The following is a 54,911-nucleotide window of genomic DNA, read 5'->3' as shown; positions in this document are numbered from 1 at the left end:
ACGATGTTGCGTGGCGATCAACGCTTTACCCTCAGCGCGCGGTACGATCGGACAAACGCGCTGCGGCAGGATGCGCGCCGGATCGTGCCGGATAGCGACATCCTGTTCGATCGCATCGGCAATGTCGTCGCCAGCGGCGGGGCGACCCTGGACCCTCGCCTGGATACGCTGGCCGGTCGCCCGGTCGCCGTCGCGGCGGTGCCGGCGGAGCCCAGCCGGCGATCGGCACTGAATGTCTATCTGGCCGGGGCGGGACAGCCACGCACGACCGATCTGGGCGCGTTTCGCACGCTGGTTCCGGCCACAGACGCGGTGCAGGTCCGCGGCCTCGTCACCCAGCAGCTCGGCCGTGCCATGCTGACGCTGGATGCGTCCTTTGCCGCCAACCGGTCCCGGGCGTTGAACGGTCTGGCGCCGGCGGTGGTGGCCATCGGCCGCGATCACCCCGCCAATCCGTTTGCCACCACGGTCAACCTGTACCGCTATTTCGAGGAAGCGGGGGTGCTGCGCCAGCAGGGAACCGGCACCACCGTTCACACCGGCGGCGGGCTGAACGGGGCGCTGGGCAAATGGAACTGGAACGTCACCGCAGCGTACGACCGATCGACCAGCGTCAACCGGAACGATCTGGGCGTCGATCCGGCCGTCGTGCAGGCGGCGGTCGATGCCGGCGCCAACCCGTTTCAGCCCTTGCCCCCGGCGATCGCGCGTAGCGGCAGCGCGACGGTGACCCGCAGTTTGAGCAACGCGGTACAGGCCAAGGCCTTCGTCAACGGCCCGGCGGCGCGGTTACCCGCAGGACCCGTGTTGATGACGGTGACGCTGGATCAGGCGCGCACCGCCAGCGATGCCGATCTGGGTTTCGCCGGCGCGCCGCGCGCGCGCGTGACGCAGGCGACGCGCAACGGGTCGGTCGGAGTGGTGGTGCCGATCGCATCCGCGCGCGAAGGCGTGCTGTCCGCGCTCGGCGAACTGTCGGCCAATGCAGACATCCGCGTGGCGCAGGTGACCAATGCGGGCACCATGCTCAACACCAATTACGGGATGAACTGGACGCCGGTTCGCCCCTTGCGACTCGGCCTGATCTGGGCAGAGACGCGGACGCCGCCGCCGGTCCGGCAATTGACCGACCCCGTCCTGCTGGTGCCCAATGTCCCCTTTTTCGATTTCGCCGCCGGGCAGTCGATTCTGGTCACCACCGTCAATGGCGGCAACCCGGCGCTTCGGCCCGAAGAACGCCGGACACTGACCGTCAACGTCGATGTTCAACCCATCCGGGACGGGAAATTGACGGTCGGCGTCGGCTATACCGATACCGCGATCTCGAACCAGTTGATGATGCTGGGTGCATCGACGCCCGCGATACTCGCCGCTTTTCCCCGGCTCTTTCAGCGCGATGCCAATGCGCGGCTCATCGAAGTGGACATGCGCCCGGTCAACCTGTTCCGTCAGCGGCAGCAATCGGTGATGGGGCGGTTCAACATGTTCGGTACGATCGGGCCGGAACCGCAGATGCCGGACATGACGGCGGGCCCACCGCCCGGCCCGCCGCCGCAGCCGAAATTCTATTATATGGGGCTGATGCCGACGTTGCGGCTGCGTGATCGCCTGACGCTGCAAGAGGGGGCGCCGCCGATCGACCTGTTGGCGGGCGACACGATCTCCGGCACCGGCGGGCAACCACGCATGGAGGTTTTCGGCTTCATGGGGGTGAATGGCGGGGGTTGGAACCTGTCGCTGTCCGGGTTCTGGCGTGGTGCAACGCGGGTGCGCAGCGACTTGCCTGCGTCCGACCTGCGGTTTTCCAGCCTGACCAACATCAGCTTCTCGCTTTCCGCCGAACTGGAGCGGTGGCTGACCTCGACGCCGCTTGCCCGGCGCACGACACTGGAATTGCAGATCGACAATCTGTTCAACCAGCGCCTGGACGTGCGCGACGGACTGGGCCGCACGCCGGACCGGTTTCAGCCGGCTTTTCTGGACCCGTTGGGCCGGGTGGCGAAGCTGACGCTGCGCAAGCTGTTCTGACGCGGTGACCCAACGGAAAAGGGCGGCCCGTTGCCGGACCGCCCTTTCGCGTAACGCAGATCTGAACCTGCGACTTAGCGCTTCGAGAACTGGAAGCTGCGACGTGCCTTGGCACGGCCATACTTCTTACGCTCGACGGCGCGGCTGTCGCGGGTCAGGAAGCCGGCGGCCTTGACGGGGGCGCGCAGGACCGGCTCGTACTTGGTCAGCGCCTGGCTGATGCCGTGCTTGACCGCGCCGGCCTGGCCCGAAAGGCCACCGCCCTTGACGGTGCAGATCACGTCATACTGGCCCTCGCGCTCGGCAACGCCGAACACCTGGTTGATGACGAGGCGCAGCGACGGGCGCGCGAAATAGACTTCCTGATCGCGACCGTTGATCGTGATCTTGCCCGAACCCGGCTTCAGCCAGACGCGTGCAACGGCGTCCTTACGACGGCCGGTGGCATAGGCGCGGCCGAACTTGTCCAGCTCCTGCTCGCGCAGGGGGGCGCGCTGCACGGCGGGCTCGTTGGTCTCGCCGGCGAGATAGGCGTCGGCGCTGGTGGCGGCGCCCGTGTCGGCATCGACGGCCGCATCGCGCTGCTGGTTCAGCGCAGCGCCGAGATCGGCGAGGGACTGACGGTTATCGGACATTATGCGCCCACCTTGTTCTTGCGGTTCATGCCCGCGATGTCGAGGACCTCGGGGTTCTGCGCCTCATGCGGATGCTCGGCGCCCTTGAAGATGCGCAGGTTGCGCATCTGCTCGCGACCCAGCGGGCCGCGCGGGATCATGCGCTCCACGGCCTTTTCCAGAACGCGCTCCGGGAAGCGGCCTTCCAGAACCTTGGCAGCGGTCACGCCCTTGATGCCGCCGGCATAGCCGGTGTGCTTGTAATAGATCTTCTTGGCGGCCTTGTTGCCGGTGAAGCGGATCTTGTCGGCGTTGATGACGATGACATTGTCACCGCAATCGACGTGCGGGGTGAACGACGTCTTGTGCTTGCCGCGCAGGACGTTGGCGATGATCGTGGCCGCGCGGCCGACCACCAGGTCGGTGGCGTCGACGATGTGCCACTTCTTCTCCACCTCGTGCGGCTTGGCCGACTTGGTGGTCTTCATGAGCGCCTTCATGGGCGTTGGACCTTTCGGTTTGAAATGCAGCACGCCGCCCCCGGACAGGAAGCGGCGCGAACGACAGGTCCAATGATCGAAGAGGCGGTTTAAGTCAAGCTTTCCGCGGGTTTCCTGACGGGTATCTGGATACCGAGAGGGGCGCCGGGGGCGTTCCCAGCCGGTGCGCGGCGGCCACGGTGGCGATCAGCAACAGGGCCGCGTTCAACTGGTGCGCGACCGCCACGTCGATCTGCACACCGCTCAGCAGCGTGGCGATGCCGAGGGCGATCTGCACTCCCACCAGCGCCAGCACGACCGCGCCGGTGCGCAGCGCCCCGCCGCGTGCCGCACGTACCGCGATCCAGGCGAGCCCGGCGGCCGCGACAAAGGCGAACCAGCGGTGGATGAACTGCACGACCACGGGATTGTCGACGGCGTTGGCGAGTGCCGGGGAGGCCATCGGCACGCCTTGCGGGAACCAGGCGTCCCCCATCAGCGGCCAACTGGCAAAGGCATAGCCCGCGTCGAGCCCGGCGGTAAGCGCGCCGTAGACGACCTGGACGAAGAGCAGCGCCAGCACGACCCCGGAGCCGCGCGTGAGGCGGGCGGGCGCGGCAAGCGGCGAGCGGCGCAGCGCCATGAGGTCCATGGCGGTCCATATGATCCCGGCAAGGATGATGAGCGCGGTGACGAGATGGACGGTCAGCCGGATATGGCTGACATCGGTGCGCTCGACCAGGCCGGAGGCGACCATCCACCAGCCGATCGCACCCTGCAATCCGCCGAGCGCGAGCAGCGCGACAAGGCGCGGCTTGTAGCCGGCGGGAATGCGCCCCCGCACCCAGAACCAGAGCAGCGGCAGGGCAAAGGCCATGCCGATCACGCGGCCCAATACTCGGTGGAGATATTCCCAGAAGAAGATCGCCTTGAACCCGGCCAGCGTCATATGCTGGTTGAAGGTCGTATATTCGGGGATGCGCTTGTAATTGGCGAACTCCGCCTGCCACTGCGCCTCGTTCAGCGGCGGCACGATGCCGGTGATCGGCTTCCATTCGGTGATCGACAGGCCGCTATTGGTCAGGCGGGTGATCCCGCCGACAACGACCATCGCGACGATCAGCGCGGCGACGCCGAACAGCCAATAGGCGATGGAACGGGGACGGGCGGTCGACATGAAGGCGGCACTGGGCTGGAGCATGATGCCCGAACATAGGCGCGTGGGCGGCGGCGGGGAAGGGCCATCGCCGTCGGCACCGCCGTGCACGGTTGCGGAACTTCCGCAGCATCGGCCGGATTTTTCGGCGATGTGATGTTGTAACCTCGTTTCTACTCTCCTAGATGCCGTTGCAAGATGATGACGGTGCAGTCCCGCCCCCGTTGGTTCGCCTCGCTCGATCGTATTGCGATCGGCCTGTCGGGGCTGTGCGTCGTCCACTGCCTTGCCACCTCCGTCCTGCTGGCGCTGATGTCGGCGGCGGGGGGCATGTTTCTCCACCCGGCGGTGCATGAGGTGGGGCTGGTACTGGCGATCATTCTGGGGGCGCTGGCGCTGGGGCGGGGCGCGATGACGCACGGTTACCTGATGCCCGCGGCGATGGGGGCCTTTGGTCTTGGCATCATGGCCGGGGCGATGAACCTGCCCCACGACGGATCGGGCGGGGAGGCGATGTGGACGATCATCGGGGTCGGCCTGCTCGCTTTCGGACATGATCTGAACCGCCGCGCCGAGGCCTGAACGCTTGCCGGTCGGGGGCGGCGCACCTAGGTAGGGCCCATGGCGCACGCGCATGATCATCACGAACCCCTTGGCGAAGACCTGTCGCGGGCCGCGCAGGCGACGCTGGAGCGGGCCGGCGAGCAATGGACGACGATGCGCGCAAGCGTGTTCGCGGCGCTGGCGGGCTTTTCCAAACCGGCAAGCGCGTATGACATCGCCGAATCGGTGTCCAAGTCGGAGGGCCGCCGCGTCGCGGCCAACAGCGTTTATCGCATCCTCGACCTGTTCGTGGCGTCCAACCTGGCGCGCCGGGTGGAAAGCGCGAACGCCTATGTCGCCAATGCGCATCCCGACTGCCTGCACGACTGCATCTTCCTGGTATGCGATTCGTGCGGACAGACGACCCATCTGGACGACGACCATATCACCCGCGGCGTGCGCAGTGCGGCCGCGGCCGCCGGGTTCGCCGCCGAGCGGCCGGTGATCGAGGTGCGCGGTCGGTGCGCGGCATGCGGGACCAAGGCACGCGCCTGACCCCGTGCGGGGCATTGCGGCCGACATGTCGGTGATCGGCACGTTCGGTTGCAATCGACACCACCGCTTTGCTGCGATAAGCCGCTCCGATGGCTGACCTTCCCGCTACCCCGTTGCTCGACACGGTGAAGACCCCCGACGACCTGCGCACGCTGGCGCCGGAACAGTTGCGCCAGTTGGCGGACGAGTTGCGCGACGAAACGATCTCCGCGGTGGGCACGACCGGCGGCCATCTCGGCTCCGGCCTGGGCGTGGTCGAGCTGACCGTTGCGATCCATTACGTGTTCAACACGCCGCACGACCGGCTGGTCTGGGACGTCGGGCACCAATGCTATCCGCACAAGATCCTGACCGGGCGGCGCGAACGCATCCGCACGCTGCGCCAGGGCGGGGGCCTGTCCGGCTTCACCAAGCGGTCGGAGAGCGAATACGACCCGTTCGGGGCGGCGCACAGCTCCACCTCGATCTCGGCCGCGCTCGGTTTCGCCGTCGCCAACAAGCTGGCGGGGACGCCCGGCAAGGGTATCGCGGTGATCGGCGACGGCGCGATGTCGGCGGGCATGGCCTATGAGGCGATGAACAATGCCGAGCAGGCGGGCAACCGGCTGGTCGTGATCCTGAACGACAACGACATGTCGATCGCACCGCCGGTTGGCGGACTTTCGGCCTATCTGTCGCGCATCGTCTCCAGCCGCGAGTTTCTGGGGGTGCGCGAAACGCTCAAGCGCTTCGCCAAGAAGCTGCCGCGCCCCTTCCAGAATGCGGCGCGCAAGACCGACGAGTTCGCGCGCGGCATGACCATGGGCGGCACGCTGTTCGAGGAGCTGGGCTTTTATTATGTCGGCCCGATCGACGGCCACAATCTCGACCACCTGATCCCCGTCCTCGAAAACGTCCGCGATGCCGAGGAAGGCCCGATCCTGGTCCATGTCGTGACCAAGAAGGGCAAGGGCTATGCCCCGGCCGAGGCGGCGGCGGACAAATATCACGGCGTGCAGAAGTTCGACGTCATCACCGGCGCCCAGGCCAAGGCGCCGCCGGGGCCGCCGGCCTATCAGAACGTCTTCGGGGCCGCGCTTGCCCGCGAAGCCGCGCACGATCCGACGATCTGCGCGATCACCGCGGCCATGCCGTCGGGCACCGGACTGGACGCGTTCGCGACCAATTATCCGGACCGCTTCTTCGATGTCGGCATCGCCGAGCAGCACGCCGTCACCTTTGCCGCGGGTCTGGCGGCACAGGGGATGCGGCCGTTCTGCGCGATCTACTCCACCTTCCTGCAGCGGGCGTATGACCAGGTCGTCCACGACGTTGCGATCCAGAACCTGCCGGTACGCTTCGCGATCGACCGCGCCGGGCTGGTCGGGGCGGACGGGGCGACGCATGCCGGCTCGTTCGACGTCACCTATCTGGCGACGCTGCCCAACATGGTGGTGATGGCCGCGGCGGACGAAGCCGAACTGGTCCACATGGTCCACACCTGCGTGCAGCATGATGCAGGGCCGGTCGCGGTGCGCTATCCGCGTGGCAACGGCACCGGCGTGGCACTGCCCGAGACGCCCGAACTGCTGGAGATCGGCAAGGGTCGCATGGTGCGTGAGGGCAAGAAGGTCGCGATCCTGTCGCTGGGGACGCGTCTGGGCGAAGCGCTGAAGGCGGCCGACCAGCTGGAGGCCAAGGGCCTGTCCACCTCGGTTGCCGACCTGCGTTTCGCCAAGCCGCTGGACGAGGCGCTGATCCGCCGTCTGCTGACCACGCACGAAGTGGCGGTGACGATCGAGGAGGGCGCGATCGGCGGCCTCGGCGCACATGTGCTGACGCTGGCGTCGGACGAAGGGCTGACCGATGCCGGCCTGAAGATCCGCACGATGCGCCTGCCCGACATCTTCCAGGATCAGGATTCGCCGCAGGTGCAATATGCCGAGGCGGGGCTGGATGCGGACCACATCGTGGAAACCGTGCTGACCGCGCTGCGCCACAACAGCGCGGGGGTGACCGCGGGCGCACGCGCATGACCGGATGGCGCGCCGTCATCATCCTGACCGCGCTGATGCTGGTCGTGCTGATCGGCGTGAACGTGCGGTTGTGGCGGCGGATGAACGCCGCGGTGCGCAAAGGTCGCGAGGCGGAGAGCCAGTCGCCCCGCGACTGATCCTCAGCGCCCCAGATAATGGTTCTGCGCGGCGGCGGTCGCGTTGACCGCGAGGATCGACCGCGCGTCGCTGGGGTGGCGGGCATGGCCGTGGCCGTCGCTGCTCGCCTGGATCACCCGGTCGAGCAGCGCCTGACCCTCGGTCCACCAGCCAAGGCCGCTGGCCGCATTGATATGCCCCTGTTCGCCGGCATCGACGAAATGGCTGCCCCAGTTCACCGCAAGGCTGTGCGCGCGCTCGATCCCGATCCAGGGATCGTCGCGGCTGGCGACGAGGATCGAGGGGAAGGGCAGGGGCGTCAGCGGGCTGGGCGCGAACCCCTTCAACGCGTCGGGCGCATCCGAGCGATCGACATCGGCCGGCGCCACCAGCAGCGCGCCCGCCACCGGCCAGCCATAGGGCTGCGGCGACAATTCCGCCCACCACGCCACCGCCAGGCATCCCAGCGAATGCGCGGCCAAGATGACGGGGGCCTGCGCCCGCCGGATCGCTTCGTCCAGCTTGGTCACCCAGGCATTGCGGTGCGGTGTGTTCCACATGCCCAGTTCGACGCGAACGGTGTCGGGCCGCGCCTCTTCCCACAAACTCTGCCAGTGCGAGCGACCCGAGCCGCCAAGGCCCGGCACGGTCAGGATGGTCGGCTGCGCGGCGTCGAACGGTGCGAACGAACCCATCGTGCATCTCCTGCGCTTTCGTGAGGGAAAGCCCCCGAAAGTCGATGCCGCCAACATATTCCTACTGATCTACTAGGCAATGGATGCTGCGACCGGTGGATGGCGGGTTGCGACGGATTGCCGGGGGTGCGACAGACGCGCCATGGCGAAGAAGAGGGTGGATCAGTTGCTCGTCGATCGCGGCCTGGCCGAGTCGCGCGCGCGTGCGCAGGCGCTGGTCATGGCCGGGCTGGTGTTTGCCGGCGAGGTGAAGATCGCCAAGCCCGGACAGGCGCTGGCGGAGGACGTGACGCTGGACGTGCGTGGCCGCGATCATCCCTGGGTATCGCGCGGCGGGATCAAGCTGGCGCATGGCCTTGATCATTTCGGCTGGGATGTTGCCAACGCGGTGGCGATCGATGTCGGATCGTCCACCGGGGGCTTTACCGACGTGCTGCTGACCCGTGGCGCGACCCGCGTCTATGCCGTGGACAGCGGCACGAACCAGCTCGCCTGGAAGCTGCGCCAGGACGAGCGCGTCATCGTCCACGAACAGACCAGCGCCCGCATCCTGACCGAACAGCATATCCCCGAGCCCGTCGACCTGATCGTCTGCGACGCCAGTTTCATCGGCCTGTCCAAGGTGCTGGAGCGGCCGATGACCTTTGCCGCACCCGGTGCCCGCCTGCTGGCACTGATCAAGCCGCAATTCGAGGCGGGGCGCGAGGAAGTGGGCAAGGGCGGCGTCGTGCGCGACCCCGCGGTCCATGCGCGTGTCTGTGACGCGGTGGTCGAATGGCTGGGGGGCGCGGGGTGGAGCGTTGCCGGCGTGACGCCCAGTCCGATCACGGGGCCAGAGGGCAATATCGAATTTTTGGTGGCCGCGTCCCGGAATTGAACCACTTACGTGGCGTAGGGCCTGCCGACTGCAACGAAACTTTGCCATTGGCACTTTACCGATATGGCGTGACCCGCCACACCGGCACAGGTCATAGCGAATGAGGCACGAGTGGGCGCAATTGCTTCCAAGGGTCAGCTGCGGATGTCCTTCCTGCGCTGGGCGATCGTTACCGTACCCGGCGTGTTGCTGCTGGGCTTCGCATCGGGGCGATCGGTACCATCGGGCAGCGAGAACGGGTGGTATGTCGCGCTGACCAAGCCGGAACTGACCCCGCCCGGATGGGTGTTTCCGGTGGCCTGGACCACGCTGTACATCCTGCTCGGTCTGGCGCTGGCGGTCGTGCTGAACGCGCGCGGCGCCCGGGGGCGTGGTGTCGCGGTCGGCCTGTTCGCCGTGCAACTGGCCTTGAACCTGGCCTGGACGCCGACCTTCTTCGGGGCGCACCGGGTCACGCTGGCCTTTGCAATCATCGTGGCGATGCTGCTGGTGGCGATCGCCACCACCTTCGCCTTTGCGCGCATCCGCCGCGTCGCGGCATGGCTGATGCTGCCCTATCTGGTGTGGATCAGCTTTGCCGGCGTGCTGACCTGGAGCATCGGGCGATTGAACCCCGGTGCCGACGCTCTTGTGCCGGGCGCCCGCACCTCCCAAATGCTGTGAAATTTAGCGGGGAATTTGCAATGCAGTCCGACAACCGGATTTTCGACGACTTCGCCAAGATCGTGAACGGCTTTGCCGGCACCGTGGCCGGCATGGGCCGCGAGGCCGAATCGAGCGCGCGCACGCGGGCGCGCGAATGGATCGGCGGCCTGGATTTCGTTTCGCGCGAGGAGTTCGAGGCGGTGAAGGCGATGGCGGTGGCCGCCCGCGACGAGGCGGAAGCGCTGCGCGCGCGTCTCGATGCGCTGGAGGCCGGGCAGGATTCGATCGCCGGCACGCAAAAGGATGTCGCGAGCAAGCCGGAAACCACGGCCGAGGCGGCCGCGCCGGAGATCATCCTCTGATCTATCCACAGCTTTCCCGGCGGGTGGGCTTCACAGGCCGATGCCGGGCTTGCGATACGGCGTCGACGCGGGCACGCTGCCCGCGTCACGATCCGTTCGCAGGATGACCTACATGCTCGAACACGCCGACCACGATACCGAAGATGCCGCCCCCATCGACATGCTGGAGGCGTATTACGCCGCGCATGGCTGGGACCATGAACGCCATGACGACGAGGTGATCGCTACCGTCAAGGGTAGCTGGACCACCTATGAGCTTCGTGCCCTGTGGCGCGAGGACGACAGCGTCCTGCAATTCCTGGCGTTTCCCGACATCAAGGTGACCGATGACCGCCGCGCGGGCGTGTATGAGGCACTGGCCCTCGTCAACGAGCAATTGTGGGTCGGCCATTTCGAGCTCTGGTCGTCCAGCGGCATCCTGCTCTACCGCCATGCCGCGATGATCGATGGTGGCGACGACGGCACGATCTCGCTCGCCGCGGCCGAATTGCTGGTCGAATCGGCGATCGAGGAGTGCGAGCGTTTCTATCCGGTGTTCCAGTTCGTGCTGTGGGGCGGCAAGAGCGCCAAGGAGGCACTGGCCGCCGCGCTGATCGAGACGCAGGGCGAAGCCTGAGTGACGTTTCCTGAGGGGCCGCTCTGGCTGATCGGTTGCGGCAATATGGGTGGCGCGATGCTTCGCGGCTGGCTTGCCGCCGGGCTGGACCCGGCCAGCGTCACCGTCATCACCCGCAGTGGCCGCGGCGCGCCGGAGGGTGTCCGCTCCCTCACCGCCCTGCCGGTGGACGAGACGCCGGCCACGCTGATGCTGGGGTTCAAGCCGCAGCAGCTTGACGACGTCGCACCATCGCTGGCGGGCCTGCATCCGCGGTTGTTGCTGTCGATCCTGGCCGGGGTCGAGGTGGCGGCGCTCGCCGATCGCTTCGCCGCCGATGCCATCGTCCGGATGATGCCGAACCTGCCGGTCGCGATCGGGCAGGGGGTGACGGCGCTCCACACGCCGTCCGCCGACGCCGATGTGCGCGCCGCGGCGGAGGCGTTCGCCACCCCGCTTGGCCATGTCGAATGGGTCGAGGACGAGGGCCGGTTCGATTCGGTCACCGCCCTTGCCGGGTGTGGGCCGGGTTTCGTATTTCGCTATATCGACGCCATGGCGCAGGCGGGTATTGCACTCCGTCTTGATGCCGATCAGGCGCGGCGGCTGGCGATCGCCACCGTGGCTGGTGCGAGCGCGATGGCGGCGGGTGCCGACGTATCGCCCGCGACGCTGGCGGATCGGGTGGCGAGTCCGGGCGGCTCGACGCGGCAGGGGCTCAACGTGCTGGACGATGGCGACGCGCTCGTCCGCCTGATGACCGACACGCTGGCGGCGTCCGACCGACGCAATCGTGAAATGGCGGCGGCGGCCCGGCGATAGGGTTTCCGACTTGCCGGACGGCATCTTGCCAGCGGCGGCGCCTGCCCGCACACAGCCGGTCATGTCGCCGATCATCGAAACCGCGCCCGCCAAGATCAACCTGGCGCTGCATGTCCGTCACCGCCGGGCCGACGGCTATCACGAGCTGGAGACGCTGTTCGCCTTTGCCGAGGATGGCGACCGGATCGAGGTGGCGGTTGCCGAGGCGTCGGCGTTCGCGATCACCGGTCCGTTCGCGGCGGAACTGGAGGCTGGAGGAGACAATCTCGTCACCCGTGCCGCCGCCGCCTTTTGCGCACACTTCGGCATCGCGGCGCATCACGCGATCACGCTGCACAAGGTGCTGCCCATCGCGTCTGGCATCGGCGGGGGATCGGCGGATGCCGCCGCGACCCTGCGAGCGCTGGCGCGGCTTCACGGCATCGCGCCCGACCATGCCGATCTGTTCGGTATCGCGGCCGGGTTGGGGGCGGACGTGCCCGCGTGTCTGCTCGGCCGTACCACGCTCGGGCGGGGCAAGGGGGATGCGCTGGAGGTGATCGCCGGCATGCCGGGGCGTTCGCTGCTGCTGGTCAACCCCGGCGTCGCGGTGTCGACCGCCGCGGTCTTCGCGCGCTGGGACGGCGTGGACCGGGGGGGGATCGTCGAGGGCGATCTGCTGGCGCGGGCGGTCGCGGGCCGCAACGATCTGGAGGCGCCGGCTCGTGCGCTTGCCCCGGCGATCGACGCGGTGCTGGCGCTGCTGGCCGGTGCGCCGGCCACGCTGCTGTCGCGCATGTCGGGATCGGGGGCGACCTGCTTTGCGTTGTTCGACGATGCCGCGGCGTGCCATGACGCGGCGACTGCCGCGACGGCGCGCGGCTGGTGGACGCTGGAGACGCGGCTGGGCGCCTAGGCGGGCCGGAACGTCATCGCCACGCCGTTCATGCAATATCGCTTGCCGGTCGGCTTGGGGCCATCGTCGAAGACATGGCCGAGGTGGCCGCCGCAGCGGCTGCAATGCACTTCGGTGCGGGCCATCATCATCGACCGGTCGGTGTGGGTGCCGACCGCGCCGCGGATCGATGCCCAGAAGCTCGGCCAGCCGGTGCCGCTCTCGAACTTGGTGCGCGATGCGAACAGCGGCTGGGCGCAGCCGCGACAGGCAAAGGTGCCGACCCGGTGTTCGTCGTTCAGCGGGCTGGTGAACGGACGCTCCGTGCCTTCCCGGCGTAGCACGTCATAGGCGGGCGCGGGCAGCAGGCGGCGCCATTCGGCATCGCTGTGCATGACCGGGAAGCGTTCCGCCGCGCGTGCCTCGCGACCGCATCCCCACAGCGCAAGGCTGGCGACACCCAGCGACAGGATGGAGCGACGGTCGGGATCGAATGCCATGCGCGCAAGATGGGATCGCTCCAGCTTGCGCGCAATATCGCATCACAGGGTGGCGGCGAGCGCCTTCAGATCGACCTGCGGGCGGGCGCCGTAATGGCTGATGATCTCCGCTGCGCAGGCCGCGCCCAGCGTCAGCGAGGCGGTCAGGTCGCGTCCTTGCGCCTGTGCGTGCAGGAAGCCCGCCGCGAACAGGTCGCCCGCACCCGTGGTGTCCACCACCTGCTCCACCGGCTGCGCCGGTACCGCGTACCGTTCCCCGCCCCGTACCGCGCACGCTCCCCGCTCCGCCAAAGTGACCACCACCGTCTCCACCTTGTCCTCCACCGCCGCGATCGCCGCCTCGACATCCGCAGTCTCGGTCAACGCCATGATTTCCGCCTCGTTTGCGAACAGGACGTCGATCATCCCGCCGTCGAACAGGCTATGGAAATCGGCGCGGTGACGCTCGATCACGAACTCGGCCGAAGCGGTGAAGGCGATCTTGCGACCGGCTTCGCGCGCGACCTGGATCGCGGCGCGCATCGCGGCGCGGGGTTCTTCGGGGTCCCAGAGATAGCCTTCGATGTAGAGGTAGGCGGCGTCGGCGATGAGGGCGCGGTCGAGGGCGTCGGCAGGGAGGTAGTGGGAGGCGCCCAGGAAGGTGTTCATGGTGCGTTGGCCGTCGGGGGTGACGAGGATGAGGCAGCGGCCGGTGGAGGGGCCGGCGGGGCGTGCGGGGGTGTCGAAGCGGACGCCGACGGAGCGTATGTCGTGGGCGAAGACCTCGCCCAGCTGATCATCGGCAACCTGCCCGATAAAGGCGCATTTTCCGCCCAGCGCCGCGATGCCGGCCAGCGTGTTGGCAGCCGAGCCGCCGGAGATCTCGCGGCCGGGCCCCATCTTGCCGTACAGCGCATCGGCGTCGTCGGTGGAGAAGACGAGCTGCATCGCGCCCTTCGTCATCCCTTCCTGTGCGAGAAAGGCGTCGTCGGTGTTGGCAAGAATGTCGACCAGCGCGTTGCCGATCGCGACGACGTCGTAGGAAGGTTGAGTCACAAACAGGCTCCGGGAAACAGGCAGAAAGGCGTTGCCGTACCGGGGCGCATCGATGCGTGCAACGACCGATCCGGCGGAGCGGTTGACAGGGCGGCACCGGGACCGCCATCCCGTCCCCCGTGTTCCGCGCCTTCCTCCGCTCACTGGCCCAGTTGGGCGACCCGCCGATCCTGCGGGTGCTGGCGCTGTCGATGGCGTTGACGCTGGCGCTGTTCGGGGTGTTGGGCGTCGGTGTGTGGTGGGGGGTGCAGGCGATGCTGGCCCACTGGATCACATGGGGGGCGGACGGACTGGCGGCGGTGGTGGCGGTGGTCGTCACCGGGCTGGCGCTGTGGCTGCTGTTCCGGGCGGTGGCGATCGCAGTCGTGGGGCTGTTCGCCGATACGGTGGTGGAGGCGGTGGAGGCGCGGCATTATCCGGCCGCCTTGAAGACCGCCCGACCGGTGTCGTTCGCCAAGGGGGCCGCCATGGGCCTGCGGTCGGGGGCCCGCGTGATCCTCGTCAACCTGATCGCGCTGCCGGTCTATCTGGTGCTGCTGGCGACGGGCGTGGGGACGGCGGCGGTATTCTTCCTGGTCAATGGCTGGCTGCTCGGGCGCGACCTGGGCGACATGGTGGCGGTGCGCCATCTGGACGATGCGGGGTTGCGTGCCTGGCGCAAGACGACCCGGGCGGAGCGTTTCCTGCTGGGGCTTGCGGGTACGGCGCTGTTCGTGGTTCCGGTGCTGGCGATCCTCGCGCCGGTCCTCGGAGCGGCGATGGCGACGCATCTCTTTCACCGGAACCGGACATGACGACGATAAGGAACGGGCGGCCCGCATGGACGGCGCCGGCAGTGCTGGGCGCGATGCTGGCCGGGTGCGCGACCCCGGCGACCGTGGCGCAGCCGACGGTGGGGCCGGTGGCGGTGCCCTATACCAGCGTCGGACTGGAGCGGGTGGTGGGACAGGACATGGCCGGACTGGTCAAGCTGTTCGGCCAGCCCGATGCCGATGTGCGCGAAGGCAATGCACGCAAGCTGCAGTTCCAGGGCACGTTCTGCGTGCTGGATGCGTATCTGTACCCCAAGGGATCGGAGCCGCCGCGCGTCACCTATCTGGATGCGCGCGAGCCCGATGGCAGCGCGATCGACCGGGCGAGTTGCGTGGCGGCGCTCGTTCGGCGTGACGGCGGGCGGTAGGCGGTAGGCGGTAGGCGGTAGGCGGTAGGCGGCCGTCCGGACCGAGCCATGCCCGTGAGGCAAGGCTAGGGGCACGGACTTCGACTTCGCTCCGTCCGAACGGCCTTTGATGGCTCTGCCGCCCCTAACGGAGGCCGGTTCTCAGGCGAGGATGTGCATCAGCAGCGGCTGGCCGATGACGCTGGAACTGCCGCGCAGGCGTTCCAGCGCCTGCGCGACGGCGCGTTCGGGACCCTCATGCGTGACGATCGCCACGAGGACGCCGCCGCCCGCGGTCGCGCCGCGCTGGATCAGGCTTTCGATCGAGACACCGGCATCGCGCATCGCCGCGGCGATCTCGGCCAGTACGCCGACCTTGTCCTCCACGGTGAAGCGCAGATAGGCGCGGCCACGACGCTCCCCGGCATCGGCGGGCTTTTCCTGCACCAGCGACGCCGCGGGCATCGCGAAGGCGGGGCCGAACTCGCCGCGGGCGATGTCGATCAGGTCGGCGACCACCGCGCTGGCGGTGGGGCCGTCACCGGCACCGGCCCCCTGGAAGAGCAGGCGGCCGACGAAATTGCCCTGTGCCACCACCGCATTGGTCGAGCCGGTGACGTGCGCCAGCGGATGATCGAGGGGGATGAGATGGGGGTGGACACGCTGGAACAGGCCATGCGGCCCCGCCTCGCCGACGCCGACGAGGCGGACGCGGTAGCCGAGGGCGGCGGCCTCCGCGATGTCGGCGGCGAGGACGTGGCGGATGCCGCTGATCGCGACATCGTCAAAGGCCGGCTGCGTACCGAAGGCGATCGCGGCGAGGATCGACAGCTTGTGCGCGGCATCGACGCCGTCGATGTCGAAGCTGGGATCCGCCTCCGCATAGCCCAGCGCCTGTGCCTCGGCGAGCACCTCGGCAAAGTCGCGGCCCTCCGCCTCCATCTTGGACAGGATGAAATTGCAGGTGCCGTTGAGGATGCCGTAGACGTTGCCGATGACGTTGGCCGCCGCACCTTCGCGCAGGCCCTTGATGACCGGAATGCCGCCGGCCACCGCCGCCTCGAACTTGAGGGGGACGCCGGCCCCTTCGGCCTTTTGCGCCAGTTCCAGCCCGTGATGGGCGAGCATCGCCTTGTTCGCGGTGACGAAGCCGCGCCCGGCGGCAAGCGTGTTGCGGGCCAGCGTCAGCGCCGGACCGTCCGATCCGCCGATCAGTTCGACCACCACATCGGCCTGAGCATGGGTGGCGAGTGCGGCGGTGTCGTCGACCCAGTCGAAACGCGACAGATCGACGCCGCGATCCTTGGTCCGGTCGCGGGCGGATACCGCGACGACCTCGATCGGGCGACCCGCGCGCCGGGTAATCAGGTCGCGATTGGTGTCCAGCAGGCGGATGACACCGCCCCCTACCGTGCCGAGACCTGCCAATGCCACCCGTAGCGCGTCCGCCATCTTCCATCCTTGCTGGTTGAGGTGACCGCCTAGCGGATCGAAACGGTCGCTGTCGAGGCTGTTGGGGATCATTTGTTACGTGGGGCGATACGGGGTGGGGTGCCGGTGGTGCAGATGGTCGCGCGAACCAACCGGTCTCTCGATACGCCGTCTCGGTATGCGGCTGCGCCGCTACTCGACGGCTACTCGAGACGAACGGGTGGGGGGTGGGAGGTGACTGGCGCGGCTTGCGGTGGCGGCGTATAAGGCGTCATGTCCGAACCCGACTTCGTCGTGATCGACGTCGAGACCGCATGTCAGCGTACCAGCAGCATCTGCCAGATCGGCATCGTCGGTTACCGCGACGGGGTCGAGACGTTCACCTATGAATCGCTGGTCGATCCGCTGGATGACTTCAGCCCGTTCAACACGCGCATCCATGGCATCGCCGCGCATCATGTGACCGGCCAGCCGACCTTTGCCATGCTGCATGAGATCGTGGCGGGGCATCTGGGGAACCGGATCACGGTGGCGCATTCCAGTTTCGACAAGGGGGCGCTGGGCCGGGCGTGCACGCTGCACATGCTGCCGCCGATCGCGGCCCGCTGGCTGGACAGCGTGGGCGTCGCGCGGCGGGCGTGGCCGGACCTGCCCAACCACAAGCTGGGCACGCTGGCGCGCCACCTGGGGCTGGAGCATCGTCACCATGATGCGCTGAGCGATGCGCGGGCAGCGGGGCAGGTGGTCCTGCATGCGATGGCCGTGACGGGGTTGACACTGGCCGAGTGGTTCACGCCCCCTCCACGCCGCAAGCGGACTGTTGCGCCGCAGCAACAGATTTCCTCGTTTAGCTGAGGTTCATGCAACCACGCCGGACATTCGCCATTTGAAGCGTCCTCCCCAGCTTATCGGGGGAACGGTCAATGAGGGTATCCCATGCGTAAAATTGCTGTTGCTTTGCTTGTCGCCGGTTCGGCGGTCGCCACCCCCGCACTGGCGCAGTCGGGCGTGAACCCGATCTTCACCGGCCCGCGCGTCGAAGGAACGCTGGGTTGGGACCATGTCGGTGCCGGAAGCAGCGTCGACAACGACAATGACGGTAGCGACCAGAATATCGATGGCCTGCTGTACGGCGGTGGCATCGGTTACGACTTCGCGGCCGGCGGGGCGCTGCTCGGCGTCGAGGGCGAGATCACCGGTTCGACCGCCAAGAGTGATCGCCGCGCCTATGACGACCAGTTCGGGTTCGGCCGGGTGAAGACGGGCCGCGACCTGTATGTCGGTGCGCGTGCGGGCATCATGGCCGATCCGGCGACGCTGATCTACGTCAAGGGCGGCTACACCAACCTGAAGCTGAACGTGCTGGCGGGCAACACCAACACGCAGACTGATACCGGCTTCAAGCTGGACGGCTGGCGTCTGGGTGCCGGTGCCGAGCGCGCGATCAGCGGCAACACCTATGCCAAGCTGGAATATCGCTACTCCAACTACAATCGTGGCCAGATCGACTATGCCACCGGCGCGACCAGCGCGCGCTTCGACGTGGACACCGACCGTCACCAGGTGGTGGCGAGCTACGGCATCCGCTTCTGAGGCTTTCGGCCCTTCCCGCACAGGCGGGGAGGGCCGTTGCCCCTTTAAGAGGTTGTTTGGATATTGGCGAAAGAGCCAATTTCGGACGGTACCAGCCCGCTCCCCCACCCGACCTCCCACAGAGTATCCTTGATGGGAGGTCGGGTGGGGGAGCGGGCTGGTACCGCGAAATGCGCCCACAGCGCATTTCCAAATTGACTCTAAGCCCTGGCCCGTTTCCAGAAGGGCCGCGCGCTGCCCGATTGCAGCACCCCGCGACGGAAGAAGCGCGCCCCCAGCGTCACGAAGATCGCGACCCATAGCGCCTGCCATGCCAGTGCCAGTGCGTGGGGCCACAGGTCCGGGCTGTTGGCGGCATGCCCCGCCATGGCGAAGGGGGAGGACAGCGGAAACACCTCCGCCACCGTCGCGAGCCAGGAGCCGGGACGCCCCGCCGCGGCCGAGGACAGCGCGAACATGCCGACCTGCAACACCGTGATCGGCAGCGACAGCATCTGGATCTCGCGCATGGTCGAGGCCTGTGCGCCGACGCCGAGGAACACCGAGCCGAGCAGCAGATAGGCCATCGCGAAATAGGCGGCGAAGAGCAGCGCGAAGGTGGGGGCGCCGACCGCGGGGGACAGGTCGCCGAATGCGGCGGCGGCGGCGGGCGGCAGGTAGGACAAGGCCTGGCCCACGACGGTGCCCCAGAAGCCGACGAACAGCAGCGCGACGCCGAACATGCCGACCAGCTTGCCCAGGAACACGCTTTCCAGCGGTACGGCGGCGGCGAGGATCTCGATCACCTTGTTGCTGCGCTCCTCCGCCATGGTGCCGACGACCTGGCCGGAAAGGAACAGGGTGAGAAAGAAGATGCCGAACACCGCCAGGAAGGCGGAGCGGTTCTGCCCCCCCTGCGATCCGGTGGTGCGGGTCACGGAGGTTTTCGTCGCCTGCACGCGGGGCAGGCCGCCGTCCAGCGCCTCCGAGGCGAGCGTGCCTTGCGCCAGCAGGGTGAGATAATCGGCGGTGCGCGCGCCGCGCAGGCCATACAGGATCGTCGGCCGGTCGAGCGGGCCATAGAGGACGGCGGAGGCGTCATACGCCTTCGATTCGAAGGCGGCACGCGCCTGTGCCGCGGGGTCGGCGGACGGCGTCAGCGTCATCAGCGCAGGAGGCGCCTCTTCCTGGCGGAACACGCCGCGCAACCGCGTGTCGACCTCCGCGATCGGACGGGCCAGCCGGTCGGGTACGATGGCGACGATGCGCGTCTTGTCCGATGCGCCGTCGGCGACCGCGGCGGCACCCGCACCCCCGATCGCCCCGAACGAGCCCATGATGAGCGGCGCGAACAGGAACAGCAGGAAGATGGGGGTGAAGACGGTGGCGACGAAATCGCGGCGCGCGATGGTCAGCGTCTGGCGGATCAGGCGGCGGGCGTTGCTCATGCGGCCTTCTCCAGCGCTTCGCGGCCGACGATGCGGACGAACGCGTCGTGCAGGCGGGGACGTTCGATCGACAGGCCGGAAATGCCGTGCCCGGCCTCGATCAAGCGGACGAGCAGGGGCTCGATCCCGCCATCGGGCAACTGGAAGCGCCAGCCCGATCCTTCGGACCGCGCATCGGCGGGCAGGAGCGCGGCGATGGCGGGATCGGGGCGGCGCGGCTGGTAATGAACCTGTGAGGGGAGGGTGGCGCGGGCCTCGTCCACCGTGCCCTCAAACCGGCGCTTGCCGCCCGCGATGATCGCCAGACGGTCGCACAGCCGCTCGGCATGCGCCATGACGTGGGTGGAGAACAGGATGGTGGCGCCGCGGTCGCGCTCCGCCAGGATCAGCGCTTCCAGCTTTTCCTGATTGACCGGATCGAGGCCGGAAAAGGGCTCGTCCAGCACGAGGAGCGAGGGGCGGTGGACGACGGAGCCGAGCAGCTGGACAAGCTGCGCCATGCCCTTGGAAAGCTTGCGGATCTTGGTATCGGCGGCGTGGCCGAGACCGGCGGCGTCCAGCATCTCGACGGCACGGGCGCGGCCGGTTTTCCAGTCGAGGCCCCGCAGCGCCCCCATGAAGGCGATCGCCTCGCGCGCCTTCATCGCAGGGTAGAGGCCGCGTTCCTCGGGCAGATAGCCGACCACGTCGCTGGCATCGCGCGGGTGGCGGGTGTTCAGCAGGGCGCGGTGGCCTTCATCCGGCTCGATGATGCCGAGCAGCATGCGCAGCGTCGTCGTCTTGCCCGCGCCATTGGGGCCGAGCACGCCGTAGACCGCGCCGGTCGGCACCGCGATATCCACGCCGTCCACCACCCGACGGTCGCCGAAGCGTTTCACCAGTCCCGAGGCATGTACCGCCCATCGTTCGTCCATGCCCATGTTCCTCCCGCCTTCACGACGTGGTAGCGGGCGGGGGTGCCCCAAGACAAGCTGGAAACCCGGATCAAGGCCAAGGCGGCCGAACTCGGCTTTGCGAGCATCGGCATCGCGCGTGCCGATGCAGCGCCGCACAGTGCCGCACGGCTGCGCGAATGGCTGGCGGACGGGGCGCATGGCTCGATGATCTGGATGGAGGAGCGCGCCCATCACCGCGAAAGCCCGGCCGGACTGTGGCCCGAGGTGCGCACGGTGATCTCGCTGGGCGTCAGCTATGCGCCGAAGGACGATCCGATGAAGCTGGCGGATGCGACCGATATCGGGCGGATCTCGGTCTATGCGCAGGGGGCCGATTATCACGACGTGGTGAAGCGGCAGTTGAAGGCGTTGGGGCGGTGGCTGGTGGCGGAGGCGGCGTGCGAGCTGAAGGTGTTCGTCGATACCGCGCCGGTGATGGAGAAGCCGCTGGCGGAGGCGGCGGGACTGGGGTGGCAGGGCAAGCACACCAACCTGGTGAGCCGTGCACATGGCAGCTGGCTGTTCCTGGGGGCGATCTACACGACGCTGGAGCTGACGCCGGACGTGGCGGGGCGCGATACGTGCGGATCGTGCGATGCGTGCCAGCAGGCATGCCCGACCGCCGCCTTTCCCAAGCCCTACCGGCTGGATGCCCGGCGGTGCATCTCGTACCTGACGATCGAGCACAAGGGGCCGATCCCGGAGGAGTTCCGGGTGGCGATGGGCAACCGCATCTATGGCTGCGACGATTGCCTTGCGGCGTGCCCGTGGAACAAGTTCGCGGTGGCGGCGAGCGCCAACATGGCGTTCCATCCGCGCGCGGAACTGACCGCGCCGGCGCTGGCCGATCTGCTCGACCTGGACGATGCCGGTTTCCGGCAGGTGTTCGCGGGGTCGCCGATCAAGCGGATCGGGCGGGAGCGGATGGTGCGCAATGCCGCGATCGCGGCGGGAAACAGTGGCGAGGATGCGCTGGTGCCGGTGTTGCAGCGACTGGCGACGGATACGTCGGAGACGGTGGCGGAGGCGGCGCGCTGGGCGTTGGAACAGCTAGGAAGGCAGGCAAAAAAATAGCGGCCCGAAAGCCGCTATTTCCCTAGCCGAAGCTATGAACAGCTTAGTTGCTGTCGGCGTCGTCGTCCGAGTCGGCGACCACGACGATACCAGCGACAACAGCCGCCGCAGCGAGAACCGCCACGATCACGCCGCCACCGGCCAGCTCGTTCTTCTTGGCCGAAGCCGAACCAGCGCGGGCCGACTTGGCGACCGACAGGCTGGCAGCCGAGTTCGCCGGAGCGGCGAGAGCCGGAGCAGCCGTCATCGACACGGCAGCAGCAGCTACGAGAAACTTTCCAAGACGCATGATGAACTCCCTTTGTGCTCGTCAGGCTGCCCTATGGCAGTGCAGCAAGACCATGACAAGATGCTAGTCGATCGACGCAAATTTGTAATATTTCCATGTTGCGCCGCAGTCACACCCGATCAGGCGGCAGAGGCGACATCGGGGGCCAGTATCGCCTCCAGCGTCCAGCTTTGGTCGTCCTGCAACCCCAGGGCGGTCAGCCGGCCGCTGGTATAGGCGCCGGTATCGATGCCGATGCGGTGGGGAAGCCATTCGACCTCCTCGCTGACGGTATGACCGTGGACGATCCGTTTTTCGAGCAAGCCGCGGTGATCGAGAAAGGGATCGCGGATCCAGCGCAGATCGGCCGGACGCTGCGCATCGAGCGCGACGCCGGGGCGGACGCCGGCATGGACAAAGGCGTAATCGCCGATCACCACCATCGTCTCCAGCGCACGCAGGAACGCCTGATGCTCGGGCGGCACCAGCGTGCCGAGCCGTTCCGCCACCTCGGCATAATCGAGCCGTTCGTAATCGGGCGCCGACAGGCCGTAGCTCAGCATCGTCTCGCGCCCGCCGACGCGGCAGAACAGCCGCAGCGCCTTGGCATCGCCGTCCAGCGCGGAGAGCAGGATCTCCTCGTGATTGCCGGCGATCACGCGCACGTCGCGGCCGGTTTGCGACAATTGCAGCAGGCGCGTCACCACGCCGGCCGAGTCGTCGCCCCGGTCGACCAGATCGCCCAGAAAGATGAGCGTGGTTTCGGCCGGACCGCGGCCCGCGTCATCGGCGTCGATCTGCGCCAACAGCAGGTCGAGCAGGTCGAGCCGACCATGGACATCGCCGATCGCATAAACGCGCTGACCGGCGGGAATGGCCGCGTTGGCATCGGATGACCCGCGCCGGCGGCTTCGAAGGAACTTGGCGATCATCGGGCTGCTTCACTGTGGCAGGACCCATGGCCCATAAGCCCTTGGCCTCCGTACCGCAACGTGCGCGGCGACGATGGTCCCCCGCGCCGCCGGCGTGCAGCCGGCCGGTCAGGCAGCCGGTCAGGCCGGGGCGAGTGGCTGATCCGGCCAGAGCCCGCGCGTGTCGAGCACCCGCTTGCCCCGGCGTTCCTCCAGCGGGATCGAGCGGAACAGGTCGTGATCGACCAGCACGATCAGCACGGGGCAGGTTTCCAGCGCGGTATCGATATCGACCAGCGTGGCACCGGTATCGGCCAGTGTCGGCGGCAGCGCCTGTGCGTAGGGCTCGACCACGCGGATGCGGTCGGCATGGCTTCGTGCAAGCGCCTGCACGACGCGCAGCGCAGGGCTTTCGCGGAAATCGTCGATATTGGCCTTGAAGGCGAGGCCGAGACAGGCGACGGGCGCGTCGCCGGTGGCGGCGAGCAATGCCTCCGCCTGTGCGACCACATGATCGGTCTTGCCGTCGTTCACCTCGCGGGCGGTGCGGATCAGCGGTGTCTCTTCGGGCGCGGCGGCGACGAGGAACCACGGGTCGACCGCGATGCAATGGCCGCCGACACCGGGGCCGGGCGACAGGATGTTGACGCGCGGGTGGCGATTGGCGAGGCGGATCACCTCCCACACATCGACGCCGAGCCGGTCGGCAACGAGGCTGAGTTCGTTGGCAAAGGCGATGTTGACGTCGCGAAAGGCGTTTTCGGTCAGCTTCGTCATTTCGGCGGCGCGTGCGGTCGTCGTGACGCAGGCGCCGCGCACGAAGCGGCGGTAGAAGGCGAGCGCCTTTCGCGCACAGCGCGGGGTGATGCCGCCGATCACCCGGTCATTGTCGATCAATTCCACCAGGATGCGGCCGGGCAGCACGCGTTCCGGGCAATAGGCGATGGAGATATCCGGCTGGTCGGTGCAGCGACCGGGGACCTTCAGGTCGGGGCGCAGCTGCGCGATCAGGTCGCGGACCTGTTCGGTGGTGCCGACCGGAGAGGTCGATTCGAGGATGATCGTGTCGCCCGCCTTCAGCACGGCGGCGATGCTGGTCGCGGCTTGCAGGACATAGGCGATATCGGGCTGGTGATCGTCCGCGAACGGCGTCGGCACGGCGATGACGAAGATGTCGGCGGGTGCCACCTCGGTGGAGGCGCGCAGCGTACCGCGGGCGACGACGCCCGAGACGAGGCCGTCGAGATCGACCTCCTCGATATGGACGCGGCCTTCGTTGACGGTGTCGACCACGGTGGCGCTGACATCGATGCCCAGCACGCGGGCGCCCGTGCGGGCGATCACCGCGGCGGTGGGCAGGCCGATATAGCCCAGCCCCATGACGACGACGTTCAATTCAGGCGCGCCCAGCATCGGCGATGATCCTCGCTATCCGTGTCGCCGCCTGGCCATCGCCGAAGGGATTGTGCGCGCGGGCCATGGCGGCATATGCCCCGCTATTGTCGAGAAGCGTGAAAACTTCGGAAACGATGCGGTTTTCATCGGTACCGACCAGCCGGGCGGTGCCGGCCGCGACCCCCTCGGGGCGTTCGGTGGTTTCGCGCATGACCAGCACCGGCTTGCCGAGCGCCGGCGCCTCCTCCTGCACGCCGCCCGAATCGGTCAGAACGATGTCGCAGAGTTCGAGCGCGCGCACGAAATGCGGATAATCGAGCGGCGGGATGCGCCAGACATTCCCGCGCTCGCCCAGCACGGCATCCATGACGCTGCCCACCGAGGGGTTCGGGTGCATGGGAAAGAGCAGGGCGACATCCTCGCGGTCGGCGATGCGGCCGATGGCGCGGGCGATCGCCCCCATGCCATCCCCGAAGTTTTCGCGGCGGTGGGTGGTGACGAGGACGAGGCGGCGGCCGGCCAGGCGATCGGCGATGGGGTCGAGCCCGGCGGCCAGCATCGGGTCGGCGGCGATGCGGGCTCGCGTCCAGAGCAGCGCATCGATCACGGTGTTGCCGGTGACATGGATGGCACCCGGATCGATCGTTTCGCGGCGCAGCGCCTCTGCGGCGGTGTCGGTGGGGGCGAAATGCCAGGTGGCGATGGGCGCGACGATGCGGCGGTTCACCTCCTCCGGCCAGGGATGGTAGATGTCGCCGGAGCGCAGGCCCGCCTCGACATGGGCGACGGGCAGCTTGCGGTAATAGGCGGCGAGCGCGCCGGCCATCGCGGTGGCGGTGTCGCCCTGCACGACGACGAGGTCGGGGCGTTCGGCATCCATGACCTCGCCAAGGCCGGTGAGCAGGCGCGCGGTGAGCCTGTCGAGCGTCTGGCCCGGCTCCATCAGGTCGAGGTCGATATCGGGCGCGAGATCGGCGATCGCCAGCACCTGATCGAGCAGGCCGCGATGCTGCGCCGTGACGCAGGTGCGGACGCGCAGGGCCGGCTGGTCGGCCAGGGCGCGGACCACGGGAAAGAGCTTGATGGCCTCTGGCCGGGTGCCGAAGATGACGAGAACGGTGCGCTGTGTCATGAACCAAGCATAGGCCGGCGTTGTTTAAGAGCGTGTCAATTCTGGACGCAATCGGATTTGCCGCAAGCAGAACCGCACGCTAGGCGCAATGAACTGAATCTCATGGAGAATTTCATACGATGACCATCAAGCCGCTCCGCAAGGCCGTGTTTCCGGTCGCGGGCCTGGGCACGCGCTTCCTGCCGGCGACCAAGGCCATGCCGAAGGAAATGCTGACCGTCGTCGACAAGCCGCTGATCCAATATGCGGTGGAAGAGGCGCTGGAAGCCGGGATCGAGCAGATCATCTTCGTCACCGGTCGCGGCAAGGGCGCGCTGGAGGATCATTTTGACGTTTCCTACGAACTGGAAGCGACGATGAAGGCGCGCGGCAAGTCGATGGCGCTGATCGAGGGCATTCGCCAGAAGCCGGGCAGCCCCGTCTATGTCCGCCAGCAGGAGCCGCTGGGCCTGGGCCATGCGGTGTGGTGCGCGCGCGAGATCGTCGGCGACGAGCCGTTCGCGGTGCTGCTGCCCGACGAGCTGATGGTCGGCACCCCCGGCTTCCTGTCGCAGATGGTGCAGGCCTATAACCGGGTCGGCGGTAACCTGGTCGGTGCGCTGGAAGTGGCGGACAGCGAGACCGACAAATACGGCATCATTTCGCCCGGCACGCGCGACGGCGCGCTGACCGAGGTGAAGGCGCTGGTGGAGAAGCCGGCGCGAGGAACCGCGCCGTCGAACCTGATGATCCCCGGCCGCTACATCCTGCAGCCCGACGTGATGCGCATCCTGGAAAAGCAGGAAACGGGTGCGGGCGGCGAGATCCAGTTGACCGACGCGATGGCGCAACTGATCGGGACGCAGCCCTTCCACGGCGTGACGTTCGACGGCGACCGGTACGATTGCGGCGACAAGGCGGGGTATGCGCAGGCGAACTTCGCGCTGGCGCTGGCCCGCGCGGATATCGGGCCGGCGGTGCGCGACTTCGCGCGCAATCTGCTGGCTTGAGGTGACGGGCGCAGGGCGGCGACGATGCCGCCCTGCGCCGCTCAGAATGCGTTGCGGTGGAGAACGACGCGGAAGGTCATCGCGATGATCTTCAGGTCGCGCCAGATCGACCAGCGTTCCAGATATTCCAGATCGGCCTGGAGGCGGTTCTTCAGATCATCCTCGATGATCGTCGCACCGCGATAGCCGCGCACCTGTGCCAGTCCGGTCAGGCCGGGCTTGGCGGCGTGGCGGTGCCAGTAGCGGCCGTCGACTTCCCAGAACAGCTTCTCGGCCGCGCGGCTGCCCAGCGCATGCGGGCGGGGACCGACGATGCTCATGTCGCCCTTCAGCACATTGAAGAGCTGGGGCAGCTCGTCCACGCTGGTCTTGCGCAGGATCGCGCCGACGGGGGTGATGCGGTCGTCGTCGCGGCTGGCGGAACGGGTCCCGGCGCTGTCGCAGCCCTCGACCCGCATGCTGCGGAACTTCCAGATGCGGAACATGCGGTTGGCGCGGCCGATGCGAACCTGCTTGAACAGGACGGGGCCGGGGGAGTCGTATTTGATGGCGAGCGCGGCCATGGCGAGCAGCGGGGCGAGAAGCAGGATCGCGGCGAGCGACAGGGCGATGTCGAACACCCGCTTCACGAAGCGTTCGAACAGGCCGAGCGGGCCGGCGGCGACGATGACCGTTGGGGTCTTGGCGTAGGACGAGGCGCCGAGCGGGGCGAGGGTTTCCAGTTCGGGCAGGAACATCTCGGCCTGGACGTTGGCGCCCTTCAGCGCATGCGCCCAGGCGGTGCGCTGCTCGGGCGCGCAGGCGACGATGACGCGGTCCGCGCCGGACAGCGTCTCGGCCAGGCGGTCATACATCATCGGGTCGTGCCGGTCGGGGTCGAAGCCGTCGGCCGCGTTCAGGATCATCGAGAAGTCGTGGGTCGGCAGGGGCACGCGCCCGTCATGCAGCAGCATGACATTGAACGGGCGACCACCGACCAGCGCGGGCATGTTGCGCACGAACAGGTAGCGCGAGATCGCGACCATGACGAGGGTGGCGGCAGTGCCGATCGAGACCACCAGCCGCGGAAAGTGATCGGTCGCACGGAAGCAGAAGGCGACCAGGATCACCGCGCAGACGGCGACGGCGGCGGTCTGCACCCCCTTGATCGCGGCGCGCGACGGCTCCTGGAGGTTCCGGGCGTCATAGGCATGCATGTAGAAGGCGGTGAACATGTAGAGCGGCAGCACCGCCGCGACGATGAACGCCCAGTGGGTGGTGCCGGGCTGTGCCTCGCGCGCCCATGCCGCCAGCGCGAAGCCGAGGACGAGGCAGGCGGCATCGAGGGCCACAAGGCCGCAGAACACGCGCGCGCGCAGCGTGGCGGCGGGCGGCTGCCAACGCGACGCCTGTGGCGGCGGCGCGGCCGGAAAAGCCTGTTGGGCGTGATGGGTCATAAGCTGCAACGCTCCCGCCTTCACGTCTGCCGGCGAGTGGCCGGCGGCACGATGATACGCTACTCGAAGCAGGGGGACGGATAAGTTCATCCCGCACCGCAACATGGATGCTGTAGGACGAAACTTCGTCGATCCCAAAGGGGGTTGGCGGGCAGAATGCGGTCAATCCTGTTGACCGGTGCGAAAGGTGCGGCATGCCGATGCCAGGCGCGGTCGCCGGAGCGACTTCGGCCGGTGCTTCAATCGGTTACGGCAAGACTCGAGGGGCCGCAGGCGCGGCAGCCGGGGTCCTTGGGCAGGCGCAGGGTGCGGTAGCGGGCGGCGAGCAGGTCGGCGATCAGGAGCGTGCCGGCCGGGTCCTCGCCAAAGGGGGCGACGGCGCGGATCGCCTCCAGCGCGGCGAGGCTGCCGATCATTCCGGTGACGGGGCCGAGAATGCCGGCGTCGGCGCAACTGAGCGCGGCGGCGTCGGGCGTGTCGCCGACGAAGCAGCGATAGCAGGGGCGGCCGGGCTCCCACCCGCGATAGACGGCGAGCTGTCCCTCGAACTGGCCGACTGCGGCAGAGACGAGGGGGACGCGCAGTCCAAGCGCCGCATCGGCGACGGCCAGGCGGGTGTCGAAATTGTCGCTGCCGTCGATCACCACGTCGGCGCGGGTGACGAGCGCGGGGGCTGTCGCGGCGTCGATGCGAAGGCGCTGCGTCTCGACCGCGACATGGGGGTTGCGCGCGGCGACAAAGGCAGCGGCGGCGTCGACCTTGGGCTGGCCGACCTGCGTCACATCGTAGAGCGTCTGGCGCTGGAGATTGGACAGGTCGACGCGGTCGTCATCGACCAGGATCAGGCGGCCGATGCCGGCGCCCGCCAGATAGGGGATGGCAGGGGCTCCGATGCCGCCGGCACCGATGAGGAGCACGGTGGCGCCCTTCAGCCGCATCTGCCCGGCGCCGCCGATTTCCTTCAGGATGATCTGGCGGGCGTAGCGGGTGAGTTCGTCGTCGGAGAGGCTCACCATTGATAGGTGATCGTCGCCTTGTACCAGCCGGGGCGCAGCGAGGCGGTCCGGACCGTACCGGTGCGCACCATCGTCGAGACATAGCCGGCGGTATATTGTTCGACGGTGGGGCAATCGATCGCTTGCGGCAGCGCGCGACGCACCGTGCCGTCGGCGGCGAGCAGCAACGCCACGGGAGCGACGACCTGCGAGCGGCCATCGGGAAGCGGATCGGCCTTGCAGCGGCCGGCGGCAACCTCGGCGCGGGCATAGGTGATGCGCTCGCCGGCATTTTCGGGAAGCGGCAGCAGCGGCAGCGCGGTCCAGTCGGCGGGGGGCGTTTCCGCGGCCGGCACCTGGAGCGCGGCGAAGAGCAGGAGCGCGATCACCGGCCGGTTGACCCGAAGCCGCCGGCACCGCGATCGGTGTCGTCGAGCGCATCGACCTCGGCAAGCAGCGCGCGCTGTACGGGGGCGGGGACGAGTTGCGCGATACGATCGCCGCGCGACACCTCGAACGGCTCCTGTCCGAGATTGGCGAGGATCACCTTCACCTCGCCGCGATAATCATGGTCGATGGTGCCCGGCGTGTTGAGGCAGGTGACGCCGTGCCTGAGCGCAAGTCCGGAGCGGGGGCGGACCTGTACCTCATAGCCGGCCGGGATGGCGAGCGCGAAGCCGGTCGCCACCGCCGCGCGCGCGCCGGGCGCGAGCGTCAGCGACTCGGCGGCGACCACGTCCAGCCCGGCGGCACCGGCCGTCGCATAAGCGGGGAGCGGCAGGCCCTCGCCATGGGGCAGGCGGCGCAGGCGAAGAGCGATCGGATCGGTCATGACGCACCTTGTAGCGCATTTGCAATGCGTTGCGCGAGCCTGGTGGCGACGGTCGATTTGGGCAGCCGTTCCCAGCTTTCGACGCCGTCCACGGTGATCAGATGGACGGCATTCGCGTCCGTGCCGAACACGTCGGCCGAGACGTCGTTGGCGACGATCCAGTCCGCGCCCTTGCGGGTCCGCTTGGCGGTCGCGTGCGCGACCACGTCCTGCGTTTCGGCGGCGAAGCCGATGACGAGGCGCGGCCGGCGCGGCGAATGACCAAGGGTGGCAAGGATGTCGGGGTTTTCGACCAGCGTGAGGGCCGGGGGGGCGCCGTCGCCCTTTTTCACCTTCTGGCTGGCGGCCTCGACCCGCCAGTCGGCGACGGCGGCCACCATGACGGCCGCGTCGGCGGGCAGGGCCGCCTCGACCGCGGCGGCCATGTCGAGGGCGCTTTCCACGTCGATCCGGTCGACACCCGGCGGCGTCGGAAGCGTCACCGGGCCGGAAATCAGCGTGACGCGGGCACCAAGGCCGGCGAGTGCCGCGGCGATGGCATAGCCCTGCCGCCCCGAGGAGCGGTTGGCGATGTAGCGGACGGGATCGATCGCTTCGTGCGTCGGCCCGGCGGTGACCAGGATGTGGCGGCCGGAGAGCGAGGGCTGCGCGCTGGCGAACTGCGCGTCGACCGCGTTGGCGATCGCCTCCGGCTCGGGCAGGCGGCCGGGGCCATATTCGCCGCAGGCCATTGCGCCCTCGTCGGGAGCCATGACGGTGATGCCGTCGGCGCGAAGCTGCGCGACGTTGCGCTGCGTGGCGGGGTGCAGCCACATGCGGACGTTCATCGCAGGGGCCGCGAGCACGGGCTTGTCGGTGGCGAGCAGCAGCGTGGTGGCGAGGTCGTTGGACAGGCCGGCGGCCATGCGGGCGAGCAGGTCGGCGGTGGCGGGCGCGACGACGACCAGATCGGCCTCCCGGCTGAGCCGGATATGCCCCATCTCCGCCTCGTTCTTCAGGTCCCACAGGCTGGTATGGACCTGATCCTCGGTCAGGGCGGCCAGCGTCATGGCGGTGACGAAATGGCTGCCGCCCTCGGTCAGCACGCAGCGCACCGCATAGCGGCGGCGGCGGAGCAGGCGGATCAGCTCGCACGCCTTGTAGGCCGCGATGCCGCCGCCGACGATCAACAGGATACGCTTCATCGTACCACCCGTGTAACCGTGATGCGCCGCGCGTCACGCGCCGAGCCGATCAGGTCGCGCAGGCCATCGACGGCGAAGAGCAGGCCGATGGGGACGAGCGGTGCGATCAGCAGTACCCAGTAGAAATTGTCGGCGCGCGCGAAGAGCATCAACAGCAGCGCATAGCCCGCAATCACCGAGCCGGTCCGCCGCGCGACGGCATCGTCCCACGCCACCCAGCCGAACAGCGCCAGCACCACGCCGACCGCGGCGACGACCATGGGCAGCAGGGCGAGCGCGGTGGCGCCGGCGATCGCCTGCACAACAAAGCCGGGGCCCATCAGTCCGGTCCAGCCCGGCGAGACGGGGTCGAGCGGCTTGACGACGAGCGAGACGGCATAGGCATGGGCCGCGACCGCAACGGCCAGAACGGCGAGCGCGATCCCCCAGCCCCGCAACTCGCGCACAGCACCGCTGCGCCACGCCCATGCGGCCATGACCAGCAGATACAGCGCCGCCGTTTCGCGAATCAGGGCAGCGGCAAGGCCGAGTGCGGCGGCCTCCGCCCAGCGGCCTTGCGCATGGCGACCCAGCGACCAGGCGATCAGCAGTCCGGCCCAGCTTTCGTGGAACCAGGCGAGCGACGGCTGGACGACGACGAACACTCCGGCGAGCAGCACCAGCATGGCGCCACCGCGGGCGAGCGGATTGGCGACGGCGACGCGCAGCCGCGGATACCAGCTCGCGATCACCGCCAGGGCCAGCCCCCACAAGGCGCCGAGGAGCAGCCAGTGCGGCAGGGCGGCCTGCACCACCGCCAGCGTCGGCAGGCGAAAGGCGATAAAGGGCCTCAGCGGATAGCCGCCGGCGCGCAACTGGTCCGCCAGCGCGGGATAATAGTGGCCGCCATGGCGCAGCGCCTCCACGACGCCGCTATAGAGCGCGATATCGGTCTGGCCGTTGGTGGGTGCATCGCCGGCCAGCGGCGCGGCACCGAGCGCGGTCAGGCCGATCAGCAACAGGACGACGAGTGCCGCCAGCACGACCCGCGCGGTGCGCGCCTCCACCCCGCCGAACCGGGTCGGTTGGGCAAGGATCAGGGGACGGGAGGCGCGGCGGGGCATGATGTCGGCCCGGTTACCGCAGCAGCGCCGCCAGCGTGGCGGCGACACCGGCCGCGCCCGACAGAGCGGCGACGAGCGCATAGCGCCAGCCGCCACCAATGCGCACCACCTCGATCTCCTTCAGCGGCGGGGCCGGGGGCTCGCCACCCGGTGCCGGATAGCGCGCCTCGATCCGGCGGACGAGTTCGGGCAGGCGGGCGAGCGTGCGCACGTCCTGGATCAACCGGTCGGCGACATAGGCCTCCGGCCCCAATTCGGTGCGGATCCATTCGCGCACGAAGGGTGCGGCCGAGTCCCACAGGTTGATGTTGGGATCGAGGCTGGTCGCCACGCCCTCCACCATCACCATCGTTTTTTGCAGGAGCAGCAGATGCGGCTGCGTCACCATGTCGAAGTCGCGGGTGATCGAGAACAGGCCGTCCAGCATCATGCCGATCGACATGTCCTTGACCGGCAGGCCGCGCATCGGCTCGCCAACGGCGCGCAGCGCGGTGGCGAATTCGGCGACATTGTGGTGCGCGGGCACATAGCCCGCCTCGAAATGGATTTCGGCGACGCGCTTGTAGTTGCCGGTGATCAGGCCGTAGAGGATCTCGGCCAGCCAGACACGCGCGCGCCGGTCGATCCGGCCCATGATGCCGAAGTCGATCGCGGCGATCTTGTTGCCGGGCAGCGCAAACAGGTTCCCCTGGTGCATGTCGGCGTGAAAGAAGCCGTCGGCGATCGCCTGGCGCAGGAAGGCACGAACCAGCGTCTGCGCCAGCCTGGGCAGGTCATATCCCGCATCGACCAGCGCCTGCCGGTTGGACAGCTTGATCCCGTCGATCCATTCGACGGTCAGCACCTTGGCGGTGGAACGCTGCCAATCGATCTTGGGGATGACGAAATCGGGCTCGGCGGTCATCCCCTCGGCGAGTTCGGAGGCAGAGGCCGCCTCGCGCCGGAAGTTCAGTTCGCGCAAGGTCCAGCGGCGGAAATTCTCAACCGTCAGGCGGGGACGAAGACGGGCGGCCTCGCGGCTCATCCCCTCCACCTGTGCGGCGGCCCATTGATAGGTGTCGATCGCGCGGGTGAAATCGTCCTCCACGCCGGGGCGCAGCACCTTGACCGCGACCTGCCGGCCATCGGTGGTGATCGCGCGGTGGACCTGCGCGATCGAGGCGGCGCCGACCGGCATTTCCTCGATCCGCGAGAACAGCGCGGAGGGCGGGCGGCCGAAGCTGGCCTCCATCGCCGCGCAGATCGTCTCGAACGGGACGGGGGGCAACTGATCCTGGAGGCGCAGCAGGTCGTGTGCCGCTTCCTCGCCGACGAGATCGGGGCGGGTGGCGAGCGTCTGGCCGAGCTTGATCGCGGCGGGGCCGATCGCCTGAAACGCGTCCGCATAGGCAGGCTTGGCCGGCTGACGCGCCCCGAAGCGGGCGACGCGCGCCAGCCGGCGGACGGGGGCGGGGGTGTTCGGATCCCGCTCGATCCCGCGCAGCGCGCCGTGGCGGGCGAGCGTGCGACCCCATTTCAGCAGGCGCCAGAGATGCGTGACGGACGTGGTCATGCGGTGGTTACTTCCCGTCCCGAAGGCGGAACGGGAGGGTGGCTGCGCGCATCAGATCTTCCAGCCGGAATGGATCGCGACCAGCCCGCCCATGATCGGCTCCACCTTGGTTTCGATGAAACCGGCGTCCCGGATCATCCGCTCGAAGGTCGGCATGTCCGGGAAGCGGCGGATCGATTCGATCAGGTAGCGATAGCTGTCGGCGTCGTTCGCCAGCAATTGCCCGAGGCGGGGCACCAGCTTGTGCGAATAGCTGTCATAGACCTCGGCGAAACCCGGCCACTGGGTGGTCGAGAATTCGAGGCAGAAGAAGCGTCCGCCGCGACGCAGAACCCGGTGCGCTTCGCGCAGGGCCTTGGGAATGTCGGTGACGTTGCGGATGCCGAACGCGATCGTATAGGCGTCGAAGAACCGGTCGGGGAAGGTCAGCGTCTCCGCATTCGCCTCGGTCCAGACCAGGCCGTCGATGCCGCGTTCCTGCGCACGCTTCATGCCGACGTCGAGCATCGCGGGGTTGATGTCGGCCACCGTCACGCTGGCACCCGATTCGGCGAGGCGGAAGGCGATGTCGCCGGTGCCGCCCGCCATGTCGAGGATCTGGTCGGTCCGGCGCGGTTTCACGCGGCGGACGAAGCGGTCCTTCCACAACCGGTGCATGCCGCCCGACATCGCGTCGTTCATCAGGTCGTAGCGGGCCGCGACGTTGGTGAAGACGCCGCCGACGCGGGCAGTCTTCTCGGCGGGGGTGACGTCTTCGTAGCCGAAGGAGACGGTTTCGCTCATGACCATCGCCCTAGCCCGCCCTTGAGGCGGGGGCAAACGCTACCTAGTTTTGCAGGCACATGCCCGAGCTTCCCGAAGTCGAAACCACCGTGCGCGGGCTGACCCCCGTGCTGTCCGGCCAGCGGCTGACCCTGGTCGAGACGCGCCGCGCCGACCTGCGCCGCGCCTTCCCCGTCGACCTGCGCCAGCGGATGACGGGGGCGGTGGTGACGTCGCTGGGGCGGCGCGCCAAATACGGGCTGATCGACACCGATCGCGGCGACACGATGATCTTTCACCTAGGCATGTCGGGCCGGTGGCGGATCGATCCCGGCGAGGCGCAGCCGCACGACCATCTGGTAATCGAGACGGAGGCCGGGCGGCGGCTGGCGCTGAACGATGCGCGGCGATTCGGCTTTGTCGATCTGGTCCGAACGACGGCGCTGGACGCCTATCCGCCCTTTGCCGCGATGGGGCCGGAGCCGCTGGGGCCGGCATTGACCGGCGCCTATCTGCACGACGCGCTGAAGGGGCGGGCGGCGCCGATCAAGGCGATGCTGCTCGACCAGCGGATCGTGGCGGGGCTGGGCAACATCTATGTGTGCGAGGCGCTGAACGTCGCGAGGATCGCGCCGGGGCGTGCGGGCGGCCAGATCGCGCGGGCGCGGCTCGACCGGCTGGTGGAGGCGATCCGCAGCGTGCTGGAGGCGGCGATCGCGGCGGGGGGATCGTCTTTGCGCGATTATGTGCGCCCCGATGGCGAACTGGGCTATTTCTCCAAGGAATGGCGCGTCTATGGACGCGAGGGTCAGGGGTGCCCGTGCGGCACGACCGTGCAGCGCCGCGTCGATTCGGGACGGTCGACCTTCTGGTGCCCCGCCTGCCAGAAAGGTTGACGCCCGCAAGCCGGCCGGGTAAGGGCCGCGGCTTCAAAGACGGTGCGCTGGCATCGCTTTTCCCTTTGTTCGAGATTTAGAGGAAACCATGGCGAACACGCCGCAGGCCAAGAAGCGCATCCGTCGTAACGACCGTCGTGCAGAGATCAACGGAGCGCGCATCGGCCGCATCCGCACCTTCGTGAAGAAGGTGGAAGCCGCGCTCGCCGCCGGCGACAAGCCCGCCGCCACCACGGCGCTGGCCGCAGTGCAGCCGGAGCTGGCACGCGGCGTCGCCAAGGGCGTACTCCACAAGAACACCGCCAGCCGCAAGTTTTCGCGGCTGACGAAGCGCCTCGCCGCGCTCGCCTAACCCGTTCCTCGAACGGGAAAAGATGGACCCGCCGGGGGGCGACCCCGGCGGGTTTTTTCGTCGCCCGCGCGGGAACGAAATCGACCTTCGTGCAACGGCAGGATCTGCCGCGATTCGAGTGCGCGGCGGAAACGCGGACGTGCGCCAGGCCTATGGTTAATCGTGCAATTTCAATGACTTACACGATTGTTGGACGCGTTTCTGCGCTCCAGGGGCTGTCAATCCGGTTTATTTCAGAAATGTGGCCGCGAGCGGACTTGATCGAGAGGCCCCAAGCTTCATAATCAGGCCCTCGCCAGCGGTGACCATCGCTGCGTCATGAACATGAATGTGGGCAAGCCGGGCGACCTGTTGGTCGTCCAACGGGGGCTTTTGTCCTGTATCGATTTACACGGCCGGGCGCCTTTCGCGTGCCCGCCGGAGGTGGAGTGCGCGCGTGACGAATTGGCAAGCCTCGCAAGCGACGTCGGACCAGGCCCGGGCCTGGGCGCGCGTTCGCGCGAGCTTGCGCGAGTCGGCAGGCGCGCGGTTGTTCGACCAGTGGCTGAAGCCGATGGAACTGATCGAGGGCGACGAGCCCGACACGGTCCGCCTGGCGCTGCCGTCCGCCTTCATGACCAACTGGGTGCGCAGCCATTATGCGGACCGGTTGCATCTGGAATTCAAGGCGGCGCTGCCGGGCCTGCGCGCAGTGGTGGTCGAAACGCGCATGCCGTCGCGCACCGCTGCCGTGCTGACCGCCAGCACGCCGGTGGCATCGGCGCCGCGCACCCTGACCCCGGAAAGCCCGCGACCGGCACCGACGCTGTTCGAGGCACCCGCACCGGTCGCCCCTGCACCGGTCCCGGCCGCACCGGCACCGGCACCGGTGGTGACGATCACCACCGACCGGCCGCCGCTGGACCCGCGCCTCACCTTCGACCGGTTCGTGGTCGACGGATCGAACCGGGTCGCGTTCAACGCCGCCCTGGCGCTGGCCGAGCCGGGCGTGCCGCGTTTCAGCCCGCTGTTCCTTCATGGTGGCACCGGGCAGGGCAAGACCCACCTGATGCATGCGGTCGGTCATGCCTTTCAGGCGAACGAGCCGGGTGCGGCGGTGCTGTGCATGTCGGCCGAGCGATTCATGTTCGAGTTCGTCGCCTCGATGCGCGCACGCGATACCTTTGCATTCAAGCAGCGGCTGCGCTCGGCCGACCTGCTGCTGATCGACGATCTGCAATTCATCGCGGGCAAGGACGCGACCCAGGAAGAATTCTTCCACACGGTCAACGAGATCGTCGGTGCGGGCAAGCGGCTGGTGATTTCGGCGGATCGCTCGCCGCAATCGCTGGACGGGGTCGAGCCGCGCATCCTGAGCCGGTTGGGGGCAGGGCTGGTCGCCGACATCAAGGCGCCCGACCTGGTGCTGCGCCGCACGATCCTGGAGCGCAAGGTGCGCGACCTGCCGGCGCAGACGATTCCGGCGGATGTGCTGGATCTGCTCGCCTCGCGCATTCACGCCAATATCCGCGAGCTGGAAGGCGCGCTGAACCGCGTCGTTGCCTATGCGCAGCTGACCGGCGACACGATCGACCTGGAGTTCGCCACCGCCACGCTGGGCGACATGCTGCGTCACACACAGCGCCGCATTACCATCGACGAGATCCAGAAGCTGGTGAGCGCGCATTTCGAATTGAAGCCGCTCGATCTGGTTTCCGCGCGTCGCAGCCGCGCCATCGCCCGACCGCGCCAGATCGCCATGTATCTGGCCAAGCGGCTGACGACGCGGTCGCTGCCGGAGATCGGGCGCAAGTTCGGCGGGCGCGACCACTCGACGGTGATCCATGCGGTCAAGAAGATCGAGCAGTTGCGCGATACCGATCGTGACATCGACAATGCGGTGCGCGTGCTGATGCGCGAGCTGGAAGGCTGATCTCTTCGCGGCGTCGCGGGAATTTTAGCGCAGCATGTGATCGCAGGCGTGGATGAGGTTCACGCGAAGCCGCGAAGGGAATGTAGAGCCGAGCGTCGTGCGGAGGCGCAGAGGGCGCAACGGCGTTGCGTCCGGGGCGATTACGGGGTTGGTCGCGGACGCTGCTGCTGTGTCCTGATCGGGCCCCTGGCGCCGACGGAACTACGGGGTGGCAGGCAGCCACCCCTGAAAGGTCAGATTTGCAGGCCGACCGCGTCCTGTGCCGCCCGTAAGGTGGGGGCGGCGAGAGCGCGTGCCTTTTCGGCGCCTGCCTCAAGGGCCTGGGCTACGGCGGTTCGGTCGTTCAGCAGGGCGACCATCCGGTCGCGGATGGGGCCGAGCGCGGCGATGGCGACGTCGGCGAGGACCGGCTTGAACTGGCCGAAGCCCTTGCCCTGATGTTCGGCCAGCACGTCGGCCGGAGTCGTGCCGGCAAGCGCGGCGTAGATCGTCACCAGATTGCGCGCCTCTGGACGGTCGGCCAGTTCGGCCATCGTCGCGGGCAGTTCGGCTGGATCGGTCTTCGCCTTGCGCAGTTTTTGCGCGATCGCATCGTCGCTGTCGGTCAGGTGGATGCGGCTGGCCTCGGACGGGTCCGACTTGGACATCTTGGCCGAGCCGTCGCGCAGGGACATGATGCGCGGTGCCGCCTTGCTGACCAGCGGTTCGGGCAGCACGAACACTTCCGAGCCGAAATCGGTGTTGAACTTGGTCGCGATGTCGCGGGCGAGTTCGAGATGCTGCTTCTGATCCTCGCCGACAGGGACGTGGGTGGTGCGATAGACCAGCACGTCGGCCGCCATCAGCACGGGATAGGCGTAAAGGCCGATGCTGGCGCCTTCGCGGTTCTTGCCCGCCTTGTCCTTGAACTGCGTCATCCGGTTCAGCCAGCCGATGCGCGCCGTGCCATTGAGGATCCAGGTCAGCTCGCTATGCGCGGGCACACGCGCCTGGTTGAAGAGGATCGAGCGGGCCGGATCGATGCCCGACGCGAGCAGCGCGGCCGCCATCTCGACCGTGTTGTTCGCCAGTTCCTTCGGGTCGATCGCGACGGTCAGCGCGTGAAGATCGGCGAGGAAGAACAGGCAGTCGTCGCCCGCCTTCATCGAATCCTGCATCGCCACCCACTGCTTGATCGCGCCCAGATAGTTGCCGAGGTGGAGATTGCCGGTGGGCTGGATGCCGGAGACGACGCGCATGACTTACCTTTTGATGAGCTTCCTGAGCTCCGCGATCCGGAACGCGCCGGTGGCGAAGCTGGCCGCGGCATAGACGAGGACGCCGGTGCCGACCAGTATGATGAGCGCGCCCCAGCGTTGAAGGCTGGACCCGGTGACATAGGGTTGGAAGAGGTCGTTCAGGAACCACATGGTGGCGCCCATCAGGAGGGCGGCGACGATGAGGCGGGGGGTGCGGCGGCGGAGTTGCGGGTCAGCGACGAACTGGCCGCGGCGGGCGAGCGTGCGATAGAGCAGGGCGACGTTGACGGTGCTGGCGATTGCGGTGGCGAGGGGCGGGCCCATATGGCCGAGCGGGCGGATGAAGGCGAGGTTGAGGCCGAGGTTCACCAGCATCGACCAAGTGGCGTAACGCACAGGCGTTTTGGTGTCCGACCGCGCATAATAGCCGGGCGTCAGCACCTTGACGAGAATGTAGGAAGGCAGGCCGATCGAGAAGGCCGCGAGGGCCTGGGCGGTGTAGAAGGTATCGGTCGCGTCGAACTTGCCATGCTGAAACAGTGCGGCGGTGATCGGCGCGCCGCAGACGATCAGCGCGACGGTGGCGGGCAGCGTCAGCAGCAGCGCGAGTTCCATGCCGCGATTTTGCGTTTCCATCGCTTCCGCGTCGCGCCCGCTTCCCAACAGACGCGAGATGGTGGGAAGCAGCACGGTGCCCAGACCGATACCGATCAGGCCGAGCGGCAACTGGTTCAGCCGGTCCGCCGTGTAGATATAGGACACGGAGCCTTCGGGTAGCAGGCTGGCGGCAAGCGCGGTGGAGACGACAAGGTTGATCTGCACCGCACCGGCGCCTGCCGCGGCAGGGCCGATCAGCGCCAGAAGCCGCTTCACGTCCGGATTGATCGTCGGCCGCTTCAAGCGAAGGCGGACGCCGGCGCTGCGACAGGCCCACCACAGCCAGGCGAACTGGACGATCCCGGCCACCGATACCGCAATCGCCTGGTTGCGCGCGGTGAACAGCGGTTCGTGGTCATGGAACGCGAGCAGGGCGACGATCAGCGTCAGGTTGAGCAGGATCGGCGCCGCGGCGTTGACCCAGTAGCGGTTCAGCGAATTGAGGATGCCGCCGAGCAGCGAGACGAGGCTGATGAACAGCAGATAGGGAAAGGTCAGCCGGTTGAGCAGCACGATATAGTCGAACTGCGCCGGGGTGCCGCGTGCATAGCCGAACGTCTGTATCCATGTGACGGGCCAGGCCAGCACCAAGATGATCGCGGTGAAAAGCAGGAGGATCGGCAGCAGGACGGACAGCGCATCCTCGGCAAAGGCGACGCCGCGGCGCAATCCGCTGCCCTTCTCCGCCGCTTCCCCTTCTGCCACCTTGCGGTTGAACATGGGGATGAAGGCGGCGGAAAAGGCGCCTTCCGCAAAAAGGGCGCGGAACATGTTGGGCAGGCGGAACGCGATCAGAAACGCGTCGGAGGCGAAGCCCGCCCCCACGAAACGCAAGAAAAGCGAATCGCGCAGAACCCCCAGCACCCGGCTGGCGAGCGTCAGCCCGCCGACCGAGCCCAGCGCCTTGGCAAGGTTCATTTATGGATTCAGGCGTGACCGGTTTCGGGCGTGTTCGGCTGCGCGGTGCCGGCATTGGCCTCGGCCTGCTGCATGTAGAGCTGCGCGAAGTCGATCGGCTCGAGGAGGAGCGGCGGGAAGCCGCCGTCGCGCACGGCATCGGCCAGCACGCGGCGGGCGAACGGGAAGAGCAGGCGCGGCGCCTCGCCCAGCATGAAGGGCTGAATCTGGTCGGCGGGCACGTTGCGGAAGCCGAACAGGCCGGCATAGCTGAGGTCGACGATGAACGCGGTCTTGCCCTCGGCCTCGGCGCGAACCTCGATCTTCAGGACCAGCTCGTGCACTTCCTCGCCCACCTGCTGCGCGCCGATGTTGAACTGCACGTCGATGCCGGGCGCGGCCTGGTTCTGGTAGATGGCCGGCGCGTTCGGGTTCTCGAACGACAGGTCCTTGACGTATTGCGAGATCATGCCGGCGGCAGGGGCGGTATCCGCAGCGTCGCCGGCGGTCATGTCGAAGCCCTGCGGGGTGCCCAAATCGTCCATCGTCAATGTCCCATCATCAAGAAGGTGCAGGACCGATTGCACGCGTCATGCGTTCGGCCCGAATGGCCGAGCGGTTAGCAGTGGCCTGAAGTGGTTTCAACGTTGCTTAACGTGGGCGTGGGTTCGAATCGCACCGGGTTTGAATTTGCGGGCATTGAACCTATGTTGAGGCGGTTATCGAAAGGCTCGCAAGCGTTGTTCTACGTCGTTCTTCTCGCGATGGTCGCCCTTTTCCTGGCCCTGCGGCTCTACAGCGTGCTGGGCAAGCGGACGGGGCATGAGCAGCAGCCGCTGGCACGCGGTGCCGACGACCGCGGCGTACCGGTGACGGTCGCCCGGCCGGTCGAGGTCAGCCTGGAAAAGCGCGAAATGCCGAACCGCAACATCGAGGGGCGGGCCGAGCAGGGCGTGCGTGCGGTGATTGCGGCCGAGCCCGGCTTCGACGTGGCGCAGTTCCTGAACGGGGCGCAGAGCGCGTATCGGATGACGCTCGAATCCTTCTGGAAGGGTGACGAGGAAGCATTGGCGACGCTGGCCGAGCCCGATGTGCAGGCGGTGTTCGCCGAGGCGATCGCAGCCCGCCGCGAATCGGGCGAAACGCTCGACAACCGGCTGGTTTCGATCGAGCGTGCGGTCATCACCGACGCCCAGGTGCAGGGCCGGGAGGCGCGGATCACGGTGCGGTTCGATGCCGACATCGCCGCGGTGACGCGCGACGCCAGCGGGCAGGTGGTTGCGGGATCGCTGACCGATGCGGTCGAGACGCACGACGTCTGGACCTTCGCACGGACGCTGAAGAGCAGCGATCCGAACTGGAAGCTTGCCGACACCGACGAAGCGTGAGCGCGTTTCGTTTCGCCGCGACGGCGGCGCTCGCTCTGGCGCTCTCCGCTTGCGCGGGTCGCATCGTCCCATCGGGCGGCCCGGCCGCGTCGGGTGAGCGGCCGACCGCGACTCGCCCCGGTCCGACACGCCCATCCGCAGGCAAGACGCCCGAGATCCGCGAACCGGGCCGCGTCGCCAGCGGTCCGGCGCGAATCGTACCGGCGACGCCGCTGCTGGCCGCGCCATCGCTTCCCAATCCTGCCGCCACGACGGCGGCGACCGCCGGGGTGCTGCCGGGGCCTGCCATCGCGACCCTGCCGATCACCGATGCACAGGCCGAGTCGGCGCGGGCGGCCTTTGCCCTGTCCTGTCCGGGGCTGATGCGGCGGGCCGACACGTCAGGACTGACGCGGGGGGCGGACTGGGGCCCGGCCTGTGCCGCGGCGCGAGGCGGTGGGCGGGCGCGCGATTTCTTTGCACGCTATTTCGAGGCGGTGCAGGTGGGCGACGGCAAGGCTTTTGCCACCGGCTATTACGAGCCGGAAATCCTCGGCTCGCGCGAGCGGCGGTCGGGATATGACGTGCCGATCTATGCCCGGCCGCGCGACCTGATCGATGTCGATCTCGGGCAATTCTCCGACAGCCTGAAGGGGCGCAAGATCCGCGGCAAGGTCGCAGGCACGAACTTCGTGCCGTTCGACGACCGCACCGCGATCGAACAGGGATCGCTGGACGGACGGGCGCCGATCCTTGCCTGGGGCAAGGATGCGGTCGAGGTGTTCTTTCTGCAGATCCAGGGCTCCGGGCGGCTGCGCCTGCCCGACGGATCGATCATGCGGATCGGGTACGACACGCAGAACGGGCGGGATTATACCGGGATCGGGAGCCTGATGCGGCAGCGGGGGCTGTTGCAGCCGGGGCAGGCGTCGATGCAGGGAATCGTGCAGTGGCTGCACGACCATCCCGACGAGGGCCGCGCGTTGATGCGCGAGAACAAGAGTTTTGTGTTCTTCCGGGAACTTGACGGGCCGCCCCAGGGCGCGATGGGCTATGCCGTGACGGGCCAGGTGAGTGCCGCGGCCGATCCCAAATATGTGCCGCTGGGCGCGCCCGTGTTCCTGTCGATGGATCGGCAGGACGTGACCGGATTGTGGGTGGCACAGGATACCGGCGGGGCGATCAAGGGATCGAACCGCTTCGACACCTTCTGGGGCGCGGGCGAGACGGCGCGCAGCGTAGCGGGCGGGATGTCCGGCCGGGGCACGGCGTTCCTGCTGCTCCCCGTGGGCACGCTTGCGCGGTTGCAGGCAGGGGCGGGCGGTGCGGTCCCTCAATTCTGACGAGGCGCTGCTGTGGCAGCGGGTGATGGCGAGCGTGCGCCCGCTGCGCGCCGCCGTCGTGCCCGCACGCCCCGCGCCGGTGCCGGTCGCGGCGGAAACCCTGCCGACGCCCGGTGCGCCCAAGGTGCGCGGGCGCGTGCCGCCGGTGCGCCAGCCGGCCGTCGCCCCGCCGCCCGTGCGCAAGGGCCCCGGCGAGACGCTGGACGGTGGCTGGGACAAGCGGCTGACCCGCGGCGCGGTGATCCCGGACAGCTCGATCGACCTGCACGGCCATACGCTGGCATCAGCGCATGCGATGCTCGACCGTGGGCTGGAGCGCGCGATCGGGCGGGGCGACCGGCTGTTGCTGCTCGTCACCGGCAAGCCACCGCGGCCGGAAAGCGAACGCCCGCATGCGCGCGGAGCGATCCGGGCCGCCATCGCCGACTGGCTGGCGGGATCGCGCCACGCCGATCATATCGCGGCGGTACGCGGTGCCCATCCCCGCCACGGCGGACAGGGCGCGCTCTATATCGTTCTCAGGCGCCCGCGCGAGCGATGATCCCGGCATAGATGCGGGTGAGCGCGTGGAGATCGTCCACCGCCACCGCCTCGTCCACCTTGTGCATGGTCGCGTTAAGCAGGCCGAATTCCACCGTGGGGCAGAGTTTCGACAGGAAACGTGCGTCCGACGTGCCGCCGGTGGTGGAAAGCTCGGGCCGCGAACCCGTCTCGTCCTCGATCGCATCGGATACCAGCGTGGAAAAGGCGCCGGGCTCGGTCAGGAACGCCTCGCCCGAGATGCGGCCGGTAACCTCGGCGCCGGGCGCGTGCGCGGCGGCGACGGCGGCAATGCGATCGATCAGCGACTGGCCGCTATGTTCGTCGTTGAAGCGGATCGAGAGGCGGGCCTGCGCACTGCCGGGGATGATGTTGTGGGCGGGGTTGCCGACATGGAGGTCGGTGACCTCGATGTTGGAGGGCTGGAACCAGGCGTTGCCGGTGTCCAGGGTGATGGCGTCGATCGCGGAGAGGATGGCGATCAGGCGGGTGACCGGGTTGTCGGCGAGGTGGGGGTAGGCGACGTGGCCCTGTCGGCCGGGCACGGTGATCCAGATGTTGACCGAGCCGCGGCGGCCGATCTTGACCATGTCGCCGAGGCGGGCGGCGGAGGTGGGTTCGCCGACGAGGCAGAGGTCGGGGCGGAGACCCCGCTCGCCCATGCGGTCGATAAGGGCGCGGGTGCCATAGGTGGCGGGGCCTTCCTCGTCGCCGGTGATGACGAGGCTGAGCGGGATGGCGGCGGGCGCGGCGGCGCAGGCGGCGATGAAGGCGGCGACGGCGCCCTTCATGTCGACCGCGCCGCGGCCGTAGAGCAGGCCGTCGCGGACCGCGCCCGAAAAAGGACTGCCGGTCCAGCCCTCGCCGGCGGGGACGACATCGACATGGCCGGCGAAGGCGAGGTGGGGGGCGAGGTGCGCGCCGGTGCCGCCCCGCACCGCCAGCAGGTTTTCGACCGGGCCGTCCGGCGCCTCGCCGACCACGAACCGGTCGACCGCGAAGCCGAGCGGGACCAGCGCGGTTTCCAGTATGTCGAACACGGCCCCTTGCGCCGGGGTGACGCTTTCGGCGCGGAGCAGCTCTTGCGCGAGGGTGAGGACGTCGATCACGGCGTCGGCTGCTCGAACCGTTCGATCAGCCATTCCTCTTCCTGCGCGGCGGCGATCCAGTCCTGCATGAAGGGATGCTGGAGCACGGCGTCCATATAGCCGGCGGCGAAGCGGGCGATGGGAAGCTGATAGGTGACGATCCGGGTGACGACGGGGGCGAACATGATGTCCGCAGCGCCGAAGTCGCCGAACAGGAAATCGCCATTGCCGCCGAAGCGGGCGCGCGCCTGCGCCCAGAGCTCCATGATGCGGGCGAGATCGACCAGCACGTCGTCATCGGGGCGGCGCGCCTCATAGACCTGACGGATGTTCATGCTGTGCTTGCGGCGCAGCGCGGTGAAGCTGGCGTGCATTTCCGCCGCCATCGAGCGCGCCATGGCGCGTGCGGCCTCGTCGGCGGGCCAGAAGCGGTCGCGGCCGACCTTGTCCGCGAGATAGTCGACGATGGCGAGGCTGTCCCACACCACGGCGTCGCCGTCCCACAGGATCGGCACCTTGCCCGAGGAGGGGGCGAATTCCGCCCCCTCGCGCCTGGCGTCCCAGTCCGCGTCGTAGAGCGGCACGACCACCTCCTCGAAGGGGAGGCCGGACTGCTTGGCGGCGAGCCAGCCGCGCAGCGACCAGGACGAATAGGCCTTGTTGCCGATGATGAGCTTCATGCCACCGTGCCTAGCGGGGGTGGCGGCCGGGCTCAATCCGCCTTGGGGCGACCACCCGGCTTCCATGTCGGTGCCGCGTCGCTGTCCGCGAGATTGCGGATGGGGTCGACCAGCGCGGCGATCGCCTGCGTCATGAAGGGAAAGTCGATCGCCGCGATCGTGTCGGTCGGCTGGTGATAGGTCGGTACGACCGCCCAGCCGGACAGCGTGTGGGCGACGACGCCGCGCAGCGCGAGCGAATAGTTGTCGGAACGACGGAAGAAGTTCTGGTCCGGATAGGGATCGGGCGCGAGGTGGGCGCCGTGGGCCGCGAGGCGCTCGCCGAGGTCGGAGCGTTCGAAGCCGGTCATCATCAGCGCGCCCTTGGGCAGTTTCGGGTCCTGCGCGCCGATCATCTCGAACTCGATATTGGCGGCGATACGCTCGACGGGGACGGGCAGGTGGGTGCCGAAATATTTGGAGCCGAGCAGGCCCAGCTCCTCCGCGCCGAACGCACCGAACAGGATGCCGCGCTTCATCGGCTTGCCGGCGGCAAGCGTCCGGGCGAGTTCGAGAACCGCGACGGTGCCCGAGGCGTCGTCGTTCGCGCCGTGCATGATCGTGCTGTCCTCGACGCCGAGATGGTCGAGATGGGCGGACAGGAGCAGGATGCCGGCGGCGGGGTCGGTGCCGGGCAGATAGCCGATGGCGTTGGTGGTCTCCGCGCGTTCCTCGCGGAAAGGAAGGTCGAAGTGGATCGTCTGCCGGCCCGCCTGGCGTGCCAGATCGGCGAGGATAGTCGGCGGCAGCATGGCGATGGTCAGGCCGGGTTCGGCATCGTCGGCCAGCCGGACCCCGAGGGGGCGGCCGACGGCCCAGGCCGGACCGGGCTTGTCCGGCGCGGGGCCGATGATGAGCGATGCGCCCTTGTCGCGCGCGGCGCCAATGGCGGCCGCGAAATCGTCGGCGGGGCCGGTATAGATCACGATCGGTGCGCCGGTGCGGACGCGCGATGCGGTACGGGCGACCTGTGCGCGTCCGGTGACGGTGCCGCCGGGGGCGCGGCCCAGGGTCAGGCCGGCGATGGGCGTATCCCCCAGCGTCAGGCTGGGCGCGCCGGCGACGAAGCGGCGCAAGACGGGCGCCTTCTGGATATAGCCAGTCATGCCGGGCGGGGGCTTCAGGCCGTAAGCCTGGAACTGGGTGGCGACATAGGCGGCGGCGATCGCCTCGTCACGGGTGGCGCTGCCGCGACCGGCGAGTTCGTCACCGGCGAGGAAGGTCTCGTGGGCGCGGACCCAGTCGGCGCTGACCTGCTGGGCGGATAGAGGAGCGCAGGTGGCGAGTGCGAGTGCCGCGAGGCCGAGTTTCAGCATTATCTTCCCCCTTATGTCGTGGGGGCATGCTTATCGGGTTTTGCGGAGGTCGCCAGCCTATGCGTGAGGCTTTTGCCCTCTCCCCGCGGGGGAGAGGGTGTAGAGGATCAACCGATCGCTTCGAGGACGGCGGCGCGGAGTTCGGGGATACCCATGCCGCCCTCGCTGGAGGTGGCGAGGATGTCGGGATGGGCGGCGGGGCGCTTGCGGGCCTCGGTCTCGGTCGCCTCGCGGACGGCGGCGAGGTCGGTCGCCTTGACCTTGTCCGCCTTGGTCAGGACGATGCGGTAGCTGACCGCCGCCTTGTCGAGCATTTCAAGGATTTCGCGATCGACGTCCTTGATGCCGTGGCGCGCGTCGATCAGCACCAGTGCGCGCTTCAGCGCCTGCCGCCCGCGCAGGAAGTCGTTCACCAGGAACCGCCACTGCTTGAGCATGTCCTTGGGCGCCTTGGCAAAGCCGTAGCCGGGCATGTCGACAAGGCGAAAGACCGGCGGCTGGCCGATGTCGAAGAAGTTCAGTTCCTGCGTGCGGCCGGGCGTGTTGGAGGTGCGCGCCAGACCGTTGCGGTTGGTGAGTGCGTTGAGCAGCGACGACTTGCCGACGTTCGACCGGCCCGCGAACGCCACCTCGGGCACCACCGCATCGGGCAGGTGCTGAAGCGCGGGCGCCGATTTCAGAAAGGAGACGGGGCCGGCGAACAGCTTGCGCGCCGCCTCCACCGTCTCTTCGTCAAAGCTGCCCTGGGGCGTGAAGTCGGTCACTTCGTTGCCGCCTGGTTGAGCCCGGGATGACGGGCGTAGAGCAGGCGCTGTTGCAGGATCGAGATGCAGTTGGTGGTGATCCAGTAGACCTGCAGGCCGACCGCGAACGGCGCCATTACGAACATCAGCACCCAGGGCATGATCGCGAACACCTGCTTCTGCGTGTCGTCCATCGGCGCCGGGTTGAGGCGGAACTGGAAGAACATCGAGATGCCGAGCAGGATGGGCACGACGCCGATCGCGATGAAGTGGGGCGGCGTGAACGGGATCAGGCCGAACAGGTTCACCGGGGTCAGCGGATCGGGTGCGGACAGATCCTTGATCCAGGCGACAAAGGGCTGGTGACGCATTTCGATCGTCAGCATCAGCACCTTGTAGAGCGCGTAGAAGATCGGGATCTGGATCAGCGTCGGCAGGCAGCCGGCAAGCGGATTGACCTTTTCCTGCTTGTAGAGCGCCATCACCTCCTGCTGGAGGCGGACCTTGTCGTCCTTGTAGCGTTCCTGCAGGGCCTTCATCTTGGGCTGCACCGCGCGCATCGATGCCATGGAGGCGAACTGGCGCTGGGCGATCGGGAACATCAGCAGACGGATGGTGACCGTCAGCAGGATGATCGCGACGCCGAAGTTGCCGACCATGCGGAACAGCCAGTCGAGATAATAGAAGATTGGCTTTTCCAGGACGCGCAGCCAGCCCCAGTCGATCGCATAGTCGAGCTTGGTCACGCCTTGCTTGTCGGTATAGCGGTCGAGCAGGCGAACTTCCTTAGCGCCGGCGAAGAAGCGCGAGGTCTGGGTAATGGCCTGACCCGGCGCGACGCTGCGTGGGGCGACGGCGTAATCGGCCTGATAGGTCTTGCCCGCGCCGGCGCGGAACTGGCCGTCGAACTGCGCCGCCTGATCGGGGATCAGCGCGGTCAGCCAATATTTGTCGGTGAAGCCGAGCCAGCCGCCCTTGGTGGAGAAACGCTGCGGGCCTTCGTCCACGTCCGAGAAGTCGGGCTTGTAATTCGCAGCGCCGTTGTTGACCGACATCGGGCCGGTGTGGATCGTCCAGCTGTCCGGGTCCTTCGACACGCCCGAGCGGTTGACGAGGCCATAGGCGGCGACGGGTACCGCGGCGTTGCCGGCATTGGCGACGGTCTGACGAACGGTGAACATGTAACCGTCGTCGACCGCGATCTGGATCTGGAAGCGCTGGCCGGTCGCGTTGGCGGCGGTGAGGGTGACCGGCTGGCCGGGGCGCAGCACGGGGGCGGAGGCGGTCCACACCGCATCGGCGGCGGGCGGGCTCAGCCCTTCGCTGCGCCAGCCGAAGCCGGCGAAATAGGCGTCCGGCGCACCGGCCGGCGACAACAGGCGGATGGGGGCCGAGTTCTTGGCGACCGTTTCCTTGTAGTCGATCAGCACCAGGTCATCGATGCGCGGCCCGCGCAGGTTGATCGATCCGCGCATCTGCGGCGTCTCGATCGCGATGCGCGGGGTTTCGCGCAGCACCACCTGACGCTCGCGGATCGCCGAGGGGGCGTCGGCGGTCGGGTCCGCGCCCGGCTGGGGCAGGGGCCTGGACTTGCCGTCCACGATCTTGGTGGCGGGTGGATTGGCGGTGGGGAAGAACTTGCCCTGGATCAGCGGCCAGCCGAACAGGATCAGCGCCGCGATTACCGCGAACAGGACGAAATTCTTGCGATCATCATTCACGATAGATGCCCCATATCATCAGGGAACCGGATCGGGCCCACACCCGCCCCAGGGATGGCAGCGCGCGATCCGCTTGAGCGCCAGCCAACCCCCCTTGGCTGCGCCATAGCGGGAGAGCGCCTCAATTGCATAGGCCGAACAGCTTGGCTGGAAACGGCAGGTGGGCGGCAGGACGACCGATGGGCCAAGCTGCCACCCGCGGGCGACGAGGATGAGGAGGCGGGCTATCACGCGCTCCGTCACGCGTCCTGGCACGCCCGGCGTGCCCGCCCCAGCGCCTTGACCAGCTCGGCGGTCAGCGCCTGATAGTCGCGCTCGATCCCGCCGCTGCGGCCGATCAGCACATGATCCGCGCCGGGCAGGCCGTGCGCAGGCAACAGGTCGCGCGCGAGCGCACGCAACCGGCGCTTCATCCGGTTGCGTACCACGGCGTTGCCGATCTTCTTGGTGACGGTGAAGCCGACGCGCATGCCGGCCTCGCCATCATGGCGCGGGCGCAGCTGGAGCACGAAGCCCGGCATCGCCACGCGCCGCCCGCCATTGGCCGCGAGGAAATCGCGGCGGCGGGTAAGCGTGGTTACGCCGACAGCTTCTTGCGGCCGCGTGCACGACGCGCGCGGATCACTGCACGGCCGCCCGGCGTCGCCATCCGCGAGCGGAAGCCGTGACGACGTGCGCGCACCAGGTTGCTCGGCTGAAAGGTCCGCTTCATGGTTCATTCCTTGAGTACGTCTGAATAGAAAAGGGCCGCCACGGGGACGGCCTTGCTGGGGGTGCGCATAGGCAAAGTGGGTCCCCAAGTCAACGCGCTGCATCATCCGCGGCCCCGCACGATGCCATCTGTTTCGCTGGTGAAAAAGCGTTACAGACGGGGCGGGGGGAATGCATGGCAACGATCGTGTCCACGGTGGCGTATCTGGGGCTGGAGGCGCGCGCCGTCGAGGTGCAGGTGCAATTGATTTCCGGCCTGCCCGCGTTCAACCTGGTGGGACTGGCCGACAAGGCGGTGGGCGAAAGCCGCGAGCGGGTGCGCGGGGCGATCGCGGCGATGGGGCTGGCCCTGCCGCCCAAGCGGATCGCGGTCAACCTGTCGCCGGCCGACCTGCCCAAGGAGGGATCGCATTTCGACCTGCCGATCGCGCTCGCCCTGCTGGGTGCGATGGGGGTGATCGATGCCGAGACGCTGGCCGAGCATGTCGTGGTCGGCGAATTGGGTCTGGACGGGCGCATCGCCCCGTCGCCGGGCGTGCTGCTCGCCGCGCTGCATGCCGCTGCCGAGGACAAGGCGCTGATCTGTCCGGCGGCGCAGGGGCCGGAGGCGGCATGGGCGGGGTCGGTCGCGGTGGTGGCGGCGCCGGATCTGTTGTCGCTCATCAACCATCTGAAGGGGCATCAATTGCTGTCGGCGCCGGTGCCGGGGGCGGTGGACGATGCGGCGTCGGGGCCGGACCTCGCGCAAGTGAAGGGGCAGGAGACCGCCAAGCGCGCGCTGGAGATCGCGGCGGCGGGCGGGCACAACCTGTTGATGTGCGGGCCGCCGGGATCGGGCAAGTCGCTGATGGCGGCGTGCCTGCCGGGCATCCTGCCGCCGCTGGACGCGGCCGAGGCCCTGGAAGTGTCGATGGTGCAATCGGTGGCGGGCACGTTGGCGGGTGGGCGGCTGACGCGGATGCGGCCTTTCCGCCATCCCCATCACTCCGCATCGATGGCGGCGCTGACGGGCGGCGGGCTGAAGGTGAAGCCGGGCGAGGTGAGCCTTGCGCATCTGGGCGTGCTGTTCCTGGACGAACTGCCCGAATTCCAGCGCGCGGTGCTCGATTCGCTGCGCCAGCCGCTGGAGACGGGCAGCGTCAGCGTGGCGCGGGCCAATGCGCATGTCACCTTTCCGGCGCGCGTGCAGTTGATCGCGGCGATGAACCCGTGCCGCTGCGGTCATCTCGGCGATGCCGCACTCGCCTGCGCACGGGCGCCGCGCTGTGCCGCGGACTATCAGGCCAAGGTGTCGGGGCCGTTGTTGGACCGGATCGACATCCATATCGACGTGCAGCCGGTAAGCGCGGTCGACCTGATGCTGCCGCCACCGGCGGAAGGGTCGGCAGAGGTCGCGGCCCGCGTCGCAGCGGCGAGGGGCGTGCAGGCGGCACGCTATGACGGGCATGGCGTGCGGACGAATGCCGAGGCGGATGGCGCGCTGCTCGACCGGGTGGCGACGCCGGACGAGGCGGGGCGGGCGCTGCTGGCGCAGGCGGCGGAGGCGATGCGGCTGACGGCGCGGGGCTTTACCCGCATCCTGCGCGTGGCGCGCACCATCGCCGATCTGGACGGCAGCGAAACGGTGCGGCGCCTGCATGTGGCCGAAGCACTCAGCTATCGTCGGCGACCGCCGGTGAATTGATGACTTGCGAAGCGAAGCCTGCTCGTCTAGCGACGCGGCTTCGCTGCCCCTGTGGCGAAATTGGTAGACGCATTCGACTCAAAATCGAACGCCGCAAGGCATGCTGGTTCGAGTCCGGCCAGGGGCACCACAGACCGCTTGAGCAGGACATGCCGACGCCCGGTCAGAGCGTCGGGCGCCAGTCCCAGCCGAGCGGGTCGCCATCCATCACCTCCACGCCGCCCGCCGCCAGTGCGTCGCGAATCGCGTCCGAACGGGGGAAGTCCTTCGCCGCGCGCGCCTCGCGGCGTTCGGTCAGATGCGCCTCGACCTCCGCTTCCGTCAGCGTTGCCGCGGCGGGGCGGACGCGCAGCGCGGCGCGGGTCAGCGTGGTGAGTTGCAGGCCCAGCACCGCATCGAAATCGTCCAGCGCCGCCAGGCGACGGGCGGGGGCGATGCGCTTGTCGGCGAGCAGCTCGTCCAGCACCGGGAGCGCGCGGGGCGTCGCGAGGTCGTCGGACAGGGCGGCGTCCAGCCGCTGGCGATAGTCCGCGGCATCGCCCTTGTCGGGGGCGTCGCTGCGCGCACGGAGGACCTCCACCGACTGGACGAGGCGCTTCAGCCGGGTCTGGGCGGCGGCCAGATTGTCCCAGCTGAACTCCATTTCAGAGCGATATTGCGCCTGAAGGCACATCAGTCGATAGGCAAGCGGGTGGAAGCCGCGATCGACCAGCGCCTGAAGCGTGAGGAACGCGCCGGACGACTTGGACATCTTGCCCGAGCGCTCGACCAGGAAGTTGTTGTGCATCCAGATCGTCGCGCCGGTATCCGCCGAGCAGCTATGCGCCTGGTTCTGCGCGATCTCGTTGGGGTGGTGGATCTCGCGGTGGTCGATCCCACCGGTGTGGATGTCGAAGCGCTCACCCAGATACATCTGGCTCATCACCGAGCATTCCAGATGCCAGCCCGGCGCGCCGCGACCCCAGGGGCTGTCCCATTCCATCTGGCGGTTCTCGCCCGGGGTGGAGGCGCGCCAGATCGCGAAGTCGGCAGCGTGGCGCTTGCCCTCGACCGGATCGATGCGGCTTTCGCCCTCGTCATCCCTGTGCCGCGCGAGGCGGCCATAATCGGGCACGGTGCTGGTATCGAAATACAGGCCGTCGGCGAGCCGGTAGCAATGCTTCGCCTCGATCGCGACGGCGAAGTCGATCATCGCCTGGACATGGTCGGTGGCGAGCGGGAAGCGGGTCGGCTCCCGGATGCCGAGGTCGGAAAGGTTCTGCTTGAACGCGGCGGTGTAGTGGGCGGCGATCGCCCAGATATCCTGGCCGGTCTTTTTGGCGGCGGCCTCCATCTTGTCGTCGCCGGCATCGGCGTCCGAGGTCAGGTGGCCGACATCGGTGATGTTGATGATGTGGGTGAGCGCGCCCCAGCCCATCGCGGGGGCTTTCCAGGTCAGCGTGCGCGACAGCGTGTCGGTAAAGACATAGGCACGCAGATTGCCGATATGCGCATAGTTGTAGACGGTGGGGCCGCAGGAATAAATGCGGATGTTTGCCGGGTCGAGCGGCTGGAACAGCTCGGGATTGCGCGTCAGGCTATTATAAAGGATGAGCGGCGTCGTCATGGCGCTGCCTTAGCGGGACGGGCGCCGGGCCGAAAGGGGCCCCGGCCGACCATAGGAGGCCGACCGGGGCGGCACGGCGACAGGGGGGAGCACCGTGCCTTTGTACGGCAGGACCGGGAGCGTTCCTGCCGATCCGGTAAAGATCAGCGCGCGATGCCGATGATGGCCGAGCCGGTGTAACCGGCGGTGGGGCTGCCGGTGAGCGTGGGCGTCTGTTGTGCGATCTGGGCGGCGGTGTTGTCGCCGAAGACATTGTCGGACGACAGGCTGATGCGGGCGAAGTTGGTGGCGCTGCCCGGATAGGTGGCCGTGTCGGCATAAATGGCGGTGCAGACCGCGCTGGGCAGGGCCAATTGCGAGACCAGCACGGCGTAGCGGCCGCTGGTCGCGGCGGTCAGGCTGGAAAAGACCTCGAAATGGATATGCGGCCAGCGTCCGCTGTAGCAGCCGGGGACGATCATGGTGAACGTCACCTCGCCATTCGCGTCGGTCACCTGAACGCCGCGCAGATAGCTTTCGGTCGCGGCGGTGTAGAGCGAGTAGTTGCCGCTGCGATCGCACATCCAGATATAGACGGCATAGCCCGAAAGGGCGGCGCAGGTAGCGTTGACGTTGACGACCTTCAGGGTGAGGGTGAGTTGGACGCCGGTGGCGACGGTGCTGCTGCTGATGAAGCTGGCGCGGAGGTCGGAACGGAGGATGCCGCTGGTGGTGAGTGCGTTGGACGTGGCGCCGCTGGAGGTGTTGGTACCGTCGGCCGGATAGGGGCCATTGGTTTCGGTCGGGTCGGCGATGCAGGCGGCCGAGGTGCCGGCGCTGGGTGTCGGCGTCGGTGTCGGTGTGGCGGTCGTGCTGCTGACCACGGCGACCGCATCGTCCTCGCTGCCGCCGCATCCGGCGACCACGGCCGCGGTGCCGACACCGGCGAACCATTTCAGCGCCCGGCGGCGGGCCATCATCGCACCCATCACCGTCAGGTCATGGGCGAGACCCAGATCGTGATCGTCCGGTTCGTGATCGTATCGCATGCGCATCCTCCTTGCTCCCCTGTCGGGCGTCGATCGGCAGGGTGGCGGGGGCATGTCGCCGGCGTGTTTCGACACGCTGAAATATTGTAACGGACGGGATCTCAGCGCGAGAGGGGCAGCGTCACGCTGGCCCGCGCCCCGGTGCCGCCAGGACGATTGGCGAGCGTCGCTTCGCCGCCATGGTGTTCGGTGATCGCGCGAACGATGGCGAGGCCCAGGCCCGTGCCACCGGTCGCGCGATTGCGCGACGGATCGCCGCGGACAAAGGGATCGAACAGGCGCGCCACCTGTGCCGGATCGATGCCGGGGCCGGCGTCATCGACGGTGACGGTGACCATGTCGTCGGCGATGGTCCAGCCGACGGTTGCGTGTTCGCCGTAGCGGATCGCATTGGCGACGAGGTTGGTGAACACGCGGCGCAGCGCAACCGAATCGCCGCCGACGATGGCGTGCGGGCTGGCGACCAGCGTTACCGGCTCCCCGGCCTCCGCCATGTCCTCGACCAGCGAATCGAGCAGCGCGCCGAGATCGATGCGGGTGCGCACCGGCGCCACCGTCTCGTCGCGAGCGAAGCGCAAGGCCGCGCCGATCATCGCCCGCATCTCGTCCAGGTCGGCGCTGGCGCGGGCATGGGCGGCCTCCGGCAGCTGTTCGATCCAGAAGGCGAGGCGGGACAGCGGGGTGCCGAGATCATGCGCGATCGCAGCCAGCATCACGGTCCGCTGTTCGGCATGGCCGGCCAGCCGCGCATGCATGGCGCGCACCGCGGCGGACAGGCGGCGAACCTCGCGCGAGCGGCTGTCGGGCAGGGGGGGCAGGTCAGCGCCGGCGCGGGCGTGGTCGGCGGCGGCGGCCAGTTGGCCGAGCGGGCGGGAGATCGCGCGGGCGAGCATCCAGGCGGGGATGGAGAGGAGCAGGATCGCGGCGAGCATGCCGAGCAGGACGGCGACGTGCCAGGGCGTGAAGACGCTGTAGGGCGCATTGCGCAGCACGTGCCAGCGAC

The 54,911-nt window shown here is 68.3% G+C and carries 58 protein-coding genes, 1 tRNA gene and 1 pseudogene (1 of these 60 running past the window's edge); 25 read left to right on the top strand and 35 right to left on the bottom strand.

Annotation, left to right across the window (positions count from 1 at the left end; translation table 11 throughout):
• A protein-coding gene (locus OXR08_RS06795; protein WP_267348875.1) for a TonB-dependent receptor crosses the window boundary here: on the top strand, positions 1-2,028 show its 3' portion. The gene continues 540 nt to the left of window position 1, outside the view; 2,028 of the gene's 2,568 nt are visible here — the last part of the coding sequence; the start codon falls outside the window, past its left edge; the stop codon is at positions 2,026-2,028.
• Between the two features lie 74 nt (positions 2,029-2,102).
• On the opposite strand, the gene rpsI is transcribed toward OXR08_RS06795, so the two are convergent.
• From rpsI to OXR08_RS06780, 3 genes are all read right to left on the bottom strand, one after another.
• Entirely contained in the window at positions 2,103-2,663 is a 561-nt protein-coding gene (gene rpsI, locus OXR08_RS06790) for a 30S ribosomal protein S9 (protein ID WP_149680800.1), read from the bottom strand.
• Positions 2,663-3,142, bottom strand: coding sequence for a 50S ribosomal protein L13 (gene rplM, locus OXR08_RS06785; RefSeq protein WP_112380991.1), 480 nt, complete (start codon positions 3,140-3,142; stop codon positions 2,663-2,665). Before rplM ends, rpsI begins: the two co-directional genes overlap by 1 nt.
• 94 nt (positions 3,143-3,236) lie before the next feature.
• Positions 3,237-4,322: a COX15/CtaA family protein gene (locus OXR08_RS06780; RefSeq protein ID WP_267348870.1), complete on the bottom strand. Its 1,086-nt coding sequence runs from the start codon at positions 4,320-4,322 to the stop codon at positions 3,237-3,239.
• A 153-nt stretch (positions 4,323-4,475) separates the two neighbouring features.
• On the opposite strand from OXR08_RS06780, the gene OXR08_RS06775 reads away from it, so the two are divergent.
• The 4 genes from OXR08_RS06775 to OXR08_RS06760 all read left to right on the top strand — a co-directional run bounded on the left by OXR08_RS06775 (position 4,476) and on the right by OXR08_RS06760 (position 7,527).
• Positions 4,476-4,859: a MerC domain-containing protein gene (locus tag OXR08_RS06775; RefSeq protein WP_112380990.1), complete on the top strand. Its 384-nt coding sequence runs from the start codon at positions 4,476-4,478 to the stop codon at positions 4,857-4,859.
• A gap of 39 nt (positions 4,860-4,898) precedes the next feature.
• A complete protein-coding gene (locus OXR08_RS06770) occupies positions 4,899-5,375 on the top strand; it encodes a transcriptional repressor (protein WP_267348868.1) in 477 nt (158 codons plus the stop codon).
• Between the two features lie 89 nt (positions 5,376-5,464).
• Complete coding sequence (gene dxs / locus OXR08_RS06765) at positions 5,465-7,390, top strand: 1-deoxy-D-xylulose-5-phosphate synthase (RefSeq protein ID WP_267348866.1); 1,926 nt, start codon at positions 5,465-5,467, stop codon at positions 7,388-7,390.
• The gene (locus OXR08_RS06760; RefSeq protein ID WP_160146713.1) at positions 7,387-7,527 is read left to right on the top strand and encodes a hypothetical protein; all 141 of its coding nucleotides are present in this window, start codon (positions 7,387-7,389) and stop codon (positions 7,525-7,527) included. Before dxs ends, OXR08_RS06760 begins: the two co-directional genes overlap by 4 nt.
• Positions 7,528-7,530: 3 nt before the next feature.
• Here the strand turns inward: OXR08_RS06760 and OXR08_RS06755 are convergent, their stop codons facing one another.
• Positions 7,531-8,202, bottom strand: coding sequence for an alpha/beta hydrolase (locus tag OXR08_RS06755; RefSeq protein WP_112380987.1), 672 nt, complete (start codon positions 8,200-8,202; stop codon positions 7,531-7,533).
• A 142-nt stretch (positions 8,203-8,344) separates the two neighbouring features.
• On the opposite strand from OXR08_RS06755, the gene OXR08_RS06750 reads away from it, so the two are divergent.
• From OXR08_RS06750 to OXR08_RS06725, 6 genes are all read left to right on the top strand, one after another.
• Complete coding sequence (locus OXR08_RS06750; protein WP_267348863.1) at positions 8,345-9,079, top strand: TlyA family RNA methyltransferase; 735 nt, start codon at positions 8,345-8,347, stop codon at positions 9,077-9,079.
• A 144-nt stretch (positions 9,080-9,223) separates the two neighbouring features.
• A complete protein-coding gene (locus OXR08_RS06745) occupies positions 9,224-9,742 on the top strand; it encodes a TspO/MBR family protein (RefSeq protein ID WP_267348861.1) in 519 nt (172 codons plus the stop codon).
• 20 nt (positions 9,743-9,762) lie between these two features.
• Positions 9,763-10,086 (top strand): accessory factor UbiK family protein, encoded by a 324-nt coding sequence (locus OXR08_RS06740; protein ID WP_267348859.1) that lies wholly within the window; start codon positions 9,763-9,765, stop codon positions 10,084-10,086.
• 112 nt (positions 10,087-10,198) lie between these two features.
• Positions 10,199-10,702: a YbjN domain-containing protein gene (locus tag OXR08_RS06735; protein ID WP_267348857.1), complete on the top strand. Its 504-nt coding sequence runs from the start codon at positions 10,199-10,201 to the stop codon at positions 10,700-10,702.
• Positions 10,703-11,503 (top strand): pyrroline-5-carboxylate reductase, encoded by an 801-nt coding sequence (locus OXR08_RS06730; protein WP_267348856.1) that lies wholly within the window; start codon positions 10,703-10,705, stop codon positions 11,501-11,503.
• A 61-nt stretch (positions 11,504-11,564) separates the two neighbouring features.
• Complete coding sequence (locus OXR08_RS06725; RefSeq protein WP_267348854.1) at positions 11,565-12,398, top strand: 4-(cytidine 5'-diphospho)-2-C-methyl-D-erythritol kinase; 834 nt, start codon at positions 11,565-11,567, stop codon at positions 12,396-12,398.
• Here the strand turns inward: OXR08_RS06725 and msrB are convergent.
• The gene (msrB, locus tag OXR08_RS06720; RefSeq protein WP_267348852.1) at positions 12,395-12,877 is read right to left on the bottom strand and encodes a peptide-methionine (R)-S-oxide reductase MsrB; all 483 of its coding nucleotides are present in this window, start codon (positions 12,875-12,877) and stop codon (positions 12,395-12,397) included. The genes OXR08_RS06725 and msrB overlap by 4 nt on opposite strands.
• A gap of 42 nt (positions 12,878-12,919) precedes the next feature.
• On the bottom strand, positions 12,920-13,912 hold the full coding sequence (locus OXR08_RS06715; RefSeq protein WP_267348850.1) for an adenosine kinase: 993 nt from the start codon (positions 13,910-13,912) through the stop codon (positions 12,920-12,922).
• A 119-nt stretch (positions 13,913-14,031) separates the two neighbouring features.
• On the opposite strand from OXR08_RS06715, the gene OXR08_RS06710 reads away from it, so the two are divergent.
• Positions 14,032-14,706, top strand: coding sequence for an EI24 domain-containing protein (locus OXR08_RS06710; RefSeq protein ID WP_267348848.1), 675 nt, complete (start codon positions 14,032-14,034; stop codon positions 14,704-14,706).
• 53 nt (positions 14,707-14,759) lie between these two features.
• Positions 14,760-15,092 (top strand): hypothetical protein, encoded by a 333-nt coding sequence (locus OXR08_RS06705; RefSeq protein WP_267348919.1) that lies wholly within the window; start codon positions 14,760-14,762, stop codon positions 15,090-15,092.
• Between the two features lie 141 nt (positions 15,093-15,233).
• Here the strand turns inward: OXR08_RS06705 and OXR08_RS06700 are convergent, their stop codons facing one another.
• Positions 15,234-16,523, bottom strand: a complete 1,290-nt coding sequence (locus OXR08_RS06700) for a homoserine dehydrogenase (RefSeq protein ID WP_267348917.1) — start codon at positions 16,521-16,523, stop codon at positions 15,234-15,236.
• A gap of 252 nt (positions 16,524-16,775) precedes the next feature.
• Between OXR08_RS06700 and OXR08_RS06695 the strand changes: the two genes are divergently transcribed.
• Complete coding sequence (locus tag OXR08_RS06695; RefSeq protein WP_267348847.1) at positions 16,776-17,357, top strand: 3'-5' exonuclease; 582 nt, start codon at positions 16,776-16,778, stop codon at positions 17,355-17,357.
• 81 nt (positions 17,358-17,438) lie between these two features.
• The gene (locus OXR08_RS06690; protein WP_112380978.1) at positions 17,439-18,095 is read left to right on the top strand and encodes an outer membrane beta-barrel protein; all 657 of its coding nucleotides are present in this window, start codon (positions 17,439-17,441) and stop codon (positions 18,093-18,095) included.
• A gap of 200 nt (positions 18,096-18,295) precedes the next feature.
• Here OXR08_RS06690 and OXR08_RS06685 read toward each other — a convergent pair whose 3' ends face one another.
• Both OXR08_RS06685 and OXR08_RS06680 read right to left on the bottom strand, forming a co-directional pair.
• Positions 18,296-19,522 (bottom strand): ABC transporter permease, encoded by a 1,227-nt coding sequence (locus OXR08_RS06685; RefSeq protein ID WP_112380977.1) that lies wholly within the window; start codon positions 19,520-19,522, stop codon positions 18,296-18,298.
• Positions 19,519-20,436, bottom strand: a complete 918-nt coding sequence (locus OXR08_RS06680) for an ATP-binding cassette domain-containing protein (protein WP_112380976.1) — start codon at positions 20,434-20,436, stop codon at positions 19,519-19,521. Before OXR08_RS06680 ends, OXR08_RS06685 begins: the two co-directional genes overlap by 4 nt.
• A 42-nt stretch (positions 20,437-20,478) precedes the next feature.
• On the opposite strand from OXR08_RS06680, the gene queG reads away from it, so the two are divergent.
• On the top strand, positions 20,479-21,531 hold the full coding sequence (queG, locus tag OXR08_RS06675; protein WP_267348842.1) for a tRNA epoxyqueuosine(34) reductase QueG: 1,053 nt from the start codon (positions 20,479-20,481) through the stop codon (positions 21,529-21,531).
• A gap of 43 nt (positions 21,532-21,574) precedes the next feature.
• On the opposite strand, the gene OXR08_RS06670 is transcribed toward queG, so the two are convergent.
• The 4 genes from OXR08_RS06670 to wecB form a co-directional block, all read right to left on the bottom strand.
• On the bottom strand, positions 21,575-21,820 hold the full coding sequence (locus tag OXR08_RS06670) for a hypothetical protein (protein WP_112380974.1): 246 nt from the start codon (positions 21,818-21,820) through the stop codon (positions 21,575-21,577).
• 119 nt (positions 21,821-21,939) lie between these two features.
• The gene (locus tag OXR08_RS06665; RefSeq protein ID WP_267348840.1) at positions 21,940-22,731 is read right to left on the bottom strand and encodes a metallophosphoesterase family protein; all 792 of its coding nucleotides are present in this window, start codon (positions 22,729-22,731) and stop codon (positions 21,940-21,942) included.
• A 120-nt stretch (positions 22,732-22,851) separates the two neighbouring features.
• The gene (gene wecC, locus OXR08_RS06660) at positions 22,852-24,123 is read right to left on the bottom strand and encodes a UDP-N-acetyl-D-mannosamine dehydrogenase (protein ID WP_267348838.1); all 1,272 of its coding nucleotides are present in this window, start codon (positions 24,121-24,123) and stop codon (positions 22,852-22,854) included.
• The gene (wecB, locus tag OXR08_RS06655; RefSeq protein WP_267348836.1) at positions 24,107-25,237 is read right to left on the bottom strand and encodes a UDP-N-acetylglucosamine 2-epimerase (non-hydrolyzing); all 1,131 of its coding nucleotides are present in this window, start codon (positions 25,235-25,237) and stop codon (positions 24,107-24,109) included. Before wecB ends, wecC begins: the two co-directional genes overlap by 17 nt.
• Before the next feature lie 119 nt (positions 25,238-25,356).
• On the opposite strand from wecB, the gene galU reads away from it, so the two are divergent.
• Positions 25,357-26,226, top strand: coding sequence for a UTP--glucose-1-phosphate uridylyltransferase GalU (galU, locus tag OXR08_RS06650; RefSeq protein WP_267348834.1), 870 nt, complete (start codon positions 25,357-25,359; stop codon positions 26,224-26,226).
• Between the two features lie 41 nt (positions 26,227-26,267).
• On the opposite strand, the gene OXR08_RS06645 is transcribed toward galU, so the two are convergent.
• From OXR08_RS06645 to OXR08_RS06610, 8 genes are all read right to left on the bottom strand, one after another.
• Positions 26,268-27,662 (bottom strand): sugar transferase, encoded by a 1,395-nt coding sequence (locus OXR08_RS06645; RefSeq protein ID WP_267348832.1) that lies wholly within the window; start codon positions 27,660-27,662, stop codon positions 26,268-26,270.
• Positions 27,663-27,901: 239 nt separating this feature from the next.
• Positions 27,902-28,675, bottom strand: coding sequence for a molybdopterin-synthase adenylyltransferase MoeB (gene moeB / locus OXR08_RS06640; protein ID WP_267348915.1), 774 nt, complete (start codon positions 28,673-28,675; stop codon positions 27,902-27,904).
• Entirely contained in the window at positions 28,672-29,046 is a 375-nt protein-coding gene (locus OXR08_RS06635) for a hypothetical protein (protein ID WP_149680786.1), read from the bottom strand. The genes moeB and OXR08_RS06635 overlap by 4 nt, the downstream gene beginning before the upstream one ends.
• A complete protein-coding gene (gene dut / locus OXR08_RS06630) occupies positions 29,043-29,489 on the bottom strand; it encodes a dUTP diphosphatase (protein WP_112380967.1) in 447 nt (148 codons plus the stop codon). The genes OXR08_RS06635 and dut overlap by 4 nt, the downstream gene beginning before the upstream one ends.
• Entirely contained in the window at positions 29,486-30,673 is a 1,188-nt protein-coding gene (coaBC, locus tag OXR08_RS06625) for a bifunctional phosphopantothenoylcysteine decarboxylase/phosphopantothenate--cysteine ligase CoaBC (RefSeq protein ID WP_267348827.1), read from the bottom strand. Before coaBC ends, dut begins: the two co-directional genes overlap by 4 nt.
• Positions 30,670-31,776, bottom strand: coding sequence for a hypothetical protein (locus OXR08_RS06620; protein WP_267348826.1), 1,107 nt, complete (start codon positions 31,774-31,776; stop codon positions 30,670-30,672). The genes coaBC and OXR08_RS06620 overlap by 4 nt, the downstream gene beginning before the upstream one ends.
• 13 nt (positions 31,777-31,789) lie before the next feature.
• Positions 31,790-33,328 carry a 2-polyprenylphenol 6-hydroxylase gene (gene ubiB / locus OXR08_RS06615; protein WP_267348824.1) on the bottom strand — a complete coding sequence of 513 codons (1,539 nt, stop codon included), beginning with the start codon at positions 33,326-33,328 and terminating at the stop codon, positions 31,790-31,792.
• 51 nt (positions 33,329-33,379) lie between these two features.
• Complete coding sequence (locus OXR08_RS06610; protein WP_112381707.1) at positions 33,380-34,111, bottom strand: class I SAM-dependent methyltransferase; 732 nt, start codon at positions 34,109-34,111, stop codon at positions 33,380-33,382.
• 59 nt (positions 34,112-34,170) lie between these two features.
• Between OXR08_RS06610 and mutM the strand changes: the two genes are divergently transcribed.
• The 3 genes from mutM to dnaA all read left to right on the top strand — a co-directional run bounded on the left by mutM (position 34,171) and on the right by dnaA (position 37,250).
• Positions 34,171-34,986 (top strand): bifunctional DNA-formamidopyrimidine glycosylase/DNA-(apurinic or apyrimidinic site) lyase, encoded by an 816-nt coding sequence (gene mutM / locus OXR08_RS06605; protein WP_267348822.1) that lies wholly within the window; start codon positions 34,171-34,173, stop codon positions 34,984-34,986.
• Between the two features lie 88 nt (positions 34,987-35,074).
• The gene (gene rpsT, locus OXR08_RS06600) at positions 35,075-35,338 is read left to right on the top strand and encodes a 30S ribosomal protein S20 (RefSeq protein ID WP_112380963.1); all 264 of its coding nucleotides are present in this window, start codon (positions 35,075-35,077) and stop codon (positions 35,336-35,338) included.
• Between the two features lie 436 nt (positions 35,339-35,774).
• Positions 35,775-37,250 carry a chromosomal replication initiator protein DnaA gene (gene dnaA / locus OXR08_RS06595; RefSeq protein ID WP_267348819.1) on the top strand — a complete coding sequence of 492 codons (1,476 nt, stop codon included), beginning with the start codon at positions 35,775-35,777 and terminating at the stop codon, positions 37,248-37,250.
• Positions 37,251-37,483: 233 nt separating this feature from the next.
• On the opposite strand, the gene trpS is transcribed toward dnaA, so the two are convergent.
• Genes trpS through secB form a run of 3 tightly spaced genes read right to left on the bottom strand, consistent with a single transcriptional unit; the run spans position 37,484 to position 40,587 of the window.
• Complete coding sequence (gene trpS, locus OXR08_RS06590) at positions 37,484-38,488, bottom strand: tryptophan--tRNA ligase (protein WP_267348817.1); 1,005 nt, start codon at positions 38,486-38,488, stop codon at positions 37,484-37,486.
• Between the two features lie 3 nt (positions 38,489-38,491).
• Entirely contained in the window at positions 38,492-40,063 is a 1,572-nt protein-coding gene (gene murJ / locus OXR08_RS06585; protein WP_267348815.1) for a murein biosynthesis integral membrane protein MurJ, read from the bottom strand.
• Positions 40,064-40,071: 8 nt separating this feature from the next.
• The gene (gene secB, locus OXR08_RS06580; protein ID WP_112380959.1) at positions 40,072-40,587 is read right to left on the bottom strand and encodes a protein-export chaperone SecB; all 516 of its coding nucleotides are present in this window, start codon (positions 40,585-40,587) and stop codon (positions 40,072-40,074) included.
• A gap of 195 nt (positions 40,588-40,782) precedes the next feature.
• Between secB and OXR08_RS06575 the strand changes: the two genes are divergently transcribed.
• Genes OXR08_RS06575 through OXR08_RS06565 form a run of 3 tightly spaced genes read left to right on the top strand, consistent with a single transcriptional unit; the run spans position 40,783 to position 43,293 of the window.
• Complete coding sequence (locus OXR08_RS06575; protein WP_149680777.1) at positions 40,783-41,430, top strand: Tim44/TimA family putative adaptor protein; 648 nt, start codon at positions 40,783-40,785, stop codon at positions 41,428-41,430.
• Complete coding sequence (locus OXR08_RS06570; protein WP_267348810.1) at positions 41,427-42,752, top strand: murein transglycosylase A; 1,326 nt, start codon at positions 41,427-41,429, stop codon at positions 42,750-42,752. The genes OXR08_RS06575 and OXR08_RS06570 overlap by 4 nt, the downstream gene beginning before the upstream one ends.
• A 25-nt stretch (positions 42,753-42,777) precedes the next feature.
• Positions 42,778-43,293: a Smr/MutS family protein gene (locus tag OXR08_RS06565; RefSeq protein ID WP_267348913.1), complete on the top strand. Its 516-nt coding sequence runs from the start codon at positions 42,778-42,780 to the stop codon at positions 43,291-43,293.
• Here OXR08_RS06565 and dapE read toward each other — a convergent pair.
• The 8 genes and pseudogenes from dapE to rpmH all read right to left on the bottom strand — a co-directional run bounded on the left by dapE (position 43,271) and on the right by rpmH (position 49,591).
• A complete protein-coding gene (dapE, locus tag OXR08_RS06560) occupies positions 43,271-44,434 on the bottom strand; it encodes a succinyl-diaminopimelate desuccinylase (protein WP_267348808.1) in 1,164 nt (387 codons plus the stop codon). The two genes, OXR08_RS06565 and dapE, sit on opposite strands and share 23 nt — an antisense overlap.
• Positions 44,398-45,060 carry a glutathione S-transferase family protein gene (locus tag OXR08_RS06555; protein ID WP_267348806.1) on the bottom strand — a complete coding sequence of 221 codons (663 nt, stop codon included), beginning with the start codon at positions 45,058-45,060 and terminating at the stop codon, positions 44,398-44,400. Before OXR08_RS06555 ends, dapE begins: the two co-directional genes overlap by 37 nt.
• 32 nt (positions 45,061-45,092) lie before the next feature.
• Positions 45,093-46,415 carry a M28 family peptidase gene (locus tag OXR08_RS06550; RefSeq protein WP_267348804.1) on the bottom strand — a complete coding sequence of 441 codons (1,323 nt, stop codon included), beginning with the start codon at positions 46,413-46,415 and terminating at the stop codon, positions 45,093-45,095.
• A gap of 107 nt (positions 46,416-46,522) precedes the next feature.
• Entirely contained in the window at positions 46,523-47,179 is a 657-nt protein-coding gene (yihA, locus tag OXR08_RS06545) for a ribosome biogenesis GTP-binding protein YihA/YsxC (RefSeq protein WP_267348802.1), read from the bottom strand.
• The gene (gene yidC / locus OXR08_RS06540) at positions 47,176-48,879 is read right to left on the bottom strand and encodes a membrane protein insertase YidC (RefSeq protein WP_112380954.1); all 1,704 of its coding nucleotides are present in this window, start codon (positions 48,877-48,879) and stop codon (positions 47,176-47,178) included. The genes yihA and yidC overlap by 4 nt, the downstream gene beginning before the upstream one ends.
• A gap of 18 nt (positions 48,880-48,897) precedes the next feature.
• Positions 48,898-49,110, bottom strand: a complete 213-nt coding sequence (gene yidD, locus OXR08_RS06535; RefSeq protein ID WP_267348798.1) for a membrane protein insertion efficiency factor YidD — start codon at positions 49,108-49,110, stop codon at positions 48,898-48,900.
• Positions 49,111-49,118: 8 nt separating this feature from the next.
• Positions 49,119-49,442, bottom strand: a pseudogene (gene rnpA / locus OXR08_RS06530) (ribonuclease P protein component); the annotation flags it as partial.
• Between the two features lie 14 nt (positions 49,443-49,456).
• Positions 49,457-49,591 carry a 50S ribosomal protein L34 gene (gene rpmH, locus OXR08_RS06525; RefSeq protein ID WP_042490346.1) on the bottom strand — a complete coding sequence of 45 codons (135 nt, stop codon included), beginning with the start codon at positions 49,589-49,591 and terminating at the stop codon, positions 49,457-49,459.
• Positions 49,592-49,765: 174 nt separating this feature from the next.
• On the opposite strand from rpmH, the gene OXR08_RS06520 reads away from it, so the two are divergent.
• On the top strand, positions 49,766-51,274 hold the full coding sequence (locus OXR08_RS06520; RefSeq protein WP_267348796.1) for a YifB family Mg chelatase-like AAA ATPase: 1,509 nt from the start codon (positions 49,766-49,768) through the stop codon (positions 51,272-51,274).
• A 45-nt stretch (positions 51,275-51,319) separates the two neighbouring features.
• A tRNA-Leu gene (locus tag OXR08_RS06515) sits at positions 51,320-51,404 on the top strand.
• A gap of 33 nt (positions 51,405-51,437) precedes the next feature.
• Here the strand turns inward: OXR08_RS06515 and cysS are convergent.
• The 3 genes from cysS to OXR08_RS06500 form a co-directional block, all read right to left on the bottom strand.
• Positions 51,438-52,880 carry a cysteine--tRNA ligase gene (cysS, locus tag OXR08_RS06510; protein WP_267348794.1) on the bottom strand — a complete coding sequence of 481 codons (1,443 nt, stop codon included), beginning with the start codon at positions 52,878-52,880 and terminating at the stop codon, positions 51,438-51,440.
• Between the two features lie 143 nt (positions 52,881-53,023).
• Positions 53,024-53,908: an intradiol ring-cleavage dioxygenase gene (locus tag OXR08_RS06505; protein WP_267348792.1), complete on the bottom strand. Its 885-nt coding sequence runs from the start codon at positions 53,906-53,908 to the stop codon at positions 53,024-53,026.
• A gap of 101 nt (positions 53,909-54,009) precedes the next feature.
• Positions 54,010-54,911, bottom strand: a 902-nt coding sequence (locus OXR08_RS06500) for an ATP-binding protein (RefSeq protein WP_267348790.1), incomplete at its 5' end; no start/stop codon positions are given.

This window comes from Sphingomonas sp. GM_Shp_2, assembly GCF_026540875.1.
GTDB classification, from domain to species: domain Bacteria; phylum Pseudomonadota; class Alphaproteobacteria; order Sphingomonadales; family Sphingomonadaceae; genus Sphingomonas; species Sphingomonas carotinifaciens.
This window is presented reverse-complemented; position numbering and strand designations above follow the sequence as displayed.

Excerpts from the sequence above, each read along its gene's own strand:
- rpsI (WP_149680800.1), bottom strand. The coding sequence starts at position 2,663 with ATGTCCGATAACCGTCAGTCCCTCGCCGATCTCGGCGCTGCGCTGAAC.
- rplM (WP_112380991.1), bottom strand. The coding sequence starts at position 3,142 with ATGAAGGCGCTCATGAAGACCACCAAGTCGGCCAAGCCGCACGAGGTG.
- OXR08_RS06780 (WP_267348870.1), bottom strand. The coding sequence starts at position 4,322 with ATGCTCCAGCCCAGTGCCGCCTTCATGTCGACCGCCCGTCCCCGTTCC.
- OXR08_RS06775 (WP_112380990.1), top strand. The coding sequence starts at position 4,476 with ATGATGACGGTGCAGTCCCGCCCCCGTTGGTTCGCCTCGCTCGATCGT.
- OXR08_RS06770 (WP_267348868.1), top strand. The coding sequence starts at position 4,899 with ATGGCGCACGCGCATGATCATCACGAACCCCTTGGCGAAGACCTGTCG.
- dxs (WP_267348866.1), top strand. The coding sequence starts at position 5,465 with ATGGCTGACCTTCCCGCTACCCCGTTGCTCGACACGGTGAAGACCCCC.
- OXR08_RS06760 (WP_160146713.1), top strand. The coding sequence starts at position 7,387 with ATGACCGGATGGCGCGCCGTCATCATCCTGACCGCGCTGATGCTGGTC.
- OXR08_RS06755 (WP_112380987.1), bottom strand. The coding sequence starts at position 8,202 with ATGGGTTCGTTCGCACCGTTCGACGCCGCGCAGCCGACCATCCTGACC.
- OXR08_RS06750 (WP_267348863.1), top strand. The coding sequence starts at position 8,345 with ATGGCGAAGAAGAGGGTGGATCAGTTGCTCGTCGATCGCGGCCTGGCC.
- OXR08_RS06745 (WP_267348861.1), top strand. The coding sequence starts at position 9,224 with ATGTCCTTCCTGCGCTGGGCGATCGTTACCGTACCCGGCGTGTTGCTG.
- OXR08_RS06740 (WP_267348859.1), top strand. The coding sequence starts at position 9,763 with ATGCAGTCCGACAACCGGATTTTCGACGACTTCGCCAAGATCGTGAAC.
- OXR08_RS06735 (WP_267348857.1), top strand. The coding sequence starts at position 10,199 with ATGCTCGAACACGCCGACCACGATACCGAAGATGCCGCCCCCATCGAC.
- OXR08_RS06725 (WP_267348854.1), top strand. The coding sequence starts at position 11,565 with ATGTCGCCGATCATCGAAACCGCGCCCGCCAAGATCAACCTGGCGCTG.
- msrB (WP_267348852.1), bottom strand. The coding sequence starts at position 12,877 with ATGGCATTCGATCCCGACCGTCGCTCCATCCTGTCGCTGGGTGTCGCC.
- OXR08_RS06705 (WP_267348919.1), top strand. The coding sequence starts at position 14,760 with ATGCTGGCCGGGTGCGCGACCCCGGCGACCGTGGCGCAGCCGACGGTG.
- OXR08_RS06700 (WP_267348917.1), bottom strand. The coding sequence starts at position 16,523 with ATGGCGGACGCGCTACGGGTGGCATTGGCAGGTCTCGGCACGGTAGGG.
- OXR08_RS06695 (WP_267348847.1), top strand. The coding sequence starts at position 16,776 with ATGTCCGAACCCGACTTCGTCGTGATCGACGTCGAGACCGCATGTCAG.
- OXR08_RS06690 (WP_112380978.1), top strand. The coding sequence starts at position 17,439 with ATGCGTAAAATTGCTGTTGCTTTGCTTGTCGCCGGTTCGGCGGTCGCC.
- OXR08_RS06685 (WP_112380977.1), bottom strand. The coding sequence starts at position 19,522 with ATGAGCAACGCCCGCCGCCTGATCCGCCAGACGCTGACCATCGCGCGC.
- OXR08_RS06680 (WP_112380976.1), bottom strand. The coding sequence starts at position 20,436 with ATGGACGAACGATGGGCGGTACATGCCTCGGGACTGGTGAAACGCTTC.
- OXR08_RS06670 (WP_112380974.1), bottom strand. The coding sequence starts at position 21,820 with ATGCGTCTTGGAAAGTTTCTCGTAGCTGCTGCTGCCGTGTCGATGACG.
- OXR08_RS06665 (WP_267348840.1), bottom strand. The coding sequence starts at position 22,731 with ATGATCGCCAAGTTCCTTCGAAGCCGCCGGCGCGGGTCATCCGATGCC.
- wecC (WP_267348838.1), bottom strand. The coding sequence starts at position 24,123 with ATGCTGGGCGCGCCTGAATTGAACGTCGTCGTCATGGGGCTGGGCTAT.
- wecB (WP_267348836.1), bottom strand. The coding sequence starts at position 25,237 with ATGACACAGCGCACCGTTCTCGTCATCTTCGGCACCCGGCCAGAGGCC.
- galU (WP_267348834.1), top strand. The coding sequence starts at position 25,357 with ATGACCATCAAGCCGCTCCGCAAGGCCGTGTTTCCGGTCGCGGGCCTG.
- OXR08_RS06645 (WP_267348832.1), bottom strand. The coding sequence starts at position 27,662 with ATGACCCATCACGCCCAACAGGCTTTTCCGGCCGCGCCGCCGCCACAG.
- dut (WP_112380967.1), bottom strand. The coding sequence starts at position 29,489 with ATGACCGATCCGATCGCTCTTCGCCTGCGCCGCCTGCCCCATGGCGAG.
- coaBC (WP_267348827.1), bottom strand. The coding sequence starts at position 30,673 with ATGAAGCGTATCCTGTTGATCGTCGGCGGCGGCATCGCGGCCTACAAG.
- OXR08_RS06620 (WP_267348826.1), bottom strand. The coding sequence starts at position 31,776 with ATGCCCCGCCGCGCCTCCCGTCCCCTGATCCTTGCCCAACCGACCCGG.
- ubiB (WP_267348824.1), bottom strand. The coding sequence starts at position 33,328 with ATGACCACGTCCGTCACGCATCTCTGGCGCCTGCTGAAATGGGGTCGC.
- OXR08_RS06610 (WP_112381707.1), bottom strand. The coding sequence starts at position 34,111 with ATGAGCGAAACCGTCTCCTTCGGCTACGAAGACGTCACCCCCGCCGAG.
- mutM (WP_267348822.1), top strand. The coding sequence starts at position 34,171 with ATGCCCGAGCTTCCCGAAGTCGAAACCACCGTGCGCGGGCTGACCCCC.
- rpsT (WP_112380963.1), top strand. The coding sequence starts at position 35,075 with ATGGCGAACACGCCGCAGGCCAAGAAGCGCATCCGTCGTAACGACCGT.
- trpS (WP_267348817.1), bottom strand. The coding sequence starts at position 38,488 with ATGCGCGTCGTCTCCGGCATCCAGCCCACCGGCAATCTCCACCTCGGC.
- murJ (WP_267348815.1), bottom strand. The coding sequence starts at position 40,063 with ATGAACCTTGCCAAGGCGCTGGGCTCGGTCGGCGGGCTGACGCTCGCC.
- secB (WP_112380959.1), bottom strand. The coding sequence starts at position 40,587 with ATGGACGATTTGGGCACCCCGCAGGGCTTCGACATGACCGCCGGCGAC.
- OXR08_RS06565 (WP_267348913.1), top strand. The coding sequence starts at position 42,778 with ATGGCGAGCGTGCGCCCGCTGCGCGCCGCCGTCGTGCCCGCACGCCCC.
- dapE (WP_267348808.1), bottom strand. The coding sequence starts at position 44,434 with ATGGCTGATCGAACGGTTCGAGCAGCCGACGCCGTGATCGACGTCCTC.
- OXR08_RS06555 (WP_267348806.1), bottom strand. The coding sequence starts at position 45,060 with ATGAAGCTCATCATCGGCAACAAGGCCTATTCGTCCTGGTCGCTGCGC.
- OXR08_RS06550 (WP_267348804.1), bottom strand. The coding sequence starts at position 46,415 with ATGCTGAAACTCGGCCTCGCGGCACTCGCACTCGCCACCTGCGCTCCT.
- rpmH (WP_042490346.1), bottom strand. The coding sequence starts at position 49,591 with ATGAAGCGGACCTTTCAGCCGAGCAACCTGGTGCGCGCACGTCGTCAC.
- OXR08_RS06520 (WP_267348796.1), top strand. The coding sequence starts at position 49,766 with ATGGCAACGATCGTGTCCACGGTGGCGTATCTGGGGCTGGAGGCGCGC.
- cysS (WP_267348794.1), bottom strand. The coding sequence starts at position 52,880 with ATGACGACGCCGCTCATCCTTTATAATAGCCTGACGCGCAATCCCGAG.
- OXR08_RS06505 (WP_267348792.1), bottom strand. The coding sequence starts at position 53,908 with ATGCGATACGATCACGAACCGGACGATCACGATCTGGGTCTCGCCCAT.